General features: G+C 34.9%; 48 protein-coding genes, 2 tRNA genes and 1 pseudogene (1 of these 51 running past the window's edge). 43 read left to right on the forward strand and 8 right to left on the reverse strand.

All coding sequences use genetic code 11. The features are described from left to right. Window positions 1–492 (reverse strand): annotated as a pseudogene (locus tag HNQ37_RS08665) (transposase); the annotation flags it as partial. A gap of 301 nt (window positions 493–793) precedes the next feature. Then, window positions 794–1,777 carry an AraC family transcriptional regulator gene (locus HNQ37_RS02490; RefSeq protein WP_183539014.1) on the reverse strand — a complete coding sequence of 328 codons (984 nt, stop codon included), beginning with the start codon at window positions 1,775–1,777 and terminating at the stop codon, window positions 794–796. A 579-nt stretch (window positions 1,778–2,356) separates the two neighbouring features. Here HNQ37_RS02490 and rhaB point away from each other — a divergent pair. The 9 genes from rhaB (at window position 2,357) to purR (ending at window position 12,236) form a co-directional block, all read left to right on the forward strand. Further along, entirely contained in the window at window positions 2,357–3,778 is a 1,422-nt protein-coding gene (gene rhaB, locus HNQ37_RS02495; protein ID WP_183539015.1) for a rhamnulokinase, read from the forward strand. A gap of 26 nt (window positions 3,779–3,804) precedes the next feature. Further along, entirely contained in the window at window positions 3,805–5,067 is a 1,263-nt protein-coding gene (gene rhaA, locus HNQ37_RS02500) for an L-rhamnose isomerase (RefSeq protein WP_183539016.1), read from the forward strand. Window positions 5,068–5,329: 262 nt separating this feature from the next. Further along, window positions 5,330–6,148: a rhamnulose-1-phosphate aldolase gene (rhaD, locus tag HNQ37_RS02505; RefSeq protein WP_183539018.1), complete on the forward strand. Its 819-nt coding sequence runs from the start codon at window positions 5,330–5,332 to the stop codon at window positions 6,146–6,148. A gap of 4 nt (window positions 6,149–6,152) precedes the next feature. Then, the gene (rhaM, locus tag HNQ37_RS02510; protein ID WP_183539019.1) at window positions 6,153–6,467 is read left to right on the forward strand and encodes an L-rhamnose mutarotase; all 315 of its coding nucleotides are present in this window, start codon (window positions 6,153–6,155) and stop codon (window positions 6,465–6,467) included. Window positions 6,468–6,963: 496 nt separating this feature from the next. Continuing rightward, the gene (locus HNQ37_RS02515; RefSeq protein ID WP_183539020.1) at window positions 6,964–7,275 is read left to right on the forward strand and encodes a hypothetical protein; all 312 of its coding nucleotides are present in this window, start codon (window positions 6,964–6,966) and stop codon (window positions 7,273–7,275) included. Window positions 7,276–8,098: 823 nt separating this feature from the next. Next, a complete protein-coding gene (rpsL, locus tag HNQ37_RS02520; protein ID WP_183539021.1) occupies window positions 8,099–8,512 on the forward strand; it encodes a 30S ribosomal protein S12 in 414 nt (137 codons plus the stop codon). A 19-nt stretch (window positions 8,513–8,531) separates the two neighbouring features. Continuing rightward, window positions 8,532–8,999 (forward strand): 30S ribosomal protein S7, encoded by a 468-nt coding sequence (gene rpsG / locus HNQ37_RS02525; protein ID WP_183539022.1) that lies wholly within the window; start codon window positions 8,532–8,534, stop codon window positions 8,997–8,999. 217 nt (window positions 9,000–9,216) lie between these two features. Then, on the forward strand, window positions 9,217–11,304 hold the full coding sequence (gene fusA / locus HNQ37_RS02530) for an elongation factor G (protein WP_183539023.1): 2,088 nt from the start codon (window positions 9,217–9,219) through the stop codon (window positions 11,302–11,304). Between the two features lie 116 nt (window positions 11,305–11,420). Further along, window positions 11,421–12,236, forward strand: a complete 816-nt coding sequence (gene purR / locus HNQ37_RS02535; RefSeq protein ID WP_183539025.1) for a pur operon repressor — start codon at window positions 11,421–11,423, stop codon at window positions 12,234–12,236. Between the two features lie 93 nt (window positions 12,237–12,329). Here purR and HNQ37_RS02540 read toward each other — a convergent pair. Both HNQ37_RS02540 and HNQ37_RS02545 read right to left on the reverse strand, forming a co-directional pair. Continuing rightward, a tRNA-Pro gene (locus HNQ37_RS02540) sits at window positions 12,330–12,403 on the reverse strand. An 89-nt stretch (window positions 12,404–12,492) separates the two neighbouring features. Further along, window positions 12,493–12,566 (reverse strand) — tRNA-Arg (locus tag HNQ37_RS02545). A 638-nt stretch (window positions 12,567–13,204) separates the two neighbouring features. Between HNQ37_RS02545 and HNQ37_RS02550 the strand changes: the two genes are divergently transcribed. The 31 genes from HNQ37_RS02550 to HNQ37_RS08670 all read left to right on the forward strand — a co-directional run bounded on the left by HNQ37_RS02550 (window position 13,205) and on the right by HNQ37_RS08670 (window position 49,449). After that, window positions 13,205–14,212 carry a LacI family DNA-binding transcriptional regulator gene (locus HNQ37_RS02550; RefSeq protein ID WP_183539027.1) on the forward strand — a complete coding sequence of 336 codons (1,008 nt, stop codon included), beginning with the start codon at window positions 13,205–13,207 and terminating at the stop codon, window positions 14,210–14,212. A gap of 213 nt (window positions 14,213–14,425) precedes the next feature. Next, a complete protein-coding gene (gene kduI / locus HNQ37_RS02555; protein WP_183539130.1) occupies window positions 14,426–15,256 on the forward strand; it encodes a 5-dehydro-4-deoxy-D-glucuronate isomerase in 831 nt (276 codons plus the stop codon). Window positions 15,257–15,294: 38 nt separating this feature from the next. Beyond that, window positions 15,295–16,710, forward strand: a complete 1,416-nt coding sequence (locus HNQ37_RS02560; RefSeq protein ID WP_183539029.1) for an MFS transporter — start codon at window positions 15,295–15,297, stop codon at window positions 16,708–16,710. Between the two features lie 27 nt (window positions 16,711–16,737). Continuing rightward, window positions 16,738–17,841, forward strand: coding sequence for a beta-galactosidase BglB (gene bglB / locus HNQ37_RS02565; protein ID WP_183539031.1), 1,104 nt, complete (start codon window positions 16,738–16,740; stop codon window positions 17,839–17,841). Between the two features lie 17 nt (window positions 17,842–17,858). Next, a complete protein-coding gene (locus tag HNQ37_RS02570; RefSeq protein WP_183539133.1) occupies window positions 17,859–18,692 on the forward strand; it encodes a TIM barrel protein in 834 nt (277 codons plus the stop codon). Between the two features lie 16 nt (window positions 18,693–18,708). Further along, window positions 18,709–19,518 (forward strand): gluconate 5-dehydrogenase, encoded by an 810-nt coding sequence (locus HNQ37_RS02575; protein WP_183539032.1) that lies wholly within the window; start codon window positions 18,709–18,711, stop codon window positions 19,516–19,518. A gap of 398 nt (window positions 19,519–19,916) precedes the next feature. After that, entirely contained in the window at window positions 19,917–20,885 is a 969-nt protein-coding gene (locus HNQ37_RS02580) for a sugar kinase (protein ID WP_183539033.1), read from the forward strand. Next, window positions 20,878–21,531 (forward strand): bifunctional 2-keto-4-hydroxyglutarate aldolase/2-keto-3-deoxy-6-phosphogluconate aldolase, encoded by a 654-nt coding sequence (locus HNQ37_RS02585; RefSeq protein ID WP_183539034.1) that lies wholly within the window; start codon window positions 20,878–20,880, stop codon window positions 21,529–21,531. Before HNQ37_RS02580 ends, HNQ37_RS02585 begins: the two co-directional genes overlap by 8 nt. A gap of 800 nt (window positions 21,532–22,331) precedes the next feature. Then, on the forward strand, window positions 22,332–23,201 hold the full coding sequence (rfbA, locus tag HNQ37_RS02590) for a glucose-1-phosphate thymidylyltransferase RfbA (protein ID WP_183539035.1): 870 nt from the start codon (window positions 22,332–22,334) through the stop codon (window positions 23,199–23,201). Window positions 23,202–23,235: 34 nt separating this feature from the next. Next, the gene (locus HNQ37_RS02595) at window positions 23,236–23,832 is read left to right on the forward strand and encodes a dTDP-4-dehydrorhamnose 3,5-epimerase family protein (RefSeq protein ID WP_183539036.1); all 597 of its coding nucleotides are present in this window, start codon (window positions 23,236–23,238) and stop codon (window positions 23,830–23,832) included. A gap of 80 nt (window positions 23,833–23,912) precedes the next feature. After that, window positions 23,913–24,962, forward strand: a complete 1,050-nt coding sequence (gene rfbB / locus HNQ37_RS02600) for a dTDP-glucose 4,6-dehydratase (RefSeq protein ID WP_183539038.1) — start codon at window positions 23,913–23,915, stop codon at window positions 24,960–24,962. Window positions 24,963–24,982: 20 nt separating this feature from the next. Beyond that, window positions 24,983–25,879 (forward strand): dTDP-4-dehydrorhamnose reductase, encoded by an 897-nt coding sequence (rfbD, locus tag HNQ37_RS02605; protein WP_183539040.1) that lies wholly within the window; start codon window positions 24,983–24,985, stop codon window positions 25,877–25,879. A 185-nt stretch (window positions 25,880–26,064) separates the two neighbouring features. Beyond that, entirely contained in the window at window positions 26,065–27,231 is a 1,167-nt protein-coding gene (locus HNQ37_RS02610) for a nucleotide sugar dehydrogenase (RefSeq protein ID WP_183539042.1), read from the forward strand. An 11-nt stretch (window positions 27,232–27,242) separates the two neighbouring features. Next, window positions 27,243–28,370, forward strand: a complete 1,128-nt coding sequence (gene glf, locus HNQ37_RS02615) for a UDP-galactopyranose mutase (protein ID WP_183539044.1) — start codon at window positions 27,243–27,245, stop codon at window positions 28,368–28,370. Between the two features lie 79 nt (window positions 28,371–28,449). Continuing rightward, window positions 28,450–29,427, forward strand: coding sequence for a glycosyltransferase (locus HNQ37_RS02620; RefSeq protein ID WP_183539046.1), 978 nt, complete (start codon window positions 28,450–28,452; stop codon window positions 29,425–29,427). 3 nt (window positions 29,428–29,430) lie between these two features. Further along, window positions 29,431–30,420: a glycosyltransferase family 2 protein gene (locus HNQ37_RS02625; protein ID WP_183539048.1), complete on the forward strand. Its 990-nt coding sequence runs from the start codon at window positions 29,431–29,433 to the stop codon at window positions 30,418–30,420. Between the two features lie 76 nt (window positions 30,421–30,496). Then, on the forward strand, window positions 30,497–31,318 hold the full coding sequence (locus HNQ37_RS02630; RefSeq protein WP_183539050.1) for an ABC transporter permease: 822 nt from the start codon (window positions 30,497–30,499) through the stop codon (window positions 31,316–31,318). Further along, entirely contained in the window at window positions 31,318–32,499 is a 1,182-nt protein-coding gene (locus HNQ37_RS02635; protein WP_183539052.1) for an ATP-binding cassette domain-containing protein, read from the forward strand. Before HNQ37_RS02630 ends, HNQ37_RS02635 begins: the two co-directional genes overlap by 1 nt. Next, entirely contained in the window at window positions 32,496–33,506 is a 1,011-nt protein-coding gene (locus HNQ37_RS02640) for a phosphoribosyltransferase family protein (protein ID WP_183539054.1), read from the forward strand. The genes HNQ37_RS02635 and HNQ37_RS02640 overlap by 4 nt, the downstream gene beginning before the upstream one ends. 90 nt (window positions 33,507–33,596) lie before the next feature. After that, window positions 33,597–34,910 (forward strand): glycosyltransferase family protein, encoded by a 1,314-nt coding sequence (locus tag HNQ37_RS02645; protein ID WP_183539056.1) that lies wholly within the window; start codon window positions 33,597–33,599, stop codon window positions 34,908–34,910. 19 nt (window positions 34,911–34,929) lie between these two features. Further along, on the forward strand, window positions 34,930–35,826 hold the full coding sequence (locus tag HNQ37_RS02650) for a glycosyltransferase family 2 protein (RefSeq protein ID WP_183539058.1): 897 nt from the start codon (window positions 34,930–34,932) through the stop codon (window positions 35,824–35,826). Beyond that, window positions 35,823–37,613 carry a rhamnan synthesis F family protein gene (locus HNQ37_RS02655; protein WP_183539060.1) on the forward strand — a complete coding sequence of 597 codons (1,791 nt, stop codon included), beginning with the start codon at window positions 35,823–35,825 and terminating at the stop codon, window positions 37,611–37,613. The genes HNQ37_RS02650 and HNQ37_RS02655 overlap by 4 nt, the downstream gene beginning before the upstream one ends. Further along, entirely contained in the window at window positions 37,610–38,452 is an 843-nt protein-coding gene (locus HNQ37_RS02660) for a glycosyltransferase (protein ID WP_183539062.1), read from the forward strand. Before HNQ37_RS02655 ends, HNQ37_RS02660 begins: the two co-directional genes overlap by 4 nt. A 2-nt stretch (window positions 38,453–38,454) precedes the next feature. Beyond that, complete coding sequence (locus HNQ37_RS02665) at window positions 38,455–39,795, forward strand: rhamnosyltransferase WsaF family glycosyltransferase (RefSeq protein WP_183539064.1); 1,341 nt, start codon at window positions 38,455–38,457, stop codon at window positions 39,793–39,795. Window positions 39,796–39,799: 4 nt separating this feature from the next. Then, entirely contained in the window at window positions 39,800–41,395 is a 1,596-nt protein-coding gene (locus HNQ37_RS02670) for a DUF2142 domain-containing protein (protein WP_183539066.1), read from the forward strand. A gap of 1,772 nt (window positions 41,396–43,167) precedes the next feature. Further along, entirely contained in the window at window positions 43,168–43,875 is a 708-nt protein-coding gene (locus HNQ37_RS02675; RefSeq protein WP_183539068.1) for a glycosyltransferase family 2 protein, read from the forward strand. A gap of 2 nt (window positions 43,876–43,877) precedes the next feature. Further along, entirely contained in the window at window positions 43,878–44,228 is a 351-nt protein-coding gene (locus HNQ37_RS02680) for a DUF2304 domain-containing protein (RefSeq protein ID WP_183539070.1), read from the forward strand. Further along, a complete protein-coding gene (locus HNQ37_RS02685) occupies window positions 44,215–45,162 on the forward strand; it encodes an NAD-dependent epimerase/dehydratase family protein (protein WP_183539072.1) in 948 nt (315 codons plus the stop codon). The genes HNQ37_RS02680 and HNQ37_RS02685 overlap by 14 nt, the downstream gene beginning before the upstream one ends. A 723-nt stretch (window positions 45,163–45,885) precedes the next feature. Then, complete coding sequence (locus HNQ37_RS02690) at window positions 45,886–46,692, forward strand: glycosyltransferase family 2 protein (protein ID WP_183539074.1); 807 nt, start codon at window positions 45,886–45,888, stop codon at window positions 46,690–46,692. Between the two features lie 339 nt (window positions 46,693–47,031). Beyond that, the gene (locus tag HNQ37_RS02695; RefSeq protein WP_183539076.1) at window positions 47,032–48,258 is read left to right on the forward strand and encodes an MATE family efflux transporter; all 1,227 of its coding nucleotides are present in this window, start codon (window positions 47,032–47,034) and stop codon (window positions 48,256–48,258) included. A 1,125-nt stretch (window positions 48,259–49,383) separates the two neighbouring features. Continuing rightward, entirely contained in the window at window positions 49,384–49,449 is a 66-nt protein-coding gene (locus HNQ37_RS08670; protein WP_183539135.1) for an IS3 family transposase, read from the forward strand. A 325-nt stretch (window positions 49,450–49,774) separates the two neighbouring features. Here the strand turns inward: HNQ37_RS08670 and HNQ37_RS02705 are convergent, their stop codons facing one another. The 4 genes from HNQ37_RS02705 to yycF form a co-directional block, all read right to left on the reverse strand. Next, window positions 49,775–51,235, reverse strand: a complete 1,461-nt coding sequence (locus HNQ37_RS02705) for a GH25 family lysozyme (RefSeq protein ID WP_183539078.1) — start codon at window positions 51,233–51,235, stop codon at window positions 49,775–49,777. Between the two features lie 138 nt (window positions 51,236–51,373). Beyond that, window positions 51,374–52,177, reverse strand: coding sequence for an MBL fold metallo-hydrolase (locus HNQ37_RS02710; protein WP_183539080.1), 804 nt, complete (start codon window positions 52,175–52,177; stop codon window positions 51,374–51,376). Further along, a complete protein-coding gene (locus tag HNQ37_RS02715) occupies window positions 52,174–53,742 on the reverse strand; it encodes an ATP-binding protein (RefSeq protein ID WP_183539082.1) in 1,569 nt (522 codons plus the stop codon). Before HNQ37_RS02715 ends, HNQ37_RS02710 begins: the two co-directional genes overlap by 4 nt. 51 nt (window positions 53,743–53,793) lie before the next feature. After that, window positions 53,794–54,501: a response regulator YycF gene (gene yycF / locus HNQ37_RS02720; protein WP_183539084.1), complete on the reverse strand. Its 708-nt coding sequence runs from the start codon at window positions 54,499–54,501 to the stop codon at window positions 53,794–53,796. A gap of 264 nt (window positions 54,502–54,765) precedes the next feature. Between yycF and HNQ37_RS02725 the strand changes: the two genes are divergently transcribed. The 3 genes from HNQ37_RS02725 to HNQ37_RS02735 all read left to right on the forward strand — a co-directional run. After that, window positions 54,766–56,025, forward strand: a complete 1,260-nt coding sequence (locus tag HNQ37_RS02725) for a hypothetical protein (RefSeq protein ID WP_183539086.1) — start codon at window positions 54,766–54,768, stop codon at window positions 56,023–56,025. Window positions 56,026–56,515: 490 nt separating this feature from the next. Then, a complete protein-coding gene (tmk, locus tag HNQ37_RS02730) occupies window positions 56,516–57,151 on the forward strand; it encodes a dTMP kinase (protein ID WP_183539088.1) in 636 nt (211 codons plus the stop codon). Next, window positions 57,148–57,671 carry the 5' portion of a DNA polymerase III subunit delta' gene (locus HNQ37_RS02735; RefSeq protein ID WP_183539090.1) on the forward strand. 331 nt of this gene lie beyond the right edge of the window, so only the first 524 of its 855 coding nucleotides appear in the window; it begins with the start codon at window positions 57,148–57,150; its stop codon lies beyond the right edge, outside the window. Before tmk ends, HNQ37_RS02735 begins: the two co-directional genes overlap by 4 nt.

Here is a 57,671-nt window from a genome sequence, read left to right on the forward strand (position 1 = left end):
ACGTTGGTTAATTTCCTCTGGACGTTGGTCAATGGACAAGCCATACGGACGCTTGGGGTGTGTTTTCCGAAGCTTCTTTGCTTTCTTATAATGCGTGGTATTTTACATCCAACCAGCCCTTATCTACCCAGTGATAGAGGGTGCGAAGGCAAACACCTGTCAGGTCTTGGAGAATGACTTCTAATGATTTTTTATCTCTGACACCCACACGAATGGTTTCATTGAGTGCATAGGTGAGCTTAGAAGGACGGCCGCAGTGACTTTTATTGACGCTATGGTGTTCTTGTGCATGAGATGCAGAGTACTTTGTCTTTATTTTTAAGTGCACTTCCCTTCCCCTTGACGAAGTTCATTGTTTATTGTCTGAGGGGCTTTATTCAAGAGCTGAGCGATCCGACGGTTACTTAGCTTCTCCTTGTTGTGCCAACGTTCAATCAACTGACGTTCTGCATAAGTAATTTCTTTGCCTTTTGTGTTAGAATCATCTTGCATCTGAATCCTTTTCTACTTTTTGTTCTTTCAAACTCAAGTATAAGAGATTCAGGTGTTTTTTTCTTGCTTCAGGTGGCTAAACTAATTTTACAATTTGCCATAATTTTTTTATTTACCAAAAGCTATATAAAATTGAGGATATTTTTGGCAAAATACTTGGCTGAATTGATGCGGCACCAAAATGACGTTTTCTATAGATTCGGGGCTAAATATCCAAATTGTTGAAAGTTCCCGCATATGATAAATTAATTGATTTCTAGCATTTTTCAAAAAACTCGTTAGCCATTTTTTCAATCATTTCCTATCCTTTCTTCATACGAAACTCCTTTGGCTTGACACCATACTTTTTCGTAAAAATTCGATAAAAATAGTTCAGATTAGAAAACCCCACTTGCTCAGCAACATCAGTAATAGGAAGCGTTGTTAATTCTAGGAGAAGTACCGAATTTTTAAGCCTTTCTTCATTAAGTAATTCTGTAAAAGTATGACCCAGCTTCGCCTTCAAAAGATTCGACAAATAATTCTTATTATAAGCTAGCTTTTTACTTAGCTCGCTCAATGTTAAAGTCTGATATTCACTTTCAATATATTTCAGACTCTGGATTATCGTTTCATTTGTGATTGTCTTTTGCACTACACCGTTGAGATGATAGTCAGTATTTCCGATTAATTCCATAAATAAAATAGGTACATATGAGCGTAAAATTTCGTTGGAAAAAGTCAACCCTGTAAAATAAACATTAATCATCTGTTCCAGAATATCCCGAATTGTTGGATTCTTTTCTGCATCAAAAAAGACAAAACCACCTTCCGAATGCTTGGAAATATCCTGCATCAAGAATTGAAAAAGCATGTTCTTTTGCTGCTTCAATTCCGAAAGTAGTTCCGTACTAAAATTTTCCATAGGGAAAATAATATTGATTAAAATGTCATGTTCAGAAAGTGCACGTATCTTGTGGTGGCTATTATTATCCATCAAAAGTAAATCTCCTGTGTGTAACGTAAAAGGCTCACCATTGATAATCTGCTCACACTTGCCATCTAACATATAGTTAAATTCCAAAAAATCATGTGTATGAGTTGGGTAATCTGCAAATCGATTATGTTTACTAATATAAACTGCCCGATTCTTCAAAAAGAAAGTTTTTACAAAGGATAAGTCCTTGTTTTTACCTGTAATAAAAGCATTATTAGGATAATCAAAGATGACCTCTTGAGTTTCTTTCTGAATTAATTCAATAGTATTATAGTTGTATAAATAGTCTTTAACCACATTGTTTAGCATTTTTAGATTCCTTTATTCTCCTAAATCAATATAACATATAACCTGTAAATTGAATAGCTAATTATCACTTGACAAGTAATGTAAATTAGATAGAAAATAGCTTACGATTTGATATTATAATTATTTTAAAAATAAAATAAAATTAACTTATCAAAAATAAAATGTAATTTTTGAAAATGAATGAAAGAAGAAAAAAACATACAAAAGCAAATTTGATTATGAAATCATTTTGCTTTTGATACATTCAATTCTATGTTAGAGATTTTATTTGATACCTTTGATCAAAGTATCAACATTTTACCAATGAATTTTGAATTATGGAACTAGCGGTTTGATCAATCATACTTTATGTCGAAACTATTTGAGTAAAATGGTAGAGATTGCTAAATAAGGGAACGAAATTTTGATACCAGCTTACTTGGGGAATCTGAAGACTATTCCAGATTTTTTCTTCAAAGATACTGACACAACCATGATTAAGTTTTCATTCACTGACATAGTTATTGGTATAATCCTTTACCAAATATCAAGGTAAGCTTTATATGAAGATATAAAAATTATGGAGTAATTCAATATATAATGATAGATTACAAAAATTACATTGCAATTGATATCGGAGCAAGCAGTGGTCGACTTATTTATGGTTATCTGAAATCTGGAAAACTACAGCTTGAAGAAATTCATCGTTTTAAAAATGGCTTTCACCAAATCAATCATCATGACCGCTGGGATATTGACTTTCTTATTCGAGAAATATTTATTGGTCTTGAAAAAGTCAAAGAACGAGGAGTTGATGAATGTAGAATAGGCATTGATACTTGGGGGATTGATTATGTACTCATAAGAAAAAATGGTGAAAAAATAGCTGATCCGATAAGTTATCGTGACAAAAGAACAAACAACAAAATGCAAGAATTTTGTTCTAAAGTTTCTAAAGAAAAAATTTATGAAAAAACTGGCATTCAATTTTTAGACTTTAATACCCTTTACCAACTTTATGCTGAAGACAAAGAAACATTAGCTAAAGCAGATAAATTACTTTTTATTCCTGACTATATAGGTTATATTTTGACTGGGAGGCAAGTAACAGAGGTCACAAATGCTTCTACTACACAAATGTTGAATCTAAGAAAAGAGCTATTTGATTCAGAACTCCTAGAAGCATTACATATCAAACCAGAACTTTTCAACCCTTTAGTTGACCCAGGAACTGTTCTCGGTGAAATTTGTGAAAAATGGTATGACCAATATGATCTGCCAAAAGCAGAAGTTATCACTGTTGCCACGCACGATACGGCCAGTGCAGTTTCCGGCACGCCAGTATTAAATTCTGATAAAGATAACTGGGCTTATATCTCAAGTGGAACATGGTCATTGATTGGGCGTGAGCTCAAAACACCTATCAATACTAAAGAGGCCTATGAAAGCAACTTTACCAATGAATGGGGGGCTTACGGAACTTACCGGTTTCTCAAAAATATAATGGGAATGTGGATGATCCAAGAAGTTCAGAGACTTTTTGAAAATGGTAAAAATACATATTCACAAATTGCGACTTTATCACAAGATACACCATTTTATAATTCTATCGTTGATGTCAGAGACATACGGTTCACCAATCCACCTAACATGATTGAAGAAGTCCAAAACGCCTGTAGGGAAACGAATCAGCCTATTCCAGAAACTCTTGGAGAGTTGGCAAACTGTATTTATTCAAGTCTTGCAATAAGCTATAAAGAAGAGTTGAAAAATCTTGAAAAATTATGTGGTGTGGCAATTGATGAACTTTACATTGTAGGTGGAGGTAGCAACGTTGAAGTTCTTAACCAACTCACGGCAAATCTAGCAAGAGTTAAAGTTTATGCAGGACCGAGTGAAGCAACTGCAATCGGGAACCTGATTGTTCAGATGATCGCGTATAAAGATATTGCAAGTATTAAAGAAGCTCGTAAAATTATTTATCAATCCTTTGAGATAAAGGAATATCAACCACAAGTATAGTAATTTAAATAGAAAGAAGGTACAAAGTGACGGATGAAACAAAAATTATCCAACGTTTTGAAGATGCAAAGGAACAATTTTCAGCAATAGGTGTAGATGTTGATGGAGCCCTTAAAATTTTAGAAAAAATAAAAATTTCAATGCATTGTTGGCAAGGAGATGACGTTCATGGTTTCATAAACCCAGGTTTAGAGTTAACTGGAGGAATTATGTCAACAGGGAATTATCCAGGAGCTGCTCACACACCAGAGCAATTACGCAAAGATGCTCAAAAAGCCTTTTCACTTATTCCAGGAAAGCATAAATTTAATCTCCATGCGATTTATGCAGATACTGATGAAAAAGTTGATCTTAACGAAATTGAGCCGAGACACTTTAAAAAATGGGTAGAGTGGGCAAAAGAACAGGAAATTGGTCTTGACTTTAATCCTACATTCTTTAGTCACCCAATGTACAAAGATGGTTATACGCTCGCCCATCCCAATAAAAATGTGCGTGATTTTTGGATTGAGCATGGTAAACGTGCACGTAAAATTGCTGAATATTTTGGTAAAGAACTTGGTCAACCAGCTTATAATAATTTCTGGGTACCAGACGGCAGCAAGGACAATCCAATTGATCGTTTGTCACCGCGTCGTCGGTTGATGGAATCTCTTGATGAAATTTTTTCCGAAGACATTTCCGAAGATTATACCGTTGATACAATTGAATCAAAACTATTTGGGATTGGCGCAGAAGCTTATACTGTAGGTAGTCATGAATTTTACATGGGCTATGGAATCAGTCGTGGCAAGACGATTTTAATGGATGCGGGGCATTTTCATCCAACAGAGGTAATTTCAAATAAGATTTCAAGTTTATCACTTTTTTTACCAAAATTAATGCTCCATGTCAGCCGTCCTGTTCGTTGGGATTCAGACCATGTCATTATTATGGATGATGAACTTCAAGAAATCATGAAAGAAATTGTCCGTGGGAATCTTCTTGAACGTACAGCAATTGGTCTTGACTTTTTTGACGGCACAATCAATCGTGTTGCTGCTTGGGTTGTAGGTGTTCGTAATGCTCAAAAGGCTTTGCTTAAAGCTCTTCTTGAACCAACAGCCGACCTTAAGAAGGTTGAACTTAAATTTGATTTCACGAAGCGCCTAGTTTTGACTGAAGAGTACAAAAGCTTACCTTTTGGTGCAGTTTGGGACTATTTTTGCTTCATGCAAGATGTTCCGGTTGGGTTGGATTGGTTTCAAGAAATCCAAGATTATGAAAATGATGTCTTAAACAAACGATGATATCTACAAGTCTAAAATATGGTTAAATATTTAGAAAATGAATTATTTATCAGTTACATGTGATTTTCGTTTCCTATATTTTGCTATAAGGAAATAAATATCTTATGCTGTAACTTTTGTTATTTGCAGACAATCTTTTTAATAATCAGGTCATTGACGGGTATACTAATATACAGTATACAAACAAATTGAAAATAATAAATTGAATAGAAAGCATTTATACTGGTAGAAGTTATCTGCCAATATAAATATAAGAGAAGAAATGAAAAAAAATATTTTGGAAGCATCATTTATTGTTAACATGTGTAAAACAACACATAATCTTTATCAACATGGCTGGGATGAACGCAATGGTGGTAATATTTCAATGATTTTAAGTGAAGAGGAAGTCAGCGAGTATCTGGATATTAGTGATGTAAAACGTGTGATTCCAACCAAATTTGATGCTTCAAAACTGGCTGGGAAATATTTTATAGTAACTGGTGCTGGGAAATATTTTAAAAATGTTATAGACGCCCCAGCAGTAAACATGGGAATTGTACATGTGCAAGAAAATGGAAACAATCTCGATTTGCTTTGGGGCTATGAAGATGGTGGATTTCCCACGAGTGAACTTCCATCACACTTTATGACTCATATTTCTCGACTTTCAGTTGATCTTGATAATAAAGTTGTTATACACTGCCATGCAACAAATTTACTCGCGATGACCTTTACTTACTCACTTGATGAACGAGAATTTACTCGGATTCTTTGGCAAATGTGTACAGAATCGCTGGTTGTATTTCCGGATGGCGTTGGTATTTTGCCATGGATTGTACCCGGAACGAATGAAATTGGTGTAGCAACTGCTGAAAAAATGCGAACATCTCGTCTAGTAATTTGGCCTTTCCATGGTGTTTATGGAGCAGGAAAAGATCTTGATGAAACCTATGGCTTGGTTGAAACGGCTGAAAAGTCGGCTCAAGTTTACACGTTGACACAGGCTCAAGGCGGGATTAAACAAACATTGACTGACCATAATTTACGTGAGTTGGCTGAAGCATTTCACGTTGTGCCAAAAGTTGGATATTTGGAATAAAAAGATGATTAAAAAAGCAGTACGAATGAAAGTTTTCCCAGGCAAGCAAAAAGAGTACGAAAAACGGCATGAAAAGCTTTGGCCAAATTTGAGCTCAATGCTTAAAGAATATGGCTGTATAAGTTATTCTATCTGGTTAGATAAGGATACCAATTACCTTTTTGGGTATCTTGAAATCGAAGATGAAGAAAGATGGATAAAAGCTGCTGATACAGCAATCAACCGTAAGTGGTGGGACTACATGGCAGATATCATGGACACTAATATGGACAATTCGCCTGTATCTGTAGATCTATATCAAGTTTTTGATTTGTTTTAGTTATGGGGATTATAAGTTTGATATACTGTTGAACAGTTTAGAGTGATGTAATAACATTTCTTTAAAATAAAGTCATCCACGTTTAAAATTTTGACAATAGCTGAGACTGTTGTCTTTTTTATTTTGAAGAAATTGTTGGATCAGATAATTAGAAATCAGGAAGGTGATGAAATGGAGTAACCCTTCACTTTTCAAAGCGCATTTTGTCGCTTATAAGTTCAGGATGGGTTTTATATATGAACTCAAAAATCAATTTTGGTAATTTACAGCCAATTACTTGTCGCTAATGTCTTATAGTACGGAAAATTCAGCACACAACAATGATAAAATAAGTGAAAAATTAAAAAACTTGGAATATCAATAGTTGATGTAAAAGAGTTGTAATAGTAATATAAGGGGGTGGTGGGTGGAGACCATTGATGTTTTCATCTTGTCTTAAGTTGATAAAGATTGAATCATATGTTGGAATACTAGAAATAGTTTTTGGGGTTATGGAATGACAAAACTGTTTCTTAGACTGGTTAAACAAAGTTTGGGTTTTGCTTATGCGGAAGTATACGTAAAAGTTGGATTCAGAAATGTAACAAATTCCATTAACAACGAAGTTGGTCTGTTGGTTATGTATGTTAATCACTTGAAAAGTGATTTGTCAAAGAACATTGTTGCTGAACTTTATGCAGACAAGGTTGCTCATCAAGGAAATATTTCTTCCGACTATTTTCAGAAATTTGCTGATTTAGCAGTTAATGCATTGAATAGTCGTGAGATTATAAGTTTGAATACGAAAGCTGTTCTTGAAAAAGATTAAAGGATAAAAGTAACACAAGCTAACGATTTTTTTGTTCATTTAGCTCGTGTGCAGATGGATAGCAAATCTTTTTATTGAAATACAGACAAGCATTGATAATGATTAGGGGTATCGGTTATGTATGGAGGAACTGAGAATGATAACCAGAGCTCATGGTATTTTTATGAAATATATACCGATCTAAAAGCTTATGGCATACATTGCGAAGCGACCCAGCTGATTTATTGTCAGATCACCTTTAGTCATCAGTTCACAAATATGTTTTCCTCGTAGAAAACAAAGGCACATATAAAGAATCTTATATTGCATTTGACAATTGGCTTGAAGTAACAGAGAGTTGAATCTCACAATTTTTTATGGTTTGGTAATAATTTTGCTATTCTCTAGTAAAATGTTCTTATGCCATTTAGTTGCGTGAATTTCAATGTGGTAAAGTTGTTATCGGTGTTTGATAGATACTGTTTAAAGAGATATTAACCTTTTGGGGTTTTCTTGTCTTGATAATCTAAAGTGGAATTAAAGCCAAAATTTGCAGTTATTGCTTGCAACTTTTAGTAATTATAATTTGTTCTAACCAATTTCTTTATAAAGGAATGATCAATCACCCCTAGTTGACAAATCCAAACGGTATTGATATAATTTATCACGGTACTTTTTACATTTGGATTTTCCAAGGAGAACGTAAATGTTGCCAAACTTCTAGTCAGAACTTGTCTCAAGCGAACATATACTGACAACCAAATTTAAAACAAAACGAAAGGAATGCTTTTCACAGATTTTTATCGCTTGGCAAAATGCGAAAATCAAAAAAAGCAGGAGATTAATGCCTACAATTAATCAATTAGTGAAGAGCCCTCGTAAATCAAAAATTACGAAGTCTAAATCACCAGCCATGAACGTTGGCTACAACAGCCGCAAAAAAGTTCAGACTAAAATTTCAAGTCCACAAAAACGAGGTGTAGCAACTCGTGTTGGAACAATGACACCTAAGAAGCCTAACTCAGCGCTTCGTAAGTTTGCGCGTGTTCGTCTTTCAAACCTAATGGAAGTTACAGCTTATATTCCAGGTATTGGTCACAACTTGCAAGAACACAGTGTTGTACTTCTTCGTGGTGGGCGTGTTAAAGATCTTCCAGGGGTACGTTACCACGTAATTCGTGGAGCTCTTGATACTGCCGGTGTTACTGGTCGTAAGCAAGGCCGTTCTAAATATGGCGCAAAACGTCCAAAAGGATAAGAGAGAGGAGATAAGTTAAATGCGTAAAAATCGTGCCCCAAAACGTGAAGTTTTGGCAGATCCAGTTTATAGCTCAGTAGTTGTCTCACGCCTTATCAACCGTCTTATGCTTGACGGCAAACGTGGTGTAGCAACTTCAATCGTTTATGGTGCCTTTGATCAAATCAAAGAAGTTAGTGGAAACAACCCACTTGAAGTATTCGACCAAGCAATGGAAAATATCATGCCTATGCTTGAAGTCCGTGCTCGTCGTGTTGGTGGTTCTAACTATCAAGTTCCTGTTGAAGTTCGTCCAGAACGTCGTACTACACTGGCCCTTCGTTGGTTGGTAACTATCGCTCGTAAGCGTGGTGAACACACAATGCAAGAACGTTTGGCTAAAGAAATCATGGATGCAGCAAACAATACAGGCGCAGCAGTTAAAAAACGTGAGGACACTCACAAGATGGCTGAAGCAAACCGTGCCTTCGCTCACTTCCGTTGGTAATAAATTCAGTCAATCTGAGACTTTATTAATAAGTGACTCAAAACTGAGCTGGGCGTTAGCTCAACTCAGTTTTTTTAAATAATAAGCGACACTTCGGGTGAGAATCCGATGAGAAGCATCCAAACAAAAAATTTAATAGAAGTGGGGAAGGTTGCCTTACAGGCAGAACTCCTCTCTAGTAGAAAATTTTTCATAAACTTCAAGGAGAATAACTAGAATGCCTCGTGAATATTCATTAGAAAAAACACGTAACATCGGTATCATGGCTCACGTCGATGCCGGTAAAACTACAACGACTGAGCGTGTGCTTTTCCATACTCATAAAATTCACAAAATTGGTGAAACCCACGATGGCGCTTCACAAATGGACTGGATGAAGCAAGAGCAGGAGCGTGGAATCACAATCACTTCAGCCGCTACAACTGCATACTGGAAGAACAACCGTATCAATATTATTGATACTCCAGGACACGTTGACTTCACGATCGAAGTACAACGTTCACTCCGTGTTCTTGATGGTGCAGTAACAGTTCTTGATTCACAAGTTGGTGTTGAACCACAAACAGAAACTGTTTGGCGTCAAGCCACAGAATATAAAGTACCACGTATTGTCTTTTCAAATAAGATGGACAAGACAGGTGCAGATTTCTTCGCTTCAGTTGAATCACTTCATGAGCGCCTCCAAGCCAATGCTCACCCAATTCAAATTCCAATTGGTGCTGAAGATTATCTTTCAGGGGGCATCGACCTTGTTGAAATGAAGGCTTGGCACTATGATGGTGCAGCCGAAGAAGAAGCAACTGAAATTCCAATCCCAGAAGATATGCAAACTCTTGCTGAAGAGTGGCGTGAGAAATTAGTTGAAGCAGTTGCTGAAAATGATGAAGATCTCATGATGAAATATCTTGAGGGTGAAGAAATTACTATACCAGAGCTCAAGGCAGGTATCCGTAAGGCTACTATCGCTGCAGATTTCTTCCCAGTAATGGGTGGCTCTGCATATAAGAACATGGGTGTTAAGGCTATGCTTGATGCAGTTCTTGATTACTTGCCATCACCAGTTGACGTACCAGCTATCAATGGTATCAATCCTAAGACTGATGCTGAAGAAGTGCGTCACCCATCAGACTCAGAACCATTTTCAGCAATTGCCTTCAAAATTATGACAGATCCATTTGTTGGTCGATTGACATTTTTCCGTGTTTACTCAGGTCATGCAGAAGCAGGTTCATATGTCTTAAATGCTGAATCAGGTAAAAAAGAACGCCTTGGTCGTATTGTGTTGATGCATGCCAATCACCGGTCAGAAGTTAACGAAGTATGGGCGGGTGATATCGCGGCTGCGATCGGTTTCAAAGATACTAAGACAGGGGATACTATCTGTGATGAAAAATCTCCAATTATCCTTGAATCTATTGTCTTCCCAGATCCAGTTATAGAGATTGCAATCGAACCTAAGTCAAAAGCTGATCAAGATAAGATGGGCAATGGTCTTCAAAAACTTGCTGAGGAAGATCCATCATTCCGTGTTTCTACAAACGAAGAAACTGGTGAAACGGTTATCGCTGGTATGGGTGAACTCCACCTTGACGTTTTGGTTACTCGTCTGAGAGATGAATTCGGTGTTGATGCTAACGTTGGTGCTCCTCAAGTTTCTTACCGGGAAACATTCCGTGCAGCTTCAACAAAAGCACGTGGGTTCTTCAAGCGTCAATCTGGTGGTAAAGGTCAATATGGTGACGTATGGATCGAATTCACACCAAATGAAGAGGGTAAAGGGTTTGAATTTGAAAATGCCATCGTTGGTGGTGTTGTTCCTCGTGAATATGTACCTGCAGTACAAAAAGGATTGCAAGAATCCATGTCAAATGGTGTCCTTGCTGGGTATCCATTAGTTGATATCAAAGCTAAGCTTTATGATGGATCATACCACGATGTCGATTCATCAGAAACAGCCTTCAAGGTTGCTGCCTCATTGGCACTTCGTGAAGCTGCTAAGCATGCCAATGCTGTCATTCTTGAACCAATTATGAAAGTTACAATTACAGTACCTGATGAATACATGGGTGATGCAATCGGACACGTGAACTCACGTCGTGGCACGGTTGAGGGTATGGAATCTCTTGGAAAAACTCAAATTGTTCATGCAATGGTTCCATTGTCAGAAATGTTTGGTTACGCAACAGTTATCCGTTCAGCTACTCAAGGACGCGGTACCTTCATGATGGTCTTTGACCACTACTCAGATGTGCCAAAATCAGTTCAAGAAGAAATCATCAAAAAGAATGGTGGTTCTGCTGACTAAGCAGAGTAATAAAAAACGGGCTTCAGTCCGTTTTTTATTACTCAATAATTTCAAAAGACAAACGTTCGGGAAAAATTCTTGAGTATGGTATAATCTTAGATGAGAGGTTGATAAAAATGAAAAGAAGCGAACGTTTGGTGGATCTAACAAATTTCCTAACAGAAAACCCATTTGAATTGCTAAAGTTAAGTACTTTTACCGAAAGATATGAATCTTCAAAGTCAACGATTTCCGAGGATTTGGAAATCATTCGCCAGGTGTTTAAAGCAAGAGAAATTGGGGAAATCAAGACCTATACAGGGACTGCTGGCGGTGTAGAGTTTATTCCTGATATTTCAGATAAACGCTCAGTTGAGTTTGCGAGAGATATTCAAGAACTGATGGGACACCAAAAACGTATTCTGCCAGGGGGTTATCTTTATTTATCTGATATTGTAGGAGATCCAACTAACTTGAAAAAAATTGGGCGTATTTTGGCGCATGAGTTTATTGACGCCCGGGTAGATGCGGTAATGACCATTGCGACTAAAGGTATCCCAATTGCTCAAGCTACAGCTGAGTGCTTAAATGTTCCTTTTGTTGTAGTGAGACGAGACCCAAAAGTCACAGAAGGAGCAACATTAGCTGTGAACTATATGTCTGGCTCGAGTTCCAAGGTAGAATCCATGGTTCTCTCAAAACGTGCCTTGCTTCCAGGCAAACGTGTCCTGATTGTAGATGATTTCATGAAAGGAGGCGGGACTCTCAATGGGATGCGTAGCTTAGTTTATGAAATGGATTGTCGCGTTGCTGGCGTTTCTGTCTTTATTGAGGGACCATTCCATGGAGAACGTCCGCTTGTTGATTATCGTTCAATGCTCAGAGTGGATAATATTGATCTGGCTAATCATGCAATTGATGTAAGGCTTGGAAATATGTTTGACAGAGCTTAATAATAAATAAAAATAAATAACAGCTGCAAGCTTTGTCTGCAGCTGTTATTTATTAAAAGAAAGTAAAAAAAAGAAGCTCATTGCTTCTAAGTATCGGGAAGACAGGATTCGAACCTGCGACACCTTGGTCCCAAACCAAGTACTCTACCAAGCTGAGCTACTTCCCGTAACATCATTAAGTAAAGAAATTCGTTTAATAATTCTTTAATCAAATCGCTCACTGTGTTAATTTAGGCAAGCTAATATTAACATAGAATGCGCCCAGCAGGATTCGAACCTGCAACCGCTTGATTCGTAGTCAAGTACTCTATCCAGTTGAGCCATGGGCGCCTTTAACAACTAGCATAGTTTACCACAAGATGGTATAAATAGCAAATTTTAAACCCCTTATTTAGTCATATTATTTAGTCATATTTGGGAAGTACCATAGGTTAAAAGTAATGCAACTTAATATCTATTGGATTTAACTATTTAACCTACATGACCTGCTAAAATATTCATATCTTTTTCAAGTTAAGTCCAGATTATTTTGATCAAATTGTTTTGCTTTTAAATACCTAAGTTGTCAAAGACTTGTTTAAAATTGAATTTCATGAAATTACTACATATAGGCAGGATTCTGTCTGGGTTTGGACTAGAGATTGATTAATTAGTAATAGAAATATCTACTCTTAATATAGAATAAATATTTGAAAAAATTATTAGCTTCATCATTATATGATATGAGAAGTGTCTTTTTGACTTAATATAATTTTATCTTTAAAAGATTGAATTTTTATAAGCTACTGAGATTTTATTTAGTTTATCAATTGGCAAATATGAAAATGTTGTAGCACTACCTCCACGCGGCAAATCCAGAATAACTAAGGACAGTATAAGATACAATCTGTGGACATATATAATGCCAAAATTGGAAACTAGATGAATATGATGTTTTTTGAGGTGAAATGGCGTATAATACAATTCATATGAGGAAAAAAGTAACGATCAATGATATTGCTCAGCTGACAGGGGTCTCCAAAACGACTATTTCACGATTTTTGAACGATAAATACGAAGGAATGTCTGGTGAAACGCGTCAAAGAATTGATGCGGTGATAAAGGAGCTAAACTATCGTCCTAACCGTCAAGCAAGAGCTTTAAAATCCCAGATTTCATCAATGATTGGAATTGTAGTAGTTGATATTTCGAATCCGTATACATCAAGAATGGTCAAAGGAATAATGGATCGCTTGAAAAATACACAGTATCATACCCTTATTATGGACTCTGACCTAAGCCAAGAGCGGGAGCAGAAAAATGTAAATAAGCTTTTAGATGAGCAAGTTGACGGTATTGTTATTCAGCCCCTAGGAAAAAGTTCGACAGATTATCAGGCTTTAGGAACAAATGTTCCAGTAGTACAGATTGATCGTTACGTAGAGCCTTTGATATGGCCGGCGGTAGTCTCTGACAATTTTGTTCAATCAAGAAATCTTGCGAAATTGTTTCTAGAAAAAGACTATCAACGGATTATTGTTGTTTCTCCCCCCATTAAATATGCTTCCCCTCGAATTAATCGATTAAAAGGGCTACTTAATGAACTAGTTAACACTGACATTGAAGTCAAACAAGTTATTACAACCGAAATTAAAGATGTTGTTGCAAGGAATGAGGAAATTTGGGAACAACTTAAAGTTTACATTAAAGGCGATGCTAAAACAGCCATTTATGCTTTTAATGGTGGACTGTTGTATGGACTTATCAAAATATTCAAAGAAAAAAACATTTTAATTCCTGAACAAGTTGGACTAGTTGGATATGATGATGGTGCATTCGCTGATTTAGTAAGCCCTGGTATAACTTCAATTGAACAAAATCCAGTTGAAATAGGGTACCAAGCAGCTGATAAACTCTTAGAGCAAATCGAAGGAAAGGAAAGTCTCATCGAATTAACTTGTGTTGATTCAAAATTAAATATTAGACAATCATTATAAGAAAACCTTTACAAAAAACATATATTTGTAAAGGTTTTTTTAATTTTATCTATTTTATTTGTTGACAGATAAAATGAAAACGCTTATAATATAGGTAAATCGGTTTACCAAATCGATAAACTAAATTATTTTGGCCGGCAGAATTATTTTAGTGTCATATTATTTTGAATGAAATGCAAACGCTTTAAAGGAGAAAAATTGAGCAATCAAACTATGGAAACTCGATATGCACATGCACCAAGTGATATTGCAAAATTCACAACAGAAGAATTGCGTCGTGAGTTTGCTGTTGAGAAAATTTTTGAAGAAGGGTGGATTCATCTGACTTATACTCACAATGATCGTTTGATCTTTGGTGGAGTTGAGCCTACTGAAAAACCCTTGGAAATCATATTGGACAAAGTCCTAGGGGTTGAATATTTCCTCGAACGACGTGAACTTGGATTTATCAATATAGGTGGAGACGGAAGCGTTGAAATTGATGGGGTTGAAGATGAAGTTCTACATCGCGATGGCTATTATGTTGGTAAAGAAACTAAACATGTAATTTTCAAATCAAAAGATTCTAAGCATCCTGCTAAATTTTACGTTGCATCTGCACCGGCGCACCACAAATATCCTAATAAAAAGATTGCATTGTCGAATATTAATCCGCTAACACCTGGGGATGATGAGCATATGAATAAACGAAAAATAAACCAATATGTTCATCCAAATCAAGTTGAGTCTTGTCAACTTCAGATGGGATTAACTTCGTTAGCATCAGGTTCATCATGGAATACGATGCCATGTCACACACATGAACGTCGTATGGAAGCTTATTTTTACTTTGAGCTTCCCAAAGAAGAGGCCATATTTCATTTCATGGGGAAGCCAAATGAAACTAAACACTTGATTCTTCATGATGACGAAGCGGTAATCAATCCTAGTTGGTCAGTTCATTTTGGTGTAGCAACGAGCAATTATTCATTCATATGGGCAATGTGTGGGGAAAACATAACTTATGATGATATGGATATCATACCAATTAGCAAATTAAAATAAAGAAAAATTCAAAAAAAATTATTCAGGAGAGGATAAAAATGAAAGTTGCACGTAACATTATCCCTAGTTTGGGACAGGAGACTCGCCCGTTTGCTTGGAAAGACAAAATCGGGTACGCCTTTGGGGATTTATCTAATTGCTGGCTTTTAGGGTTGGTAAACACGTTTATCACGATTTATTATGTTACCGTTTTAGGGATTGATGGTGTGTGGGTAGGATCTTTACTTTTTGGTGCAAAAATATTTGATGCTTTTGTCGATCTATTTGTTGGAAAGCTTGCAGATATGGCCAAACTTACACCAGAAGGAAGATTTCGCCCGTGGATTCGTAAAGCTAAATGGTTCTTTTGCGCGATTGTAATTGTAATGTTCTTACCATTCATACATACATTACCAATGACTTGGAGAATGGTATTTGCTTTTATTACCTATGTTGGATATGACATAGGTTATTCTACTATGATTGTCCCTTATGGATCAATGATAGCCGCGATTACATCAGATCCAGTTGAGCATACTTCATTATCCACTTCACGTAGTGTAGGTTCAGCGATTAGTGGTGGATTAACAGGGTTTTTCATCCCTATGGTCGTATATTCTACAGTTAATGGTCAACAAGTTGCTTCAGCAATGAATTTCTTTTTTGTTGCAATAGTCTGTGCAGGCTTGGCTTTTGCTGGATATAATGTTACTTATAAATTAACTACAGAGCGTGTCCAGGTAGAACCAAAAGAAAATATTACTTTTGCACAAATGCTTTCAGGCATAGGCAAAAATCGTGCTTTATTAATCTTGATTATTGCTGATGTATTTATTGTTGTAAACCAAATTTTAGCTGGCACAGCTAACACATTCTTATTTACAACTTATTTTGAAAATAAGTCAGCGCTTGCAATTGCACTGTTATTTACATATGGAACTGTAGCCGTGCTTGCTCCCTTTGCAAAATGGTTGACAGCAAGATTTGGAAAAAAAGAGACAAGTATTGCTGCATTGTTTTTCTCAGCAGCACTGTATGTAGTGATGGATTTAGCACACTTTACAAACCCGTGGGTTTATCTTGTCTTTATGTTTGTTGCAACTGCAGGAGCGGGAATATTTAATTTGATGGTGTGGGCCTTTATTGCTGACACAGCAGATTATCATCAAATTGTAACAGGTAGACGAGAAGATGGAACGATTTATGGATTAAATAGCTTTTCAAGAAAAATTGGGCAAGCAATCGCTGGGTTAATTGGAGGATCAATGCTTACCATGATAGGTTATATTGCCTCAACAACGGGAGGCGCAAAACAAACAACACAAGTTGTTAATCGGATTTATGATTTGGCAAACCTATTACCAGCAGTAATACTAGCTAGTGCTGGAATCATCCTGCTCTTTTATCCATTAAATCGGAAAAAATCAGAAGAAATGGCCAAAGAAATTGAAAAAATTAATGCCAATGAGTCTTAATATAATAAGTGAAGGAGAGAGTTTGAGATGATTAAGCGACAGCTTTTTATTGAAAAGAAAAGAGTGGAAGAGTTAATTGATTTATTGACGGGTAATTTAACGAAGATTGATGACGATGCTGGGAAATTTACTCTTGATTTTGATGGACTAAAAGTAGACGACAAAAGTTGGAGTGTGTGGAACTGGCCTCAAGGCGTAGGCCTATATGGTATTTTTAAAAATTACAAACTTACCAAAAATTTTAAAACTCTCCGTGTGGTAGGGGACTGGATAGATAAACGGATGATTGAGGGAGCTCCACCAAGAAATGTCAACACGATGGCACCTCTCTTAACCTTTGCATATATGTTTGAAGAAACAAGAGATTGTAAGTTTATACCCTATTTGGAACAATGGGCTGAATGGGCAATGAAAGAAATGCCTCGAACAAATGAAGGGGGGATGGAGCATATTACTTATGGCCCTGAGAATGTGAACCAGTTATGGGACGATACACTTATGATGGCGGTTCTTCCACTAGCTAAGATCGGAAAATTGCTCAACCATTCTGAATATATTGAGGAAGCAAAATATCAGTTCTTAATTCATGCAAAATACTTGGCTGATAAAAAGACTGGGCTTTGGTATCATGGTTGGACATTTGAAGAAAATCATAATTATGCAAAAGCCTTTTGGGCTAGAGGAAATTCTTGGATTACAATTGCCATTCCTGAAATTATAGATATTTTAGATTTACGTGAAGGAGATTTCTTACGAACTTTTTTGATAAATTTACTGGATGACCAAATTAAAGCACTTGAAAAATATCAAGACGTGTCTGGAATGTGGCATACCCTCATTGATGATCCCACTTCCTATTTAGAATCTTCTGGCACTGCAGCTTTTGCCTATGGAGTTCTTAAGGCAGTTCATTGCCGATACATCGATAAGAAATACGAAGAGGTGGCTTTCAAAGCATTACGAGGATTAATTAAGGAAATCAATGAGGATGGAGAAGTTCAACATGTTTCTGTTGGCACTGGCATGGGAAGTAACCTAGATCATTATAGGAATATTGAGATGACTGCAATGCCATATGGGCAATCATTGACGATTTTAGCATTAACAGAACTCCTAATTTCTTTCGTGTAATAAGTATGAATACAAATATTTTTGATTTTACAATACGCGGGCATGATCTTTCAAGTGTAAGCACATTTGAGGAACTTGCACTTCAAACTCAAAATTATGGAGCAGAAAGCCTCCAACTTGCATTGGGAGTATCCTTTCCAGATTTTCCTTCTGGAGCAGAAAATTTAAACCCAGGCATGGGAAATAAAATAGAGAAAATTTTAGCAAGAAAGGGAATCGATATTGCAATACTTAGTTGTTACATCAATATTATTCATCCTAATATTGAAGAAAGGGAAAAACTTTTACACAAGTTTGAAACGTACGTAAAGTATGCTAAATTTTTTGGAGCTTCTTTAGTTGCTACAGAAACAGGTGGAGTTTTTCCGGAAATTAAGTTTACTGAGAAGAACTATACTGAAAAAGTATTTCAAGAAACGGTTAAGGTAATAAAGAGGCTAGTCAAGTGTGGGGAGAAAAATGGTATATTGATTGGAATAGAACCTGGTCTTAACCATCCTGTTCACTCACTTGATAAGGTTGTACGACTCATAAATGAAGTGGATTCTGAAAACTTGTCAATTGTTTTAGACCCCACAAATTTAATTAATGCAGATACTTGGCAGAGCCAAGTAGAGTTAGTAGATGAAGCACTAAGATTATTTGGTGATAAGATAGGCGCTTTTCATATAAAGGATTTTATTATCACTAATGGAATCATTAAGCCCGTTAATTTATTTAATGGTTTAATGAAAGCAGAGGAGATTTTGAAAAAAATAAGCAAACGAAGCCCTGGAAGTATTATCGTTTTGGAAGAAACGAAAGATTTCGCAATACGAGATGCTATTAATAGGATTAAAAATACAAAATGATTTAGTAGGAGATTATATGACAGAATTTAAAAACGAATCTTTTAGATTAGATGGAAAAATTGCACTGGTTACAGGTGCCACTTACGGGATTGGTTTTGCTCTTGCAACTGCGTTTGCGCAGGCAGGTGCAAAAATTGTCTTTAATGACCGCAATCAGGAAGCTCTAGAGAAAGGAATCGCAGCTTACAAAAAAGCGGGAATTGAGGCCTACGGATATGTCTGTGACGTAACAGATGAAACAGCTGTAAATGCAATGGTTGCTCAAGTTGAAAAGCAGGTGGGTGCTATTAATATTTTAGTTAATAATGCTGGAATCATCAAACGGATCCCAATGCTTGAAATGTCAGCACAAGATTTTCGTCAAGTTATTGATGTGGACTTGAATGGACCATTTATTGTGTCTAAAGCAGTCATTCCCGGGATGATTAAATCTGGTGGCGGAAAAATTATAAATATTTGCTCCATGATGTCAGAATTAGGACGGGAAACTGTTTCTGCTTATGCAGCCGCTAAAGGAGGTTTAAAGATGTTGACACGTAATATTGCTTCTGAATATGGGAAATATAATATTCAATGTAATGGTATTGGTCCTGGTTACATTGCAACGCCTCAAACGGCTCCATTGCGGGAAATTCAATCTGATGGTTCTCGTCATCCATTTGATAGCTTTATTATTGCGAAAACACCAGCTGAGCGATGGGGGGAAGTTTCAGATTTGCAAGGACCAGCAGTATTTCTTGCTTCACCTGCTTCTGATTTTATTAATGGTCATGTTCTCTATGTCGATGGTGGTATCTTGGCATATATTGGAAAACAGCCAGATTAATTATATATTGAAATATCAATAACAGTACTATTTTTGAGGTACCGTTATCTTTGGTAGGAGATAATATTTGAGAAATCAAATTTTGAAAACTAATGGAAAATCATAGGTAGACAAGAGTATTTCTTCAGTATAAAAATAAAAAACATGAGGCAATAGTGGTTGTTTCTAAAGCTATTCTTGTTTCTTTTTACACTGTTTTTGATACTTTTTTTAAAGGTAGAAAAACAAATGAAAACATGTAGCTTTATATAGATGATTTTCGCGTTAAGAGAATAATTAAATAAAAATTGAACATGAATTATTTTTGGAATTTAAATCAATCTTGAACATCCGAGAGAAAATAAAAAAATGATTGAGAAAGTTATGACCAAATTGTGCTTAAGATTAGAGGTAGATTAATGTCGGAAATATTGACAATTGGGGAGCCACTGGTAGTATTTGCTTCGAAAATTTTGGGTAGCAATTTAGTTGATGCTTCAGAGTTTTCCAAAGTTATGGGTGGAGCTGAACTTAATGTTATGATTGGTGCATCAAGACTTGGGCACACAACTGAATATATTTCACAGGTTGGGGAAGATCCGTTTGGTGAATATATCATCAAGGAAATTGCTGAGCACCATGTTGGAAATCACTATATTAGTACTGATTCAAAGCACTGGACAGGATTTTATTTAAAAGAATTTGTCAATATTGGGGACCCCCGTACCTTTTACTTCAGAAAAGGTTCTGCTGCAGCACACATTACAAAGGACCAAATTGATGCAATTGACTTTTCTGATGTTAAATGGGCTCATTTGTCAGGAATATTCCCAGCAATTTCTTTACAAGCAAGAGATACTTTTATTTATTTTGCTGATCAACTTATTGCTAATAAAATTCATACGATTTTTGACCCTAATTTACGCCCAAGTTTATGGGAATCGGAAGAAGTTATGTGCTCAACAATTAATGAGTTGGCAAAATATGGAGAAATTGTAATTCCTGGAATTGACGAAGGTGAAACATTAGTAGGAACTAGAGTTCCAGAAGAAATTGCAGATTTTTATCTTAACCAGAGTAAGCTAACATATGCGGTTATTGTCAAACTAGGAGCAAGTGGTGCATATGTGAAATTGAAAGATGGAAAATCGTATACTGTTCCTGGTTTTTCTGTTGAAAAAGTTATTGATACGGTTGGAGCAGGAGATGGCTTTGCTTTAGGGGTTTTAACTGGACTACTTGAGGAAATGAACTTGAAAGAAGCTATAACCCGTGGTTGTGCAATTGGTGCTTTAGCAGTCATGGCTCAAGGAGATAATGATGGTTACCCTACACGAGAACAGTTAATAGCTTTTTATGATGAACAGGGAGAAGAGAATAATGCATAAATCAGTATTACTTAACAAAGTTGTTAAATCTGGCGTTGTATCAGTTGTCAGGGCTGATAGCACTGACAAAGCTATTAAAATTGTTGATGCAGTAGTGGTAGGTGGGATTAAAGCAATTGAATTGACTTATTCTGTTCCTCACGCTAATGAAGTTATTGATGAATTAGTTGTAAAATATAAGGGAACGGATGTAGTTATTGGCGCTGGGACGGTGCTTGATGCAACTTCAGCTCGATTAGCGATTATTGCAGGAGCACAGTTTATTGTCAGCCCTTGTTTTTGTAAAGAGGTGGCAAAAATGTGTAATCTTTATCAAATACCTTATATTCCAGGTTTTTTAACATCTCGTGAAGCTCAAGAAGCGATGGAGTATGGTTCTGAATTAATTAAATTATTTCCTGGAGACGTTGCAGGAGTTAGAATGATTAAAGATTTAAAAGGCCCCTTCCCATACATCAATATTCTCCCTTCTGGTGGCGTTAATATAAATAATATACATGAGTGGATTAGTGCTGGAGCTGCTGCTGTCAGTGCTGGTGAAGGTATTACTGCACCAGCTTTATATGATGATTATGCAGCGGTAACTGAAAATGCTAAATTATTTGTTGATGCTTATCAGGGATGCAAAATAAGTGATAAAATCTAATGTTGATTCAGTGTAAAGAGTTTCCAAAGAAGTCGTAAGTGAAGTTGCTATTGCTAAACAAGTAAAATGAAGCTGGCTATTTGAACTTTTTTGGAATTGACTCATCTTCGCCTTAATTTTGGCAAAGGCTTTTACTAAAGGCAGGTTTATTTCGTGTGGCAGGAGCTCAGAAAAATACAAATTTTAATTCTCATTGATTTCATTTCAAAATTTTCATAAGCGTGATTATAGAAATAGTAAATAGGTGCTTTATGAATGCATACGAAATTATGAATATTATTTAAGTATTGGACTTGAACTGATCAGATTACTGAACTGTAAAAAACTGTGCTGACTTAAGTTGAAGTCTTTTCAAAGATGCACTGAATCATATCAAAGAGTGACTGGTGAGTGTCAGAGACACTCATTTTTTGTTTTATATAAAAACAATATTAATTTCCAAATTCCCACTTCTGAGCGGGTGAGTTAACACTTCCTGAGAGCATCAGTCGTATTTTGAATCTTCTTAATCGACTTGTAAATAGGTAGTGTAAGTGATGATATTTTTCTTCTTTCACCCTGTCCTTTCCAACTTGTGGTAGAGTGTTTAAATCCAAATACTTGGCAACTCACGTGGAGCGGTCACTAACGATTTTTCTCGGATATCCATACTTGTCAAATGGTTTTTATGTGAACATGCATTTTTTTGCCAAGGGCAAAGTAATTTTTCAAGTGAACTTCGGAAAAAAATAACTGAGTCTGACAGTCCAAATAGATTTTGGTATAATGAAACAGAATGAATATATGGAGGCCTTTACATAATGAAAGGTATAATTCTAGCAGGTGGTTCAGGCACTCGCCTATACCCCCTTACTCGTGCTGCAAGCAAGCAACTCATGCCAATTTATGACAAACCTATGATTTATTATCCATTGTCAACCCTGATGCTTGCAGGCATTAAAGATATTTTGATCATTTCCACGCCAACAGATTTACCCCGCTTTGAGGAACTCCTCGGTGATGGTTATGAACTTGGTATTAACTTGACATATAAAGTCCAACCAAGCCCTGATGGTCTCGCACAAGCCTTTATCTTGGGAGAAAAATTCATCGGTAATGATTCAGTTGCCTTGATTTTGGGAGACAATATCTATCATGGACCTGGTATGTCTAAGCTACTTCAAAAAGCTGCAGCTAAAGAAAATGGTGCAACAGTGTTTGGCTACCATGTCAATGATCCAGAACGTTTTGGTGTTGTAGAGTTTGATGAAAATATGAATGCCATCTCTATTGAGGAGAAACCAAAAGCTCCAAAATCAAATTATGCGGTAACAGGTCTTTATTTTTATGACAATGACGTCGTAGAAATTGCAAAAAAAATTGAACCTTCACCTCGGGGTGAACTTGAGATCACAGATGTTAATAAGGTTTATCTCGAACGTGGTGATCTTTCAGTAGAATTGATGGGGCGTGGTTTTGCTTGGCTTGATACAGGAACTCACGCGAGTCTTCTGGAAGCCGCTCAATATATTGAAACTGTTCAAAGAATGCAAAATGTGATGGTAGCAAACCTAGAAGAAATCGCTTGGCGTATGGGTTATATTACAGACGAAGATGTGTACAAACTTGCACAACCTCTGAAGAAGAATGATTATGGCCAATATTTGCTTCGTTTGATTGGTAAGGCTTAAATTTAAGGAATATAAATTTAGTAGAAAGTAAAAGATGACAGAAGAATTTTTTGAAAAAAAATTAGCAGCCCATCAGATTGAAGCTATTCCTGGGTTGATCAAGTTTGATATCCCAGTTCATGGAGACAATCGTGGCTGGTTCAAAGAAAATTTCCAAAAGGAAAAAATGGTGCCACTAGGTTTCCCAGAAAGTTTTTTTGCATATGGAAAATTGCAAAACAATGTTAGTTTTAGCAAGAAAAATGTTTTGCGAGGGCTTCATGCGGAGCCTTGGGATAAATATATTTCTGTTTCAGACTTTGGGCGTGTTCTTGGAACTTGGGTAGATTTGCGTGAAGGTGAGAGCTTTGGCCATGTCTATCAAACAATCATTGATGCAAGTGTAGGAATGTATGTGCCTCGTGGCGTTGCCAATGGCTTCCAAGTCCTTTCTGACAACGTTTCTTACAGTTATTTGGTTAATGATTACTGGTCGCTTGAACTTAAACCTAAGTATGCTTTCGTCAATTATGCCGATCCAGCACTTAATATTACCTGGGGAAACTTGGATGAAGTTGAAGTCTCTGAAGCAGATAAGAAACATCCATTTTTAAAAGATGTTAAAGCCCTGACAAAGGAAATGTTAAGTTAATAAGATATGAGTAACTATAAAATTTATAATAGCTACTTTAGAAAATAATATTAGATTAACAAATTAAGGAAAAAAACAAAATGGAATCGCCCTATAAAAATATCGTAGTAACTGGAGGCGCAGGCTTCATCGGTTCAAATTTCGTGCATTATGTTTATAATAACTTCCAAGACGTTCATATTACTGTTTTGGATAAGCTGACCTATGCAGGAAATATTAACAACATCAATATGCTTTTTGGTGACCGTGTAAAGCTTGTTGTTGGAGATATCACTGATCGTGAAATTGTAGATCAAGTGGCTTCTAAAGCAGATGCAATTATTCATTATGCTGCCGAAAGCCATAATGATAACTCTTTGAAATCACAGGATGAGTTCATCCAAACCAACTTTATTGGTACTTATACCTTGATTCAAGCAGCTCGTAAATATGACATCCGATTTCATCACGTTTCAACGGATGAAGTTTACGGCGATTTGCCTTACCGCGAAGATCTTCCGGGTCATGGAGAAGGGGAGGGTGAGAAATTTACTGATCATACTCCTTACAATCCATCAAGTCCGTATAGTTCAACAAAAGCAGCATCTGATTTGATCGTTCGAGCTTGGGTCCGTTCATTTGGCTTGAAAGCGACAATTAGTAACTGCTCAAATAATTATGGACCATATCAACACATAGAGAAGTTTATCCCACGACAGATTACAAATATTCTTAGTGGTATAAAACCAAAACTTTACGGTGATGGTAAGAATGTACGTGACTGGATTCACACAGAAGATCATTCATCAGGGGTTTGGACAATTTTAACTAAAGGACGAATCGGTGAAACTTACTTGATTGGTGCTGATGGTGAAAAAAACAACAAAGAAGTACTTGAAGATATTCTTACGCGAATGGGTAAATCAGCTGATGATTATGATCGCGTGACCGATCGTGCTGGCCATGATCTTCGCTATGCGATTGATAATTCGAAGCTTCGTACTGAACTTGGGTGGTCCCCTAAGCATACAGACTTTGAGAGTGGCTTGCAGGCTACTATTGACTGGTATAAAGAAAATGAAGGCTGGTGGAAAGCAGAAAAGGCCGCGGTTGAAGCAAAGTATGCAGAAAGCCAAAAAGTTATTAGTTAATAGTTGGAATTGGAGAAAACATGATATTAATCACAGGCGGCAACGGTCAACTTGGGACGGAGCTACAACATTTATTAGATGAGCGTGGCATAAAATACGTAGCAGCGGATGTTGCAGAACTTGATATAACGGATAAGACGTCTGTAGATGCTTACTTTGATGCAAATAAGCCTGAAATAGTCTATAACTGTGCAGCCTATACAGCTGTTGACAAAGAAGAGGGTGAAGGTAAAGAACTTGGCGAAAAAATCAATGTCGATGGCACACGTAATGTTGCAGAAGCTTCAGCTCGAATTGGCGCAACGATGGTACAAATCTCAACTGATTATGTTTTTGGAGGTTATCTTCCCATCGGCGAAGAACGCATGCCTGATGATGAAAAACACCCTGAGTCTGAATATGGACGTACAAAGGACCTTGGTGAACAAGCAATTGTTGCCTCTGGGGTAAAGTTCTATGTGATCCGCACAGCCTGGCTTTTTGGTTCATATGGACCAAATTTTGTATTTACAATGCAAAAGTTAGCAGAAAATCACTCAGAAATTACCGTAGTGAATGATCAACACGGTGTGCCAACTTGGTCACGTACACTTGCTGAATTTATGACTTATCTTGTTGACACGAATGCAGAGGTTGGCTTTTATCATCTGACAAATGACAAGGCTAGAGATGAAGATGTGACTTGGTTTGATTTTGCAACAGAGATTTTAAAAGATACAAATACAGTTGTTAAACCGGTAGATTCATCAACTTTTAAGCAAGATGCAAAACGTCCTTTTAACTCGACCATGAACTTAGATAAATCCAAAGCGACTGGTTTTGAAATTATTAGTTGGCAAGCAGCTCTATCCAAAATGCTAAAAAATGGTGACTTACGGCCTGATCCTAGTAAGAAAAAGGGCGAAAATATGAAATGAAGTAAAAAATGTGAATCAAAGTTTCATTTAATAAAAAATATGAAAATTCGGACATTTACTTGAAATATTAAAAAAGTAGATTTTCGAATTTTAATTTTTTACTAGAGTCGATTTGTTTTAAAGAGTGTAAGAATCGGTCCAATTCAATAAGAATAAAGCTACGGTTTATTATAAATGGAGAAAATATGAAGGTTTCAGTATTTGGTTTAGGATATGTTGGATTATCTAATGCTTTATTATTAGCACAGCATGAGGATGTTATGGCTTACGATATTGTAGAGGAAAAAGTAAAAAAATTATCTTCAAGAAAATCAACTCTAGACGATAAAAAAATAATAGAATTTCTTTTGCGTAAGGATATTCAAGTTGACTTTACTTCAGATTTTGAAAAAGCTGTACGACATGGTGACTATTTGATTATAGCAACCCCAACGGACTATAATGATAAAACTAATCATTTTGACACATCAACAATTGAAAATGTAATCGAACGAGCTCTAGAAATTCGTAAGGATTCAGTGTTTTTGATAAAATCAACTATTCCAGTTGGTTATGTGATGAGTATCAAAGAGAAATTTTCGACTCAAAATATTATCTTTTCACCAGAGTTCCTTCGAGAGGGGCATGCGTTAGATGATAATCTTCATCCTAGTCGAATTGTCATTGGAGAAAAGTCAGAGAGAGGCAAAGAACTTGCAGCTATGTTCAAACGTGCATCACTTGAGAGCAATACTCCAGTTCTTCTTATGGGGGAAATGGAAGCAGAGTCTGTCAAACTTTTTTCAAATACATACCTTGCGCTCCGGGTTTCATATTTTAATGAGTTAGATACATATTCTGAAATGAATGGACTTAATACAAAGGATATCATTGAAGGAATGGGTTTTGACCCCAGAGTAGGCAACTATTATAATAATCCAAGCTTTGGTTATGGAGGTTATTGTCTCCCAAAGGATACAAAGCAACTTAAAGCAGAGTTCAATGGTGTTCCTCAACAAATGATGACTGCAATTGTTAGTGCGAATGAAATACGAAAGAATCATATAACAGACATGATTCTTTCTAAAAAACCTAAAAAGGTTGGAATTTATAGGCTAACTATGAAAGCGAATTCAGATAATTTCCGTTATTCAGCAATACATGATATTATTCGAATGTTAGAGGCTTCAGGAACTGAAGTTGTAATATATGAGCCACGCCTGAATGGAGAAACTTATCATAATATACGGGTTAATCGCGATTTTCAACGTTTTACTGATGAAGTTGATGTTATAGTTGCTAACAGGATGGATAATGTACTACGTCCAATGAAGGAAAAAGTTTATACAAGGGATCTTTTTGAAAAGGATTAATGTGGAAAAACATGAAATTTAATACAAAAAATTATGATTATTTAATTGTTGGAGCAGGTCCTTATGGATCAGTCTTTGCTCATGAAGCTTCAAAACGTGGTAAGCGCAGTTTAATCATTGAACGTCGTAAGATGCTGGGTGGAAATATGGCAACTCATAAAGAACATGGCATCAATGTACACGACTTTGGGGCACATATCTTCCACACTGATAATAAAGAAGTCTGGGACTACGTTAACCAGTTCACAGAATTCAATGGATATATTAACCAAGTTGTAGCAAACTATAAAGGGGAACTTTACAATCTTCCGTTCAACATGAATACTTTTTATCAAATGTGGGGTGTAAGAACACCTGAGGAAGCAGCAACGAAGATTGAAGAGCAAAGAAAAGCTGCGGGTTTAACTAGTGCACCAAGGAACTTGGAAGAGCAAGCTATTAGCTTGATTGGTACGGATATATATAATAAGCTTATTAAAGGTTATACAGAAAAACAATGGGGACGTAAGGCGACCGAATTACCGAGTTTCATTATTCGTCGTTTACCAGTTCGCTATGTCTTTGACAACAACTACTTCAATCACCGATACCAAGGTGTACCAGTAGATGGCTATACACCTATCTTTGAAAAGATGCTGGACTCGGACTTGATTGATGTTCAACTTAACACGGACTTTTTCGCAAATAAGTATGCTTATCTTGAAGAATTCCCACGTGTTATCTATACAGGTATGATTGATCAATTCTTTGATTATAAATATGGTGAATTGGAATACCGTTCTGTTCGCTTTGAATCAAAGGTATTTGAAGTTAACAACAAACAAGGAAATGCAGTAATTAACTATACCGATGCTGAAACTCCCTACACACGTATAATGGAGTGGAGGCACTTCGATAAACATGCAGATGATGGTTACACTATTTTGACAAAGGAGTACCCCCAAGATTGGGATCGGTCTAAGGAAGCTTACTATCCTATAAATGATGAGAAAAACTCGAAACTTTTCAGAAAATATCACAAAGAAGCTGATGCATTGGAGAAGGTATTATTTGGTGGACGTCTCGGTAACTATCAATATTACGATATGGATCAAGTCTTCAATGCAGCTCTTAAGGCGGTGGAGCGTGAATTTAAATAAAGAGAACAAATGCCAGGGATGTTTCGAGTACTGTCCTGGCTTTTATTGTGCTTAGAATTATGCTATAATCTTGCTTGATATGCAATCAAAAACAACTCAACTGAACCTTGCAATCGTTGTGGTAACATTTAAGCGCCAGGACCTTTTACAAGTCTTACTTGATTCAATCAAGAACTTAAGCATTCACCCGAAGTTCCTTGTCGTCGTTGACAATGAGAATTCCTTAGAAACGAAAAACATCCTTAAATCTGCCCAAACTATCCTAAAGGATGTTAACGTTAATTATGTTCCTATGTTAGAAAATACTGGAGGAGCGGGTGGATTCTCTAAGGGGACTGAGGTGGCCTATCAGTTAGGTGCTGATTGGCTCTGGCTGATGGATGATGATGTTAAAGTCTTTTCAGAAGCTATTGCACGTTTGAGACCATGGCTTGAGACAGCAGTCGAAAATGACACGCGTGCTATTCAAGTAGCTCGTAAAAATTTTGATGGAACAGATTTCTATTGGCAATATGATTTTAAAAATCATTTAGGTATTCCTAACCCTGTTGCACCTGCAGGATTTAAATCAGGGGAGACTTACAAAAAAATAAATACAATGTGTTTCGAAGGAGGTATTTTTCACCGAAGTTTAGTATCAGAAAATGGCCTTCCAGATAATCGTTTCTTTATCTATTGGGATGATACTGTGTACGGATATCTAGCGAGTAAGGTCACTCAACCAATTTTGATTAACGAGACCTTGATGGCACGTACACGTCCACTTGATAATGTAAGAATTGGGAAAATCCGTCGCCTAAACTCAACTTCTGATATGACTCGGTTTTATATTATGAGAAACCGTGGATATATGGCTCAATATTTCAAACTAAAAGGAGACTATCGCCCTTTAACCTTTTGTTTTGGAACTTTTCTTACTTTGATAAAAGAAGTTATTCGTTTAGGATTTTCTGACAATTTTTTGAAGAGTTTTAAGGTCTTGTTAAATGGAATGAAAGAAGGAAAGATAATTCGAAAAGACAAAACTTGGCAACCAATGCCTAAAATGGAAGAATAGTTTATGGCTGAAAAGTTAGTTTCAATTATTGTTCCAGTCTATAATTCAGAAAATTTTCTAAAAAGAACAATTCAATCGATTCTTTATCAGACATATCATAATTTTGAGCTTTTATTAATTGATGATGGTTCAAAAGACGAATCTGGTAAGATTTGTGATGACTTTGAAAAATCTGATGGGCGTATTAAAGTTTTCCACATGGGAAATGGTGGGATTTCAGTTGCTCAAAACAAAGGATTGGATGAAGCAAAGGGAGAATACATAACCTTCTGTGATAATGATGATATTTATCATCCACAATACTTGGAAGTGCTAGTTACATCCCTAGAAAAAACTGGTTCAGATATTGCTAAGGGACGCACAGAGAGTCCTGGAATGAGTGCACTTGATAATTTTAATTTTTGTGGCATCCAATATGATATTGCTTCTTTGAATTTGACTGTTTTTCCGGATCCATTACAAAAATATCACGAAATATTTCTTAAGTCTGTTAAAATTTGGGGGAAAAGTGCCTACTACTTTAATGAGGCAAACTGGTGTAAACTTTATAAAAGAGAATTATTTGACAAGATTCGCTTTCCAATCAATCGATATGCTCAAGATGTAGCTGTAGTAGGTGATCTTCTAATCCAAGCTAAAAAAGTCGTGGATGTGGAGGCAGTGATTTATTTTTGGATTCAACATACAGAGTCTGTAACTCATGATAAGGATAAGCGGCGAAATTTCAAGTTCTTAGAAGACAACATTTTTGCTGGAGTTGCAGGTTTTAATGTTGCTATAGAGAATGGAATTGTACCTTTCAGGAGTTATTTCATTCTTGAGACAACTTTGCGAGATATTAAAAAGATAGGTGGAAATCACTCAGAACTAATCCAGCATATAGAAAAAGAATATCTGGATAATATGCCACATAAGATGAAAGCAATTCTTTTTAATATAATAGGCCGTGTAGAATATTTCTTTTATGCGAAAATTGTTTCAGAAAAAAAATAAGATAAATGAAAAGAGGCAATTAACTTTGCTTCAATTAAGATGTGAAGGTTGACTTCACGATTAAAACAGGAAATATATGAATATTTTTGAAAAGAAAAATCGAATACTCCTTAAGGAGTTAGTAAAAACGGATTTCAAATTACGTTATCAAGGTAGTGTTATTGGTTATCTCTGGTCAGTCTTGAAGCCAATCATGCTTTTTCTTGTCATGTACTTGGTCTTTGTGAAGTTTTTGAGGTTTGGAGCCGCGGTACCACACTTTGCAGTTGCTTTGCTTTTAGGTATAACAATTTGGAATTTTTTCAGTGAATCCACAATAGTGGGTATGCAAGCAATTGTTGGTAGGGGAGATTTGCTCCGTAAAGTTAGTTTTTCAAAATCAATCATTATTTTATCAGTTGTATCAAATGCATTTATAAACCTTATGATTTCAACCACGGTAGTGATAATTTTTGCTATTATTAATGGAGTTCATTTCAGCTGGAATGTTATTTTTGCAGTACCTCTTTTGTTTGAATTATTTATTTTTACTTTAGGAATTGTTTTCATGATTTCTACAGCTTTTGTGTATTTTCGTGATTTGAGTCCCGTTTGGGAAGTTGTAATGCAAGCCGGTTTTTATGCGACTCCAATAATTTATCCGATAACGCAAGTTTCGGAAAGAGCCGGAAATATTGGGCATTACGCAGCTAACTTTATGATGATGAATCCGATTGCTCAAATTGTTCAAGATATGCGCTACATTTTTACTTATAGCAATAATACCAATCCAACAGTATGGCAAATGTTACATAATCCTTTACTTATTATGATTCCATATATTATGCCAATAATAATTTTCTTTATTGGTTTTTGGATATTTAACAGAAAATCTAAAAAATTTGCGGAGGTAATCTGATGACTGAAGAAATAGCTGTAAAAGTAAGTCACGTAAGTAAATTTTTCCGTTTACCAACTGAAGCGACTAATAGCCTTCGTTCAAAAATGATCAACTCATTAAAAGGGGTTAAAGGCTACAAACAACAATATGTTTTAAAAGATATAAATTTCACTGTTAATAAAGGTGATTTCTTTGGAATTGTGGGTCGAAATGGTTCGGGTAAGTCTACACTTTTGAAAATAATTTCACAAATTTATGTTCCGGAGACAGGCAATGTAGAAGTTTCTGGTAAGTTGGTTTCATTTATTGAATTGGGAGTTGGATTTAATCCAGAGTTAACTGGACGTGAAAATGTTTATCTAAATGGTGCCATGCTGGGATTTTCAACAGGAGAAATTGATGGTATGTATGATGAAATTGTCGAGTTTGCAGAGCTTGGTGAATTCATGAATCAAAAGCTTAAAAACTATTCATCAGGAATGCAAGTGCGCTTAGCTTTTTCAGTTGCCATAAAAGCGAAAGGAGACGTACTTGTTTTAGATGAAGTTCTTGCTGTTGGCGATGAAGCTTTTCAGAGAAAATGTGATAATTTCTTTAAAGAGATAAAAGAAGATAAAACCAAAACAATCATTTTAGTAACACATGACATGAACTCGGTAAAAAAATACTGTAACAAGGCTGTTCTTATTAAGGATGGATTAATAACTATTAATGGTTCACCAAATGATGTTGCAAACGAATATATAAAGGAAAATTTTAGCACTCATAAAAATGAGTCGGGAAATGAAAATAGTTTTGGAGTAAGCCCAAGTATTCCTATTCTAGACATTAAAGCAAACTCTCCAATAATTTTGAAAAACATGGAGAATTGTTCCTTTAGCATTGAATTTGAATCAAAAGAGAAAAAAAATCTCAAACTAGAACTCCGCGTAAGTGATGATGTTAGCAGTGCGTTAATTACTCGTCGAGTTAAGGAAATTGAAGCATTTGGAAAACAATCAATAAATTATATCTTACCAATATCTATATTAAATAATATTCAGTTTAATGTTAAAGTAACAATTACTGATAAGGATACAGAAGAGATACTAGCTTATACTACTGAAGAAAAGGCTCTCCATTTTAAAATAGATAACTCAGCTAATAAGGGAAAAGGACTACTATCTCCTTCTGAAGCTGTAAGTGGTGATTGGTCATGAATTACCGATCCTACTCAGATATGAGTAATACAATACGTAATCATCTACCTCAGATTACAGACCAAGGGTTTGATCTTATAGTTGGTATTCCACGTAGTGGTATATTACCTGCTTATATGATTGCCTTAAATTTGAATATTTCTGTTTGTTCTTTAAATGATTTAATCAATAATAATCTGATAAAGCGTGACGGGGGAAGATATATCAACAGGGAGTTAACTTACCCTTCGGAAGCTACTAAGATTTTATTAGTTGATGATAGTTACGATTCAGGGAATAGTTTGAGACGAAATCTCAGAATACTTTCTCAAGAATTGCGGGATAAAATCAAGATTTTGGCTGTTTATTACGCTTCCAGCACAGAGCAATTAGATTTTGGACTTGAGCAATGTACTCACCCTAGAATTTTTGAATGGAATATTTTTCATCACCAATTTGTTAGTACTTCATGTTTTGATATGGATGGTGTAATTTGTAAAGATCCTACAGATGAGGAAAATGACGATGGTGAAAATTATGAAAACTTTATTTTAAATGCACAACCAAAATTTATACCAACGTATATAATCAAAACAATTGTTACATCACGGCTTTCCAAATATAGAAATTTGACTGAACAGTGGCTATCAAATCACGGTGTGAAATACGAAAATTTGGTAATGCTTTCAGGATATACAGCAAAAGAAAGAGCTAAACTTGGTTTGCATGCGAGCTTTAAAGCAGCTGAATATGAAAAATCAGATTATAATCTTTTCTTTGAAAGCAATCCTTCTCAAGCAAAAGAGATTAGTAAATTAACTGGTAAGCCAGTTTATTGTGTTGACACCAATGAGATGTTTAACGAGAGCAAAGTCGAGATAAAAGAAAACAATCCAACAATAGAAGATCAATTAGGTTCTATAAAGAGGAAGTTTAGAAATGTAGTATCGGGTAATCACATTTTGTATATGGTATTAAAGTATCCTTATCGAATTGCTAGATTCTTTTATCACAGAATTTTTAGATAAGCAGTCTGAATCTATTTAGGTCAGACCATATTGACATACATAAGGAATGAGTTAATATTTGGAACATAGATACCTTAAAAAATTAAATAAATGGAAAAAATAAAGGCAGAAAAAGTTTTTTTGTGGATTATGCTTATTTGGGGACTTCTGGCTACTTTTGTGACTCCCCCTTTAACAACAGGGGATGAAGGATATCATCTAAGTATTGCTTATAATATTTTCTCATCTGAACACCCTTCTACAATGTCAATGCGACCAATGAGGGATCTTGAGTTTGAAGCAATTGGTGGAAATTATGATGGTGACACAAGTACTTTTAATAAAAAATCTTTAGTTATCCAAAAAATAAACTTGCAGCACGACGGCGTAAAGCTTAATTTGGATAATAGTGATAGTAGCTTTGGACCAATCGATTTAATGCACCTACCCGCGGCATTTGGCGTCCTTCTTGCACGCCTTGTCTACCCCAGTGTTGGTGTGATGGATTATGGAGCAAGAATTGCAAATTTATTATTTTTTGTACTTTCATTTTATTTTCTGATAAAAAGAAGAAAGTACGGGAAATGGATTTTAGTGATGCTTTTCACTGTTCCCTTTATGCAAAAAGTAGCAAGCCCGAGTTATGACGTGTTTAGCTATATTGCTTTAGCGACATATTCACTTAATTTATTTGACCTAGCACTTGTAGAAAGATTTAGAGATCTCAAGACATCAAAGATTCTTTATAGTTTATTTACAGTTCTACTGTTAATTTTTTCAAAAAAAAATTATGTGTTTGCTTTATTTGCTCTTCCCGGTCTTCCTCTTATTTATCAACCATTTTTAGTGTCTATAGAGCAGTTGGATAAAAAAGTTAGATCTTTCTTATATCTGATTAGTGGATTGGCAGCCGCAATCATTGTATACTTTCTAAATGGCAAATTCCATTTAGTGCATCTGTTTAAGGTATTTTTCAACAATTACATTGTAGGGCAATTTGCTTATAATGCTACTATATGGAGTGTTGTACCAACAACTATTCCAAATTTTATCAATATCCTATGGTTTGTTGCACTGGCGTTAGTGGCTGTTGGAGAGAAAGGTCATGTTTATAAAAAATGGACAGCTGTAAATTTCGCGTTAGTATACTTTATAAATTGGTTAGGTATATTTACAGGATTTTACCTTATGAAGGAATCTTTATCCAGCTTTGCTGACCTTTCAGGACGTTATCTTCATCCTTTTATGGTTTTTTTCATTCCTCTTGCCCAAAGTTTTAGAAAAAAGGTTAATTTAGAGATTAATGAAAAGGCAATTTCAATGATCGCGATACTCATAACGATTTTTGTTTTAGCTTTATATCTATTTATTACTTTCTACAGAGGTTTTATTCTAAGAGTTAACCCAACATGGGCTTACCATTAATAAGGAGGTTGAGAGTAAGATGAATAAGAAGGTTTCTGTTGTAGTTACTTGCTATAACCATGAAGCATATATTGAACAATGTCTAAAAAGTATTTTTTATCAGAGTTATCCAGCGATAGAGCTTTTGATTTTTAATGATGGTTCAACGGACAAGTCAGATGAAATCATTAGAGGACTATTGAAGGATTCACCTTTTAAAACACAGTATTTCTTTAGTAAAAACCAAGGAATTGCCAATGTTAGAAATTTAGCGCTGACGAAAATTTCTGGTGAATTTCTACTTTTTGTTGATAGTGATAATTTTTTAGATAAAGATTATGTTGAAATACTCTATAGAGGTCTCAATAAAAGCAATGCTGACATTGCTTATGCGCGACTTTGGGATTTTGTTAATGAGACAGATGTTTTGGCTGGTGATCTAGAATACACTTTTGAAAAAGAACTTGAAGGAAATCGAATTGATAACTGCTCTCTTATCCGTACGTCAAAACTTGGTCAAGCAGGTTTTGATAGAGAATTAAAGAAACTTATAGATTATGACTTTATCCTTAATTTAATTATTAATGAAAAAGCAAAACCAATTTATATTCAAGAAACAAAGCTAAACTATCGGGTCCTTGAAAACTCAATCTCGGATCATGGCAATTGGGACAAATATTATAAAGCATATTTCAGCATATTGGACAAGTATATCCAGAAAATACCCATAGATGTGGTCGAAGCCCTCAAAAAGAATGTTGAAACTTGGGTATCAGGATATTCTAATCTAGAAATCGAAAAAAATAAATTTATGCTTAATTCTCAAAAAGAGATTGATGAGTTGAACAAAGCATTACAAAGTTTGAAATCTTCTCGCTCATACAAGCTTGGTAAGCTATTGCTTTTACCAATTAGATTGCTTAGGAGAAAAAAATGAATCGTCTACTGATTTACGTCCATTTTAATAAATACAATAGCTTAAGTAATCACGTTATATATCAATTGACAAAAATGCGTCATATCTTTAAAAGGGTACTTTTTATTTCCAATAGTTATTTATCAGAAGCAGATAAGAGTTTACTTGAAAAAAATCAACTGATTACTGAGCTAATTTTACGAGAGAATAGAGGTTTTGACTTTGCTGCATGGAAAGAAGGTATTGACAAATTTGGTTATAAAAACTTAGAGAATTATGATTCAATTACATTGATGAATGATACTTGTTTTGGGCCACTCTATGACCTTTTGCCTTATTATGAAAAATACGAAGATAGTTTGACAGATTTTTGGGGGATCACAGATCATCGTGAATTTCAAGATATAGAGACTCATGACAAATTTGAGCAACACGTTCAATCATATTTTATGGTTTTCAGTAAGAAAGTCGTAATTTCTGAACCTTTTTCAAAATTTTGGAAGGAAGTTAAGGTTTTTGAAACAGTAGTAGAAGTAATTACTAAGTATGAGAGTCATTTAACTGCTATCTTAAGAGATGCAGGCTTTTCATATAAGGCGATTATTGAAACTATTTCAAGAGATGCTTCAAAGATGCCATACCCAAACTTCTCTTTGTTTGCTCCAGAAGTCCTCATTCAAGAAAAATGTCCTTTTATTAAAGTTAAAATTTTCGATTTTAATTTAGGTATTGCCCCCTATATTATTGATAATATTGAAAAAAAATCAGATTATCCTGTCTCTCTTATTAAAGAGCATCTATATCAGACTGACTTCCCGCATAAGCCCTTCCTTATAGAAGACAGCTATCTAACAACTGCTGAGAGAAATATTTATGATAAAAAGGTGGCTATTCATATCCATGTATATTTTCCTGATTTATTAACTAGATTTTTAGAGTTACTAATTGAAGTGACCTGTGGCTTTGATTTATTCCTTACAACGGATTCAAAGGAAAAGCAATCCATAATACAAGAAATTTTAAAAAACTTTAAATTTAATGTATTTATCAAGGTGTTTCCTAACAGAGGTCGAGATATTATTCCACTTTTAGAGTTAAGAAGAGAGCTATCTAATTATGAGATTATTGGTCATTTTCATACCAAGCGTTCTGATGAGGTTTCTTATTTTGTAGGAGATTCTTGGCGTGAAGAATTGATGGCTATGCTTGTCAAACCAGCAGATAATATTATTTCACAAATGAATCTCAACAACAATTTGGGGGTAGTGATTGCAGATATCCCAAGCTACTTTAGATACAACTACACAATAAATTTTGCAAGAGAAAGTGAAGCCTTATCCCCTATCATGAATAAGCTATGGGATAAATTAAAAAGAAGAAAGACTATTGATTTTTCAAGCTTAGATGATTTTATTATGTCTTATGGGACTTTCTTTTGGGCAAGGCGCGAAGTTCTTGAGCCTCTTTTTAATCTAGATCTGAAGGATATTGATATTCCAGAAGAACCGTTAGGTCAAAACACTGTTTTGCACGTAATTGAAAGAATATTAGTTTACCTCGCTTGGGATATGAATTATGATTTTAAAATTTCTCCAAATGAGAAGAAACTTCCACCGTTTATTGATAGACAAAAAAATAATAAGTATGTAATTGAACTCACGAATTATGCGGATACAATGGCTGAGATGGTTAAAGCTCAACAATCTGAGCTTGAGAGAATCCGCAATTCAAAAAGTTTTAAAGTTGGAAGTCTAATTACAAAACCTTTTAGGGAATTAAAGAAAATGGAGAAAAGTGAAAACTTATGAGTGAAACATTAGATATTTCAGTAGTCATTCCTTTTAAAGATAAACCTGAACTTACCATAAAGGCTATTGAAACTTTTAGAGCTTATGGTCCAAGTGTGAGAGAGGTTTTATTAATTAGTAATAATTCAAGTAAGGAAAGTCTGACAAAACTCTCACGGTTAATTGAAGGTTTAAGAAATATTAAAATTCTAGAGTATAATATTCCGTTTAATTACCAGAAAATTAATAATTGGGCTATTTCAAAATCTACTGGCAAGTTCATTTTGATGATGAATAATGATATTGAACTAGATGAAAATAGCAATGGCCTAATTGAAAAAATGTATTACTTTGCTAAAGATTCGGCTGTAGGAATCTGTGGGGCAACGTTACTTTATGGTGACAAAAAGCATATTCAACATGCTGGAGTGTTTCTTCACCCAGAAGGAATGGCTGATCATATGTATGTTAAGAAAAAATATAGTTCAGCTGTGAACAAAGCTGGAACTATAGAATTCCCGTATGATGTCCAAAAAAATATTAAGATGACGGCAGTTACTGGTGCATTTCAACTAATTGAGAAATCAAAATTTGATTCAGTGAATGGTTTTGATGAAAGGTTTATTATTGGTGGTGGGGATGTAGATCTATGTATCAGGCTGAACAAGAAAGGATATCAGACATGGTTTATTGGTGGTGGGTATTTAATTCACAAGGAGAGCATGTCAAGGCGTTTCACTCCTATTCCCTACTCGGATTTCTACTATTCTTACCTAAGTTATATAAATGGATATGATGTAAATGTTGGCGATCCCTTTCTTCCAGAAATTACAAAAAAGATTATCATAAATGGAGCCTAAAGATGACAGGAAAAGAATTTTTTATAAGAGCTGTTCGAAAATCGAGTAGTATATTAACGAGAGCCTTGAGAAAAGGAGCAAATGTCACTAATCGAGTTGAAAATAAAACAAATCGTATTTTGATGGGGACAGACCCTTCAATTAAGTTAAATAAGGCAGTCCCATTTCAAAAAATTTACTATGAAGGGCTCTCACTTGTCACTCCATTGAATCCTGCGATGCCTGCAATAGGTTCTAAACCTTCAGTTACATTATTAATTCCATCTTTGGACAATTCTTCTTTTTTTGGCGGGGCGGCCACTGCTCTTATAGTTGCAGCAAAGTTTGCATTGAAAATGGGAAGACAGTTACGAATTGTTCAGACTGTAAAAACTGGAGATAGTGTTGATTTAGAGGCTCACTTTCATTCTGAGGGTATAAATATAAAAAATGATCAAATAAAAGTAATTTCAGTTGCAGAAAGAAAGTTTGATATCTTGGCATACATTCCCATGCATAAGGAGGATCTTTTTATTGTATCTGCTTGGTGGGATGCTTATTTGGTCAACAAATTGCCCGTGGATAAATTCGTCTATTTAGTTCAGGATTTTGAACCGGCTTTTTATAATAATTCTGACCAGTACGTTCTGGCAGAAGGAACTTACCAAAGTAGTAAAATTATTCCATTATGTAATACTAAGTTAATGTACGACTTTATGTTGGAACGTCAGTACCCAGAAATTGTTAAAGATAATGCTTATTTTTTTGAACCAGCCGTTTCTCGTTTGGCTTCTGGTAAGCTTATTCATAAGGAACACGGTGTTAAGCAAAGGATCTTCTTATATGGTCGTCAAAATGTTAGTAGGAATTTATTTTTTACTGCTATTGAAGCTCTTAATATTGCCCTTAATAAAGGTTATATTACGGGAGAAAATTTTGAATTCTACATGGCAGGACAAGAAGGTTTACCAGATATTATTTTAGAATCAGGTGTAAGAATTCAGAATGTGGGTAAAATGTCTATGGGAGATTATATTCAGTTTTCAAAAACAATTGATATTGCAATCTCTCCAATGATGGCGCCACATCCAAATTATCCAACATTAGAGTTTGCTTCTATAGGTAGTGCAGTTGTAACAACAAAATACTCAAACAAGCAAAGTTTGGGAACTTATTCCAAAAATATTTTTATGTCAGATACCGATGCAGAGTCAATGGCTGAAATGATCAAATTAGCTGCTGAAAAGAAATATGATGAAAAGCTCAGAGATTTAGAAGATAATGTTATTCTGAGCGATTGGGATGATAGTTTAGCTACCCCTATTATTGAGATAGTTAGAAAGTTTAACTTTGTGATAGAATAAATACATGAGGGATTTTTTACAGAAAAAATTAAAAATAGAATTTACCAAATGGAAATTATTACAGATTTTAATCGCGGTTTTTCTTCTTTTTTTTAGTCAATATGCACTTCAAGATACTACCTTTCATTTTCCTAACAAGGTAGTTTTTGCTGTTTCAGTTGTAGCTGTAGTTCTATTAATACTTTTTATCAAAGATTTAACGAATAAGAAATTTTTGGCTAGAAATGTTGCGCTGATAATAATCTTGGTTGGTGGTGCTGCTTGTGTAATAAAAGCGCCACAAAGAGGACTAGATGAGGAAAGTCATCTTACTTATGCTATTGAGCTAGCAGACGGAAATTTCTTTAAGTATGAAAATGATTTTAATCCTGCAAAAGTTGATGTAAATGTTTCTCAACCTGACTGGAATGCTGTGTATAATTTTGACTCTCTCAGAAACCCTAGCGCAGATAACAAATTATCTAATTTTCTTCAGCCAAAACACCAAAGTTCAAAGTACTCTGGGAAAATTACAGGGTTAACCAATTTATCCTATATTCCAAACGCGATTGGTTGGGATATTGGAAGGATTATTTCTAACAGAGTATTTGTTTCTTATTATTTAGGCCGTCTCTTTAATGTTCTAGCTTTTGCACTGCTTGCGTTTTTCGCTGTAAAGATTTCGAAAAGATATTCGGAAGTTTTGTATTTGTTTGCAACTTTTCCAACTACACTTTGGATTGTAGCTGGTTATAGTTATGATTACCTTTATTATGGACTAGCTTTAATACTTTTTGCTTTGTTTACAAATTTTTTTGCAAAAGAAAAATCTATTGGAAAAAAAGAAAGCCTACTCTTCATTGGTCTCTCATCACTAATGATATTTCCGAAATTTCCCTTTGTATTGATTGGTACTTTTATTTGTGTGTTCCCAAGTAGATATTATAAATCTGCAAGGGATCGTATATTTGCTGGAGTCGTTTTTCTCATGAGTATGATTTTAGCTGGAATCTACTATATAAGCGGTTCAATTTTAACGAAGATTTTTCATTCAGTATCACCAACAAACAACCCAACAATTCAGGGTGGAGGAATTTTTTCTCTAGTAGCTCACCCAGGGATACTTTTGAGGACTTTCTTTTTTGAAGTGTTAGGGTCAATCGGTGTTTTTTCAGGAACAAACCAAGGAAATCCCCCTGCTCCGTTGCAGTATACTAATACAGATTCAGCCTTTTTACATAATATTAGCCCATTTTTATTCGTACTACTGTTAGTTTTAGTCTCAGCAAACATTCAAATTAAAATCCCTAATAAGATAAAAGTTTTTATAGTAGGTGTCTTTTTAGCCATTTCTTTTATGATTATGTATGCGATGGCTGGGGATAGTCGAGTTGGGATGAAAAGCGGTGATGTTATTTTGCATGGAGTTCAATTTAGATATTTTTATTTAATGTTTTTGACTGTCCCATTCTTTATTTCTGATAAAATAAAAATGTTATTTAAGTCAAGTGACAATAATCTATTGAGAACAAAAGATAGTTCAGTATCATTTTTGCAGTATTCATTGATTTTCTTAAATATTTTTGTTCTTGGAATTGCTATTTTTTCTTATTGGAAGTGATCAATTAGAAAAAATATATTAAAAGTCAAGCAAAAACTGTGAATAAAAAAATCATTTTTGAAAGATTAAAAGATTATGAGAAAAATCTTTTAGTGATCAAGTTATTAAAAATGATTTTTTCTTTTAATGGTTCATCTCAATTTATTTTTCATTAAACGTCATATTACTTTGAAGCAATTTGAAAATCCGTAATACTATAGTTTTCCTAGGGCTTCCCTTAGGAGAAGATATTCTATCATATGGAGTGAAGAACTGCCAATTAACTTCGAAGCTTGAATCAGTGCACATTTTAATTATGAGGAACTACATTTAACCATTTGTCTATGGTTATTCATATCCGCCAAGGCAGGTAAATTGCGGACATTAAAACTATCGAGGCCAACAGCCTAGTGAGGCTTCCTTAAATTATGGATATAACAAATTTAAGCGAGAATAACAACCTTTAGCCAGTTTTAACCACATTAATAGGAAAAAATTGATAGTCAAGTTACTTTGGACCTCATAAGTTTGTGCTTGAATTTCAATAGGTATCTACTCGCAGTAATGCCAAATAGTTAAAATGAATTGTGTTAGTTTAAACTGAAGAGGAGTAGAGTTTATTCCATATTTTATGATTCAGCCTCTCGAATCTTTTCATCTTTATGAGCGTTATTTTCTTAATTTTAATCATTGTATTAAAATGCGCTTGACATATCTTCTGAGGTGTTGGATAGGGTAGTTAAGGTAGTGCTCATTAATTGAAGAACCCACTAAATATCAAGTCAAGTGTCTAACACACAATATTTTAGCTTTAGAAAGGTCACGATCCTAGAGGTATCGATAGTGTGTCAGTTTTTTAGCTGATTGATCGTATCATCTGTGCAATAATGCTCTGAAACATTGTAAGGAAAAAATTTACGTGCTGTTTACGTATATGCCTTTTTATTGGTTTTGGTCTTTCTCAAGAATTGAGATTTAACAAATCCTTTGATGGGCAGAGAATTACAAGTTAAAGTGTGGTAATTAAATTTTTTTAAGAAATGTATAAGAATTTGGATGTAATGTCGAGATTCTTCAAGAGAAATTTGAATATTTACTTTGTTAGAATCAAGTTGTTCTAAACAATATTTAAGAGTTTGAAATCCTTAATAGACATTCTGAAATCAAAATTATAAATTCGAATTTCTCTATTTGAGCCAGTACAACCAAGATCGTGCTTATTCCAAACAATGACTCTAAGATATAGAACAGTAAGATTCTCCTAGACTTCATATTTAGCACTGTTGCAAAACGCATGCATTCTTATGAAAGATAAAACGTCTAAGTATTACCAAACTAATTACCAATCAAACAAAAGATATGGGTAGATTCAAAGCAAAATTGTTTAGAGATTAACAGTGAAATAATAGTCCACAGCACATAAAACAAGTTTAACACTCGTACTTTTGCAGCAGCTAACTAAATATAATATTGATAAGTTTTAGATTATCTCACTCACTTTTAAAGTTCTTTGTTGATTGGATTTTGAAGATAGAAATTAAATACGAGATAAGATTTTTAATCTTTTGCTTAGTGCTCAAAAATTTTCAAGTTTTGTTGGTGCTTCGCCTGAAGAACACTGAATCCAGTTTTTTGGTATAATAGCATTTGTGAAAAGTAAAGTTATCTAACTTGATGATATTTGTAGCATATTTTATACAAGGATGTACAAGTTGAAGAAATTAAATTTGAAATTTAAGGATTTGGAGTAATTAACAAGATGAAGAAGATTTTACTAAATAGGGCGTTTGAGAATGAAGAATGAGAAAATTCTTTTAATAATTCCTGCTTATAATGAGGAAGAGAGTATAGTCAATACTATCGAATCAATTGAACAGTTTAAAAGGTCAGTAAAGTTACCTTTCCAGCTAGATTATGTTGTTGTTAATGATGGATCAACAGATTTAACTCCATTACTGGTTCTTTCAAAAGGCGTTAAACTGATAGATCTGAGAATAAATTTAGGCCTCACTGGTGGGTTTATGGCTGGTATGAAATATGCATATCGTCAAGGTTATGATAGTGTAATTCAGTTTGATGCAGATGGGCAACATCTGCCTGATTATATTCCTGCAATGGTCAAAGAAGCTGACTCAGGAGCAAATGTTGTTATTGGGAGCCGATTTGTTACTGAGAAAAAGCCTAATTCATTAAGGATGTTAGGTAGTGTATTAATTTCATTTGCAATTAAAATTACGACAGGAAAAACAATCAACGATCCCACGAGTGGATTGAGGTTATTTGATCGGAAAGCAATTCAATTTTATGTAAAGAACTATAATATGACCCCAGAGCCTGAGACAGTGAGCTACTTGATAAAAAAGGGTTTTATAACGAAAGAGGTTCAAGTAAAGATGCAAGACCGCTTAGTGGGAGAAAGCTATCTTAATCTCAAACGTAGTATTCAATATATGATAAGGGTAGTAATTTCTATTCTTATTCTGCAACCTTTTAGGAAATAATCATGACATTAACCTTACGAATAATACTAATTATTGGCTCTTTGGCGACAACTTATTATGTAGCGAGACAAGTAAGAAAGGGAAATATTGAAATAAATCACTCACTATTTTGGGTGTTGTTTTCAATTTTCTTACTGTTAACAAGTATTTTTCCTCAGTATTTAGCAGTTTTAACACATCTAATGGGCATTTATTCTATAAGTAATATGATTTTTTTACTTATCATTTTTATTTTAGTATTGAAATTATTTCAGAATTCTGTTAGCATTAGCAAACTAGAGGAGAAAATAAATTCAATTGTTCAAGAATCTGCGTTAAAGGACTTGGAGAAAAACGAAAATGATAAAAAATAGCAAAATTCTTGTGACTGGCGGAGCTGGCTTTATTGGCTCTTCTCTTACCAATAAACTTCTTGTAAATAATGAAGTTATTGTAGTCGATGATTTATCAATGGGAAATTTTTCTAATTTGGTTGAATCGACAAATTTGACAAAAATTGAAGGCTCTGTCACTGATAAGACATTACTTGAAGAAATATTTATAAAATATAACTTTGACTATATTTTTCATCTAGCTGCAGTTGCTTCGGTTGCGGATTCAGTAGCTCGCCCATTTGAAACTCATCTAGTAAACTTTGATAGTACAATGACAATTCTTGAGTTGTTGAGAAATAATAATAATAAGACATTAAAACGGCTGGTATTTTCTTCAAGTGCAGCGGTTTATGGGGATGATCCAATACTTCCAAAATCTGAAATGAGTTCAATTAAGCCATTAACTCCTTATGCGATTGATAAGTTTGCTTCTGAAAGAATGGTTTCAATATATAATAATCTTTATGGGGTACCTACAAGTGCAACGCGGTTCTTTAATGTATATGGGCCAAAACAAAATCCAAAATCACCATATTCGGGCTTTATTTCAATACTCGTTGATTGTTTTAAAAAAAATAAAAAAATTACAATTTTCGGAAATGGAGAGCAATCAAGAGATTTTGTATATATTGATGATGTAGTTCAGGCGTTGATCTTACTTGCAACATCTGAGCAGGCTCAGGGAGAAGTTTATAATGTTGGAACTGGAAAGCAGGTGACATTAAATGAACTATTAGGAATTTTTCAGGATATTTCTGGGAAAAATATTGAGATTGTTTATGCTGCTCTAAGAGAGGGTGATATAATTCACTCTGTAAGTGATATTGGAAAAATAGTAAATATTGGATTTGAGAATAAATTTGATTTTAAGAGCGGTCTAGCAAAGTATCTGAAATATGAAGGGTTAAGATGAACTACAATATAAATTGTGGAATTTCAGATATGAAAAGCTTTGAAAGCGAGAAAGCAATGATAATTATAGGATAAAACGTTTCTAGCCCAAAGAAATAAAGATATCTGAACTGACATCTGATATTCTAACATTTTTTCGGATAATGATTCATCCAAGACTCAATTTTAGTAACGGGTTTATCTGTTTTGGGAAGCTATAATAAAAATTATAATTTGCCAAAATATAATGATTAAAGTAACTTTAATATGTACTAAGATTATCAATAATTATATGTAAATTCGGTGAGCTAATAGTTAAAGAATCTTTTTAAATAGACATGGATTCCTTCAACGTATTACAAATTTATCAAAAATATTTGTGCATCCGTTTCGCTGAGCCACTTCTGAAAATTCAAAGAAGATCAATAAATTGGATATATTATCCATTTACTTGAACTTTGGATAAATAAAGCTCCACTTTGCTAGAAAGTCATCAAGCATAGTTGAACGATTTTCTTTACTTTCGAATGCTGAGTTTGCTTAAAGTCTCGAATTATGACAGTCTTTAATTTGATCAGCTACACTAATGGAACGGGAGAGATGACTGAAGCAATGTTGGTATTTTGCAATGGGAAATAGAAGAAATACAATTTCAATCAAAGGATTGCTGTGTAAGTTTGAAAATTGTTTGAGAAAAAGTTACAATGTTGTGTTGTCAAATTGAAAGTATTTTAAGGAGTGAAGTTTGAGAAAAAGTTCTCTAGTACATACGTTTGTCATTTGTGCATTCAAGGATTCGCCATACCTCTCTAATTGTATAGAGTCTTTGGTCTCACAAAAATCAGTGAGAGAAGGATTTTCGGAAGTATTACTTTACACTTCAACACCAAGTGCATATATTGAAAGTTTATGTGATAAATTTTTAATAAAGATGAATGTTGGCGAATCAAAAGGGATTGGAGCAGATTGGAATTCAGCTTTATCAATAGTAAAGACAAAGTATGCAACACTTGCACATCAAGATGATCTATATTTACCAAACTATGGAAGCAAGGTATTGGCATCTTTTGACTTAAATTGTCAAGCAAACATAGTTTTTTCTGATTATTATGAAATTGATGCTGAGGGAGCTGAACGAAAAAGGAATATAAATCTCAATATCAAAACCCTAGCTTTGAAATTACTTTCGATTAGTGATATTAAAATTTACCAACGCCGTGTATATGCCTTCGGAAACTTTATTTCTTGTCCAGCGGTTTCTTATGACATTGAAAGACTTAAGGAATTTAGGTTTGATGAGTCTTTAAAAATGGCAGTGGATTGGGATGCTTGGGAAAGAATCATGAAGTATCCAGGTAATATAAAGTATATTTCAGAAAGGCTTGTGGCACACAGAATTCATTTAGACTCGGAGACAACGGCTAATAATAACGAAAAACGTGAAAAAGAGGAATATCAACTTTTTAGACGTTATTGGGGGAAAAATATGACAAAGTTATTAATGAAATTCTACGTAAAAAATCAAAAGGGAAACCAACAACTTAAGGAGTAATAATTTTAACTTTATTCCTCTGATAGCAATTTTTAGGCTTTTGTCAAATAGCATGGGTAGAAAGTTGTCACGGAAGTGATGGCTTTTTTGGTTGTGTAAATATCAGGGTTCAAGTCTTATGATCATCAAGACAACTGCTTTTCAAGCGTAAGCGATGAGAAGGTTCATCACACAAGATTACACATCAATGCCATGTTACAAAAAGTACTTGATTTCAAGCGAAATGAGGAGTTTTTATTCCACTTAATTTAACAATTCAGCTATCTTAACTAATTTGACAAGTTGAAAATAGATTCTAGTTTGAAAAAAAGAAACAAAAAAGTTATAATTGCTGAGTTAATGAAAAATACAGTTCAGAATAAGAATGTTACTTGGAATCTGGTGGGAGTCACTTTAAATGCTTCCTATTCACTTTTTTTGTTGATTTTTATAACCAGAATAAATGGGATTAATGCTGCAGGTGATTTTTCTTATGCATTTTATATTACTTCAGTTCTTTCAGCAATTGGCATGTATGGTGGAAGAATCTTTCAGGTTACGGATATTTCAAAGCGATATTCATCAGATCATTATATTTCTTCAAGACTCTTGACTAGCTTAGTAATGTTCATTGTCACGTTTCTGTTTTGTTTGATTAGCCTTTACAGTGTATATACCTTTTTACTATTTTTAGTTATGATCGCTTATCGTGCTGTTGAAGCTGTTTGTGAGATGTATTTTGGGATCATGCAAATAAATGATAATCTAGCAGCTGTTGGAAAATCAATGTCGTTAAAGACTGTTCTGACATTTGTTTTATTTATCTTAATAGATTTGCTAACTAAAAATATAGTTTTAGCAAGCTTATCGCTTGTATTTTCATTTATAATCATCTATTTTTTCTATGACCGAAAGATTGCTTCTAAATATACAAAAATCGTATTTAATTTCACACATCATACATTTGTTTTATTAAAGGAGTCTTTTTCCCCATTTATTTTTGCGTTATTGGGTTTAATTATGCTCAATATCGTTCGTTATTTTATTGAGTATCGAGGAAATAGCACAATTCAAGGATATTTTAGTATTATTAATATGCCAGCGGCTACTATTGCTCTACTCTCTCAGTTTTTATTTCAACCTTTATTAAATAATCTTGTAAAACTTCATCAAGTTAACAAAATGAAATTCTTTTCAATTGTAAAATTGCTATTAATTGCTTTAACCTTAATGGGTATTTTACTTGCTATTATTTCTTATTTCATCGGGGCGCCTATCTTAGGATTTGTTTATCATGTTGATATCTCAAGTTATCGTTTTGAATTAAGTCTTATTGTTTTATCTGGAATTTTTAGTGGCGCAGTAGGTGTGATTTCTAACATTTTAATCTTGATGCGACAAATGAGAATTCAGATACTTATGTATACTTTATCTATAGCTTTAGGAATACTGATTAGCTATCTTTATGTTAGAGATTTGTCAAGTTCGCTTTACACTTCCTTCATTATCATGCTTGGTGAATTTATAATATTTTTGTTGGTATTTTATTTTATTGTAAGAAAGAGCGTGAAAGACTCTAAGAAATAAAAAGCTTGATATTAGATAAATCAATTTTAAAATAAGTATTATAAGAAATAAAAAGTGATATGAAGTAGCTTCCAAAAGTTGGACTTTATGTAGCGCTTCACATAAACTGAACCAAAATCTAAAATATTGAGAGTTTTATTATGTCTAAATAGCCCTATGAATTAAAGCAACAAGTTCTACAAGATTACTTAGATGGTTGCGGACGTCATAAAGCATTAAATATGAAATAGGATTTATCAACGAAATCAACTATTTTTCAATGGCTCAATGTTTACAAGCATTATGTTTTAAAAATGATGAAAATCATCAAAAAGATAGAATTATGATCAATGGATAACCAAGAAAACTTGAAAATCAACGAATTTGTGAACTTGAAATACAACTGAGACAAGCGCAAATTGAAAGCGACTATTAAAAGAACTGCGGAGGCTAGCTACGCAAGCAAAAAAAATCAAGAAAAAGTCAAAATAGTGCGAAGTTTTCGTGATAAATAGACGCTCGCAGACCTATTAAAGGCGGTTGGATTATCTCAATCGAGTTATTTCCATGTACTACAGTACTACATACAACAGAAAATAGGGATATTGACCTAGAAAGTTCGTCAAGGACACCCAAATTATGGCTATCGTCCATTACAGTTCTTTTGAGGTATGAAGGAATGAGCATCAATGCGAAACATGTACTGAGAATCTTAAGAAAGCTTCAACTTCTTGTGACAAGCTTTTATCAGAAAGCAAGAAAACAGAGTTCTTATCTAGGGTGTGTAGGAAATGTTACGAAATATTTGATGAGAAGGCGCTTTGAAATAATTATCTTTCATCAAAAAATTACGACAGATACAACTAAATTCAAATACGATGAAAATTGTAATGTCAAAAGCTTATCTTGACCTTTTCCTTGATTTGTTTAATCATGGAATCATCTCCTTTTGTATCCCAAAACAACCAAGTATCTATTATGAGCGTTTTGAAGCAGGCAATAGATATAGCATCTGATTGCCCATTTCGACGTACTTTCCATGTTGACTAAGTGATGATGCATCATAGACATATAAACTTAAGGAGCAACGCATTTCCCGACCCATGAGTTGCAGAGAGAAGAGGCAACAACCATGATCATTTAGTGATGGAGAATTTCTTTGGTCTACTTAAACAAGAAATCTATTATGGCTATATCTTCACAAGCTATTAAGAGCTATCATAAACAACCATTCAGTGGATTCAGTATTACAATACCAAACGGATTATAAAAAAATTGGTTTGGCTTTCATCAAAAGGATATCAATTAGAAATGGTACACTAACAAAAGGCAAAAAGCTCAAGCAAAATTATTTGCTTGAGCTTTTGTCCAGCTTAATGGATGCACTAAATGGGAAATCTATACTCTGGGGGTTACATCAGGGCTGCTGCCAAAATTGAGACATGGATGAATTGTTATCCAAGAAAATATTCAAATATCAGATAACATTTCAGATGTTTAGCGGTTGCTAAATTATATTTAAATTTGCTGAATTTTACTAATTTAACATCCCATACCAAGCAATTCCTTCTTGATTCCAACCACGTGTTGCAAGAACATTATATTCGTTCAAATCTGTTGTGTAGAGATGCTGTAAAATTTGGGGATTGTATAAGCGATAGACTGGGACTTGACCACTGCTTGCTGATGTAGCATAAAAAGCAACTCCTTCTTGATTCCAACCGCGTGTTGCCAATACATTATATTCATTAGAATCAGTTGTGTACATATGCATCTGTATATAAGGATTATACAGGCGATAAACTGGAATTCCGCCAGAGGCTGGAGCGTAATAACTAATTCCTTCAGAGTATCCCCAACCAATTTGAATCAGCGTTGTTGCTTCATTTAAACTTGCTGTATAAAAATGTTCATAGTTAGTCGGGTTATATAATCTGTAAATTGGAACATTTACAGGTGCTGCTGATTGTGAGAAGAGATTTGCATAATCAATGCTTGTGTCTATGGGTTGATAGTGAGAAGCCCCAACATAGTACATCTGGGACGAATATTGCCAAGCGCCAAATTTTGTGTTTTGTAAATTCGAAGAACTAGGTGTTCCATATAAATATTGAGCGAGCCACATATTAGTTTTCCCAAGTTGTCCTTCCTCCATAAGGTTTCCACCTCCAGCTGTAGTCCAACTTTGGCTAGTATAATACTTTACATTAGAGTAACCAAGGAGAACCATCTCTTTTTCCCAACTTAAAGAGGCCAAAGTCCAATCCACAGAATTGATATTAACAGCAGGACTTTCGCAGTCTAAGATCATAGCAGTATTTGAAGGAATTCCAAGATTCCTTGCCACGGAAACAAAGTATTCTGCTTCTGCTACAGCTTGTGAATTTGCGGTGGCTTGGTCTGAAGTATCTCCTAATCGAGCATAGTGATATGTAGCAATATTCAAACCAGAATTTTTAGCCATTTGTAAAAAACTTTTCGCATAAGGATTTGTGTAACCAGTACCCTCGGTCAACTTTATTACAACAGTTTTGACTCCTTGCTTTTTTAAGTTATCAAAATCAGTTTGAGTCATCCATGATTGGGCGCTTGAAATATCAACTGCATCTTTTCGAGGAAGGTTAGAGTTATCGGAGGATAAATCAGCTGGAGCATTAACTGTTGAAGATAATTTAATGAAACTTAAGGGGTTAAAAGAATTCGTGCTATTTGATTGAATTTTCCATGCGTAGCCCATTGGATGATTGTCTGATTGTATAAATTGAGATACTGTAGAAGAAATTGAACTAAGTACTGGTGAGTTACTAGAGCTTGTATTATTTGAAGTTGAAGATTGGTTTGTAGTTGAACTACTTGATGTGCTAAAATGTGATGATGAACTTTGACTTAAACTTGTACTTGTTGAACTTATTGTGTTATCGGCCTTAACCACTACAGAAATGCAAATAATGATGGAAGATAATAGTCCTAAAGTAATAATTTTTCTAAAATTTCTCATAACTCATTATACCTTATAAAAAATGTCAATTAAGTCAGATCATAAAATTGTAATACAAAGTAATATAAATATAATATAAAACAATGAGTTGGGGGAAAGGCGTTGCAAAAGAAAAAAATTGCAAGTTTTTCGCAATTTTCAAATATCAAATAGCTGGCTTGCCTCTTCATGACTTGTATTCAATACTTGTAAGACATTGGTATCCACATCGTGTTGCTGCAGTTGAGTTTTCATGGTAATATTTGCTAAATCGAGTGTGTTGTTGTGCTGACTACGGTGACCAAGAAAAATCTTTTTAGTATGTCGGCCAATCACAGTGAGTGCCGATATTGCCCCATCTTCATTCGAAAGATGTCCCTTATCTGATAGAATACGTTGTTTGATTCTCCATGGATACGGACCATACCGAAGCATCTCGACATCGTGATTAGACTCCATGATATAAGCATCTGCGTCTGCAATAGTTCCAGCCATTCTGTCTGATACATAGCCCGTATCTGTCAGGATAACAAATGACTTGTTGTCTTTCATAAATCGATAGAATTGTGGAGCAACTGCATCGTGACTGACGCCAAAGCTTTCAATGTCAATATCATCAAAGGTTAGCATTTTTCCCATGTCAAATATTTTAACAAGCTCTGGATCAACTTTCCCTAACATATTATCATCTAAAAGCTTACGCCAGGTCAGTTCATTGGCATAGAGATTAAGATGATGTTTACGAGCGAGGACGCCAATTCCTTTAATATGATCACTATGCTCGTGGGTAATTAGAATAGAGTCTAAATCTTTAGCAGAGCGACCAATAGATTCAAGTCCTTCTTCAATTTTTTTAGCAGTCAAACCCGCATCAATTAGGATCTTCCTTTTATCAGTTTCTATGTAAGTTGCATTGCCGGTTGAGCCAGATGCAAGAATGGAATATTTAAATCCTTCTGTCATTCTATATCTTCATCACTTTCTTGCACTGGCTTTTCAAGGCTCAGGCTAACATCATTAAAATAATCATCTTCAAAAACTTCACTGTAGGAGATATTATCCTTTTTTTCGTTTTTAGAAACGAGATCTTCAGTGTAATCGTCTTCCATTTCTAAATCATCAAATTCATTCTCAAAGTCGCCTTCATCCGTGTAGGGTGTATAAGGGAGTACTATGGCAAACTCTGTTCCAATTCCTTCCTCTGATTTAACACCTATTGTTCCTCCATGAAGTTTAACAATGTCATAGGTGATCGCAAGTCCTAGCCCCGTTCCACCTGCATCATGAGTACGGGCCTTATCAACTCGATAGAAACGATCAAAAATCTTTGGAAGATCTTTTGCAGGGATACCCATTCCCTCATCGGCGATTTTGATGATCAGTTGAGAAGGGGTGACGGATAGACTAATCATCACAGTTCCTCCATCAGGAGAGTATTTTACTGCATTGGTTAGAATGTTATCGACAACCTGACTCATTTTAGAGACATCAATTTCGCTCCAGATTTGGCCCTTTGGAAAGACGGTCTCAAAATGGAATGACAAGGTTGGGTCACTATTTGTGACCTGTTTAAAACGATCTACAAGATGACTAAGAAAGGCGACCATATTGACCATTTCTTTTTGGGGCTTCATACGTCCTAAATCCATTCTTGATAAATCAAGGATATCAGAGACCATTTGAATCATATGGTTAGTCTCATTTAGAGTTGTAGAAACGAAATCGTGTGCCAAATCAGGTTGACTGAGAGCGCCATCTTGTAGTGTTTCAAGATAAGATTTGATAGTAGTAAGGGGAGTACGTAGCTCATGTGATACATTTGAAACAAAGGAACGCTGTTCTCGCTCTAACTTTTCTGATTCGGTAACATCATGGAGGACCGCAACTATACCTGAGATGTCTCCTGTCTCACGTCGGAAAATAGAAAAGTTAACTCTGAGGCGCACATATTCACCAAATGAGTTTTCTGAGTCAATCGAAATATCAGGAGTCCGCTGGAGCAAATCACGGAAAGCAAAGTAATTATCAATCTGCAGTGCTTCAGCAATTGTTTGGGTGAGGATAATCTCTGTTTTTGTTGAAAGCAAATGAAGTGCAGCAGTATTGGCTAGGATAACACGTCCCGCACGATCTGTCGCAATAACTCCATCTGTCATATAGGCAAGGATACCATTAAGTTGGTTATGCTGATTTTCTAGATTTTCCTGAGAAAGCTTGAGGTTTCTACTTAGTTGGATGATCATTCGAGATAAACCATTGACCTCGGCTGAATTAGTATCGTAGGGTTGGACTGAGTTATCTCCACGAGATAGACGGTCTACCGCATTGGTAGCATCCTTAATTGAACGAATCAAGTCAAAAGTAAAGAAGCTGGAGATAGCCAATGTAACGATAAAAAGACCTAATATTATCTGTAAGAGCGTGGTTGGCTGATGAACAAGGTTTACCACAATAAGCAAAATGCCAAAAAGTAGTAGAACAAAGACTACTACTTTTGTGATTAGACTTGAAGTTGGTTTATTATGCATTTTATATATTTATAAGGGCACGTGTGAAAAGGTTTGGATAAATCATGGATATCATCTCTCGACAGGGCTGTTAAGGTAGTAGCCGACCCCACGACGCGTACAGATGTATTCAGGGCGACTCGGATTTTCTTCAACCTTTTCACGAAGTCTGCGTACGGTAACATCTACTGTGCGGACATCCCCAAAGTAATCATAGCCCCAGACTTCTTCAAGAAGGGTCTCACGAGTGATGACTTCACTTTGATGGATGGCTAGAAAATGGATTAATTCAAATTCTCTATGAGAGAGGTCAAGTGGATGATCATTCTTATAAACAAGATAAGTTTCGGTATTGATGCGAAGCTCTTTGATAAGTAATTCTTTTTTCTCTATTTCGACCGCTTTCGCATTTGTCTCAGTTATGGCACGACGTAAATTTGCCTTAATACGGGCCAAGAGTTCCGCGTTGCTGAAAGGCTTTGTAACATAGTCATCTGCTCCAACATTAAGCCCGACTACCTTATCAATTTCACTATCCTTTGCTGAAACCATGATAATAGGTACTTCAGAAGTTTTTCGAATTTCGCGAGCGACTTCAATCCCGTCCTTTTTTGGCAACATCAAGTCAAGTAAAATCAAATCAGGTTGCTCAGCATGAAAAACTTCAACAGCTTCTTCTCCGTCAAAAGCCGTTACAACTTCATAGTGTTCTTTCTCAAGATTAAACTTTATAATATTTGAAATTGGCTTTTCATCATCTACGATAAGTATTTTTGGCATGTCTATATTATAACAAATAATTGATAAAAAACTTGACAAATTGAAAACAATAATATTTGGTGAATTATAGGAATATTCTTTAGAAAAAGGCATCTTAAACATAGCAAAAGAAGGAAGGTGATTTGAAATTAATAAAATATTAACTCGTTAAATGTACACTAAAACTAACGTTAGTGTATAAATTTTAATTTTTTAAAATTTTGGTTTCGTAATGTGCTAATTTCATGGCATAATATAGTAAGTCAAATGAGGAGATAGATAACTATGAACAATGAGAACGAAGTCAGAGCAATAGACACAATTGTGTTGAAGAATAACATTGGTGAAGAACTAAATCTTGTTCGAACTCACCCACAAAAGCTAGAAACTGGGCACTTTCAAGAACTGTTAGCTGATGGAACACTAGCAGAAACTACATTATTCGGTATGACCCAACTCAAACAAACAGTTGAAGTGTCAGCACAAGGTCTAAACCTCTTTACTCAGGCGGTGCCTATTGGACAATTGAAAACCTACGCGGATGGCACAATTTCTTCAATGGTCAAGGGACAAGCTGGCCAAATAGCAGCTCACAATGGATTTGTGCAGGCAGGTGCTTTATCGGCTACAATTTCAAACCCAATTGTTCCCATTGTTTTATTGACGACGTTGGTTATTAAACAACAGTTCAATGAATTAAACAAAAAGATTGATAAAATTACAGACAAATTGGATAGTATTACGGGGATGATGCATGCCGAAAAATTGGCGATTTTACAAACAATAGATGCTCGTATTAAAGCAATTACACAACAGGAAAATATTTCATCGGAGAATTTGAATGAGTTGTCAATTTTAGCAAATGACGCACAAACTGTTTTTCATCAGTATAAAATTTTACTAGATCAATTTGATACTACAACACTATTGAAGTATAAGGGGGTTAATGATGAAGCACGAATTGCTTATATGCTAGATAACATAAAAAATAGTGACTTCATCAATGCATTTAAATTAGCATATTATGCAGATTCGTTAAGTTGGCTCGTGAGATTAACAATCATCACATCATTGGTTAAGGCAGGTACACAGTCAAATATCATAAATGAACGTGTAGTTTCTTTCAAAAACGAATTTCAGAATAGTTTTAGCAGTAGTGCCTCGCTTTACATTGATAAAGTTAGGAAACCTGTTATTGAAAAAGCATTGGGAATGATTACGAAAGTAGATACTGTAGAAGATATTGCTGCAGGAGCACTTGGAAAAATAGCCAATGTTGCTAATCGTTTACCACTGAGAGCAGCAAAAAAGATGCAACTCCATTCAGAAAAGTTAAAGAGTGAGACGGATGACAAAAAGGTTAAAATAGCGATGGCCTTAGATGAAGAATTTGAAAAGATAACACGACCTGTTTTAGGTGTAAATGTTGAAGATCTTGCAACAAATATAATAAATAATCTTACTTCACCAAGAGAAATAGTTTATGCGATGGACGATAAGTCAGATAAAGTGCGTATCTTTATCGGTGAAACGGTTACTGATTGATTTTAAAGCATGTTTTTAAAATAATGGGATCCTCTTTAATTAAATCAATTAATAATAGGTGGAGGAATTTATGACCTCGGAAATAGCTATTGAAATCAGTTTATTAAAATGTTGAGTGAAGAGAAAAAACTTTGGCACAATCCTAAAGTTATTTGCCAGTGCACTTGGTGTAAATCAGGTCTTATAAAATGAGAAAAACTCTACTTTAAAAAATAAAATATTTGTTTAGAATACTTCGGAAATACTAGCAAAGAACCAAAAATAGTTTAATGCATCTGCCAACTAAATTGATAAGATTGTTTAAAAAATAGAGAATACAAATTTTCTTGATACTATTAACAAGATATTAGGAGTTATTTAAAAAAGCTTGTTGTACATTGTGTGAAAAGTAATTATAGCTGCTTTAGTTTGTTCAGATAAAAGCTTTTTAATAAGAATTATGAAGGAATTAGCAAAGCGATACGGTAAAGATTTTGCTATAATTAATAGAATGAATCCGTTATTTATATCAATTGAAGGCCCTGAAGGAGCTGGGAAATCCACAATTCTTGAAGCACTTTTACCAATCTTATCGGTAAAGCGTAGTGTCGTGGCAACACGAGAGCCAGGAGGAGTTAGGATTGCCGAGGATATTCGTGGGATCATTTTAGATCCTAAAAACACTGTATTGGATGGCAAAACTGAGATTCTACTATTTGCGGCAGCACGTCGTGTTCATTTATTAGAAAAAGTTCTACCAGCTTTGGCAGAAGGGAAAGTCGTTATTGCTGATCGTTTTATTGATTCATCTGTGGCTTATCAAGGATTTGCAGGTGGCGTGGATGTTGAGCAAGTCAAGTGGCTAAATGACTTTGCGACCGATAGCTTGAAACCTGATTTAACAATCTTTTTTGATATCACACCTGAAGAAGGTTTGAAGCGAGTTATGAAAAATAATGAGCGAGAGAAGAACCGATTAGATTTGGCAAAACTTGATTATCATAAAAAGGTTTATGAGGGATACCAAGCACTACTTAAGACTGATAGCGACCGCATTGTTGCGATTGATGCTTCTAAGAGCCCAGAAGAAGTTTTAGATCAAATTATAAACGTTCTTTATACTCGTTTCCCAGGTGAATTTTTATGAAAATTGCAGAAGTTCAACCTCGACTTTTTGAGCATTTCCAAAAGTTATTAAAGCATCAGCAGCTTTCACATGCCTATCTATTTGTTGGTGGATTCGGAAATTATGATATGGCGATGTGGCTAGCAAAAGGCGTTTTTTGTGAGAAAATGGGTGCCCCATGTGGTAACTGCCGTATTTGTAAGTTAATTGATAGAAATGAATTTTCTGAACTTCAAATTATAGAGCCAGATGGCCAAATGATCAGGGTAGATCAAGTACGAGAGTTACTTGCTAATTTTGCCTCAACTGGCTTTGAATCTACGAAAAAAGTGGTGATCATTAAAGAGGCTGAGAAGATGGGTATGAATGCAGCAAATGCCTTGCTTAAGACAATTGAGGAGCCTGAGAGTGAGGTCTATATTTTTCTTTTAGCCGAAAATGAAAGCCTCCTACTTCCAACAATTCAGTCTCGGGCGCAAAAAGTTGTCTTTCCTAAAGATGAAATTTATTTATCAAACTTTCTACAACAGATGGGTCTTTT

This window comes from Lactovum miscens (assembly GCF_014202895.1).
Lineage (GTDB): Bacteria > Bacillota > Bacilli > Lactobacillales > Streptococcaceae > Lactovum > Lactovum miscens.

What these genes read in the sequence shown, in the direction of transcription:
- bglB (WP_183539031.1), top strand. Translation starts at nt 16,738, where the DNA reads ATGATTAAGCGACAGCTTTTTATTGAAAAGAAAAGAGTGGAAGAGTTA.
- kduI (WP_183539130.1), top strand. Translation starts at nt 14,426, where the DNA reads ATGGAAACTCGATATGCACATGCACCAAGTGATATTGCAAAATTCACA.
- HNQ37_RS02490 (WP_183539014.1), bottom strand. Translation starts at nt 1,777, where the DNA reads ATGCTAAACAATGTGGTTAAAGACTATTTATACAACTATAATACTATT.
- rhaD (WP_183539018.1), top strand. Translation starts at nt 5,330, where the DNA reads ATGAAAAAAAATATTTTGGAAGCATCATTTATTGTTAACATGTGTAAA.
- HNQ37_RS02575 (WP_183539032.1), top strand. Translation starts at nt 18,709, where the DNA reads ATGACAGAATTTAAAAACGAATCTTTTAGATTAGATGGAAAAATTGCA.
- rhaM (WP_183539019.1), top strand. Translation starts at nt 6,153, where the DNA reads ATGATTAAAAAAGCAGTACGAATGAAAGTTTTCCCAGGCAAGCAAAAA.
- HNQ37_RS02715 (WP_183539082.1), bottom strand. Translation starts at nt 53,742, where the DNA reads ATGCATAATAAACCAACTTCAAGTCTAATCACAAAAGTAGTAGTCTTT.
- yycF (WP_183539084.1), bottom strand. Translation starts at nt 54,501, where the DNA reads ATGCCAAAAATACTTATCGTAGATGATGAAAAGCCAATTTCAAATATT.
- rfbB (WP_183539038.1), top strand. Translation starts at nt 23,913, where the DNA reads ATGGAATCGCCCTATAAAAATATCGTAGTAACTGGAGGCGCAGGCTTC.
- HNQ37_RS02550 (WP_183539027.1), top strand. Translation starts at nt 13,205, where the DNA reads ATGAGGAAAAAAGTAACGATCAATGATATTGCTCAGCTGACAGGGGTC.
- HNQ37_RS02640 (WP_183539054.1), top strand. Translation starts at nt 32,496, where the DNA reads ATGAATTACCGATCCTACTCAGATATGAGTAATACAATACGTAATCAT.
- HNQ37_RS02685 (WP_183539072.1), top strand. Translation starts at nt 44,215, where the DNA reads ATGATAAAAAATAGCAAAATTCTTGTGACTGGCGGAGCTGGCTTTATT.
- HNQ37_RS02580 (WP_183539033.1), top strand. Translation starts at nt 19,917, where the DNA reads ATGTCGGAAATATTGACAATTGGGGAGCCACTGGTAGTATTTGCTTCG.
- HNQ37_RS02560 (WP_183539029.1), top strand. Translation starts at nt 15,295, where the DNA reads ATGAAAGTTGCACGTAACATTATCCCTAGTTTGGGACAGGAGACTCGC.
- HNQ37_RS02675 (WP_183539068.1), top strand. Translation starts at nt 43,168, where the DNA reads ATGAAGAATGAGAAAATTCTTTTAATAATTCCTGCTTATAATGAGGAA.
- HNQ37_RS02725 (WP_183539086.1), top strand. Translation starts at nt 54,766, where the DNA reads ATGAACAATGAGAACGAAGTCAGAGCAATAGACACAATTGTGTTGAAG.
- HNQ37_RS02630 (WP_183539050.1), top strand. Translation starts at nt 30,497, where the DNA reads ATGAATATTTTTGAAAAGAAAAATCGAATACTCCTTAAGGAGTTAGTA.
- HNQ37_RS02695 (WP_183539076.1), top strand. Translation starts at nt 47,032, where the DNA reads ATGAAAAATACAGTTCAGAATAAGAATGTTACTTGGAATCTGGTGGGA.
- purR (WP_183539025.1), top strand. Translation starts at nt 11,421, where the DNA reads ATGAAAAGAAGCGAACGTTTGGTGGATCTAACAAATTTCCTAACAGAA.
- HNQ37_RS02660 (WP_183539062.1), top strand. Translation starts at nt 37,610, where the DNA reads ATGAGTGAAACATTAGATATTTCAGTAGTCATTCCTTTTAAAGATAAA.
- HNQ37_RS02620 (WP_183539046.1), top strand. Translation starts at nt 28,450, where the DNA reads ATGCAATCAAAAACAACTCAACTGAACCTTGCAATCGTTGTGGTAACA.
- HNQ37_RS02665 (WP_183539064.1), top strand. Translation starts at nt 38,455, where the DNA reads ATGACAGGAAAAGAATTTTTTATAAGAGCTGTTCGAAAATCGAGTAGT.
- HNQ37_RS02585 (WP_183539034.1), top strand. Translation starts at nt 20,878, where the DNA reads ATGCATAAATCAGTATTACTTAACAAAGTTGTTAAATCTGGCGTTGTA.
- HNQ37_RS02515 (WP_183539020.1), top strand. Translation starts at nt 6,964, where the DNA reads ATGACAAAACTGTTTCTTAGACTGGTTAAACAAAGTTTGGGTTTTGCT.
- rfbA (WP_183539035.1), top strand. Translation starts at nt 22,332, where the DNA reads ATGAAAGGTATAATTCTAGCAGGTGGTTCAGGCACTCGCCTATACCCC.
- rpsL (WP_183539021.1), top strand. Translation starts at nt 8,099, where the DNA reads ATGCCTACAATTAATCAATTAGTGAAGAGCCCTCGTAAATCAAAAATT.
- rfbD (WP_183539040.1), top strand. Translation starts at nt 24,983, where the DNA reads ATGATATTAATCACAGGCGGCAACGGTCAACTTGGGACGGAGCTACAA.
- HNQ37_RS02705 (WP_183539078.1), bottom strand. Translation starts at nt 51,235, where the DNA reads ATGAGAAATTTTAGAAAAATTATTACTTTAGGACTATTATCTTCCATC.
- glf (WP_183539044.1), top strand. Translation starts at nt 27,243, where the DNA reads ATGAAATTTAATACAAAAAATTATGATTATTTAATTGTTGGAGCAGGT.
- tmk (WP_183539088.1), top strand. Translation starts at nt 56,516, where the DNA reads ATGAATCCGTTATTTATATCAATTGAAGGCCCTGAAGGAGCTGGGAAA.
- fusA (WP_183539023.1), top strand. Translation starts at nt 9,217, where the DNA reads ATGCCTCGTGAATATTCATTAGAAAAAACACGTAACATCGGTATCATG.
- HNQ37_RS02670 (WP_183539066.1), top strand. Translation starts at nt 39,800, where the DNA reads ATGAGGGATTTTTTACAGAAAAAATTAAAAATAGAATTTACCAAATGG.
- HNQ37_RS02710 (WP_183539080.1), bottom strand. Translation starts at nt 52,177, where the DNA reads ATGACAGAAGGATTTAAATATTCCATTCTTGCATCTGGCTCAACCGGC.
- HNQ37_RS02625 (WP_183539048.1), top strand. Translation starts at nt 29,431, where the DNA reads ATGGCTGAAAAGTTAGTTTCAATTATTGTTCCAGTCTATAATTCAGAA.
- HNQ37_RS02645 (WP_183539056.1), top strand. Translation starts at nt 33,597, where the DNA reads ATGGAAAAAATAAAGGCAGAAAAAGTTTTTTTGTGGATTATGCTTATT.
- HNQ37_RS02655 (WP_183539060.1), top strand. Translation starts at nt 35,823, where the DNA reads ATGAATCGTCTACTGATTTACGTCCATTTTAATAAATACAATAGCTTA.
- HNQ37_RS02680 (WP_183539070.1), top strand. Translation starts at nt 43,878, where the DNA reads ATGACATTAACCTTACGAATAATACTAATTATTGGCTCTTTGGCGACA.
- HNQ37_RS02595 (WP_183539036.1), top strand. Translation starts at nt 23,236, where the DNA reads ATGACAGAAGAATTTTTTGAAAAAAAATTAGCAGCCCATCAGATTGAA.
- HNQ37_RS02610 (WP_183539042.1), top strand. Translation starts at nt 26,065, where the DNA reads ATGAAGGTTTCAGTATTTGGTTTAGGATATGTTGGATTATCTAATGCT.
- rpsG (WP_183539022.1), top strand. Translation starts at nt 8,532, where the DNA reads ATGCGTAAAAATCGTGCCCCAAAACGTGAAGTTTTGGCAGATCCAGTT.
- rhaB (WP_183539015.1), top strand. Translation starts at nt 2,357, where the DNA reads ATGATAGATTACAAAAATTACATTGCAATTGATATCGGAGCAAGCAGT.
- HNQ37_RS02635 (WP_183539052.1), top strand. Translation starts at nt 31,318, where the DNA reads ATGACTGAAGAAATAGCTGTAAAAGTAAGTCACGTAAGTAAATTTTTC.
- HNQ37_RS02650 (WP_183539058.1), top strand. Translation starts at nt 34,930, where the DNA reads ATGAATAAGAAGGTTTCTGTTGTAGTTACTTGCTATAACCATGAAGCA.